Genomic DNA, 57,671 nt, shown 5'->3' on the forward strand with positions numbered 1-57,671 from the left:
CCCGTCGCCGTCACCGAGTCGGTCGCCCCACCTCGGTCACCATCGACATCGACGGTGACCTCTACCAGGTGTTTCTCACCTTGGCCGGTGATGGTGGCCGTCACCCGCTCCGGCCCGGTCTCCCCACTCTGCGGGTCGGTGGCCAACACCCGATCCCCGAGCTCGACCTCCTCGATCGCGACCCGCGACCCATCGGCCAACACCACCTCGGTACCCGGCACGAAACTGTTCGGCGTGCACCCACCACCAGCACCCGACGAACCGCCAGAGCCCGACGACCGCGCCGAACCACTACCGGGCAGATCCGGCGTCGACCCCGGACGGGACATGCCGCCACCACGCCGGAGACCACCCACAGCCCCCAACGCATCCGGCACGAACCCACCGGCATCCTCCGCAGAACCCGCCGACGCCGCATCCGCGGCCAACACGCCCAGCTCGATCGGCTCCTGGTTGTCCAGCCGATCCAACCTGTCGCGCACCTGGTCGGAGACCGTGTTCGACGGTTTCGGCTTGGGGTGATGCGTCATCGCATCCTCACGCACCCGATTCCGCCGCGCCGCCAACCGGGCCGCCTCACGCGCCGCCGCCCTGGCCTGAGCGATCGCCGCCCGCGACGAGACCTCCACACCCGCCGAACCACCAGCGGAAACGGCCACACGCCCACCGACGTGCCCCACGCCCTTACCGAACCGACCACCGGCCCTACCACGGCCCTTACCCCGACCGCGACTCTTACCCTTGCTCTTGGCCTTGGTCTTACCGCCCCCGCGGTTGAACTTCCTACCACTGGACGGCACGTCGTCGACGGTCTTACCGGCCTTCCGGCCCCGGCTCCAGGTCTTGTAGCCCTTGTAGGCGGTCTTGACCCCCTTGGCGATCTTGCCGAACGGCGTGAAGTTCGCCGCCGTCCAGGCACACCCCGCCCAGGAGCCCTGCAAACACCGCTTGGCGTCGTTGTAGCCCGACACCTCCTTGACGACATCGACCACCGAACCCCAGAAGTAGCCCCGCGGATCCACCCGCGTCAGCGGATTACCACCCGCGTAGGCGTACCGGTTGGCATCGGTCGTGCTGGTCGGATCCAGGTTCGCCGAGTCGCGCGAGGTGAACGTGCCCGTGCCGGGCCGGTACCAGCGCGAGCCCATGTTCACCTTGCCGCTGTCGGAATCGGTGAACTGCCCCTGGTAACCCAGCGAGGGCTGCGAGCCCTCCTGCTCGCTCACCTGGCCGAACGGCGAGTACGAGCGCCACCCCGACACCGAACCGTCACCCGGCGAGACCGTGCCCACCAGGTCGGTGTGCTGGTTGGTCACCGCGATCCCGGCCGAGTCGCCGTTGCCGACCCCGAGCGCGGCACCCTCCGGCGTGTAGGAGTACTCGCTCTGCCCGTCCGAGGTCACCTTCAGCGAGTCGCCCGCGTAGGACAGTGAACGCGACCCGGACGAGACCAGCCGGTTCAGCGCGTCGTAGCCGTAGGACTTGCCGCCGTCGGCGGTCATCTCGCCGTAGGCGTTGAACCGCACGTCGGTGGTGGTCCCACCCGCGCTCCGGGCGGTCACGGTGCCGCGCGCCGAGTACTCGAACTCGGTGCCGCCCCGCGAGAGCAGCCGGTTGCGTTCGTCGTAGGTGGCCGTCTCACCGCCGGAGCCGACGAGGTTGCCCGCCGCGTCCCAGGAGTACTGGGTGACCTGGTCACCGTTGTCCCAGGAGGTGAGCCTGCCCGCCTTGTCGTAGGTGTAGTTCGAGGTCGTGGTGGCCGAGGCCGTCGAGTTCTGCTTGCTGATCAGCCGGTCGGCGACGTCGTAGTCGTAGGACAGCTCCGTGCTGACCGAGTCGTCGGCCCGGTGCACCGTGTCGGAGGAGAGCCTGCTGAGCTCGTCGTAGCCGTACTCGCGGTAGGTCCCCTGACTGCCGTACTCCACGCGGGCGCGGCGCCCGGCGTCGTCGTAGCCGTACGTGGCGGTGATGCCGGTGAGCGGGTCCACCGCCGTGGCCAGCCGTCCGGCCGCGTCGTAACCGAACGACGCCTCGCCCGCCGCCGTGGTGGTGGTGCTGATCCTGCCCTCGTCGTCGTAGGCGAAGGTGGAGTCACCGGAGGGGCCGCTGGCCGAGACCAGGTTGCCTCGGTCGTCGTAGCCGAAGGTGTTGGTCTTGCCGGACACCGTGGCCGAGGTCATCCGCCCGGCCTTGTCGTAGCCGAAGCTCCGGTCCGGGGTGGACGCCTCCGCGCCGGAGCCGCTCTCGCCGACGAGGTTGCCCAGCGCGTCGTAGGACTTGCTGACGGTCACCCCGCCCGGTTGGATCTCCCGCTTCACCCGTCCCAGCGCGTCGTAGGCGGTGGTGTAGGTGCGGTCGGCGGCGTCCGGGTGCCGCTCGGTGGCGGGCTCGATCGTGGACTCGGTCGTGTTCCACGAGTTGACGGTGTAGACGGTGTTGTTGCCGTTGCCGTCGGTGGCCCTGGTGACGTTGCCCGCCGCGTCGTAGCCGTAGCTGGTGGTGATCTCCTCGCCGTCGGCGACCGGGCGGGTGATCGAGCGCAGCCGGTTCAGCGGGTCGAACGAGCGGGTGGTGGTCACCCCGTGCGCGTCGGTGCTGCTGACCTGGTTGCCCGCCCGGTCGTAGCCGAAGCCGCGGCTGCGCACCTCGTTACCGGCGGCGTCCAGATCGGCCGTGCGCAGCAGCCTGCCCGCGAGGTCGTACTCGTAGGTGGTGGTCACCCCGGACGGCTCGGTGATCGAGACCGGCTTGCCCTGCGCGTTGTGGACCGACGTGGTGGTGTTGCCCGCCGGGTCGGTCATGCTCACCGGGTTGCCGAGGTCGTCGTGCTCGTAGGTGGTGGTCAAGCCGGTGGGCGTGCTGACCGAGGCCGGGTTGCCCAGCGCGTCGTAGGTGTAGCGGGTGGTCAGGTTCCTGGTCGGTTCCGGCACGCGCTCCACCACGGTGGAGGTGATCGTCCTGCCGAGCTCGTCGTAGGTGTAGTGCCGCTCGGCGCCGGTCACGTCGGTGACCGAGAGCCGCTCGCCCAGCGGGTCGTAGGTGGCGCGCCACACGCCGCCGGACTGCTCGCCCTCGCGTGCGGGATTGGTGCGCCGCACCAGGTTGCCCAGTTCGTCGTAGCCGAACGTGGTGGTGTCGCCCAGCGCGTCGGTGCTCTCGACCACGCGACCGGCCGCGTCGTAGCTCTTGGTGCTGGTGGCGGTGATCGGCTGGCTCGCGCCCGGCGGGGTGTAGTCGGGCCTGGTGGTGCTCACCTGCCGCCCGGCCTTGTCGTAGGCGCTGGTGGTCACGTTGCCGTTCGGGCCGCGCCGCGCCACCGCTTCGCCGAAGGTGTTGTAGCCGTTGGTGACCACCGGCGAGACGGGCTCGGCCGGGTTGCCGCCGGATTCGGCCCGCACCTCCGGTCGCGTCACGGTGACGCGCCTGCCGAGCGCGTCGTAGCCGTACTCGGTGGTGAACTCTGCCGCGTCGGCGCCCTGCGCGGTGCCCCTCGGGTCCACCGTGGACGTCACGAGCCCGCGCTGGTCGCGGTGGCTCTTCGACACCAGGGTTTCCCCGCCGGTGTGGACGGTGTGCGAGAGGCGCCGCCCCATCGGGTCGTAGCCGCTCTCGGCGTGCCGGACGATCTCGCCCTTGGGGTTCCGGTCGATGACCTCGACCGGGTTGCCGACCGCGTCGTAGCTGGTCTCGGTGGAGCGCAGCACCCGCTCGCCCTCGCGGTCGGTGCTGCGCACCGGGCGTCCGGCGGGGTCGTACTCGGTGCTGGTGCTGTACTGCCCGTCGCCGCGGACCACCAGCGACTCGGAGCCGTTGCCCAGGTACTCGTAGCGCCGCAGCAGCAGGTCGCGGGTCTCGCCGCTTTCCGGGTCCTGATAGTCCAGCAGTCGCTCGGCCGCGAGCTGCCCGTCGTCGTAGTAGGTGCGGGTGGTGGTGCGGCCCATCGCGTCGGTGACGCTGGCCAGCCGGCCCGCCGGGTCGTAGGCGCGGGACTCCAGCACCACGTCGTGCGGTTCGGAACCGTCACCGCTGAACCCGGTCACCGTCATGGTGGCCAGCTGGTGCCGGGCGGCGGTGTAGGTGTAGGTGTACTCGGTCCCGGTGGGCGTCACCCGGCGCACTACCTCGCCGAACTCGTCGTACTCGGTGCGGGTGACCCCGCCCTCGGGGCCGGTGACCTCCAGGCGACGGCCCCGGTTGTCGTAGGTGTAGGAGGTGGTGCGGGCCGGGTCGTTGCCCAGCGCGTCGTCCACCGTGGTCTCGGCGATGCTGCCGTCGCCGTTGTAGGTGTTGCGCACCCGGCGCTGGTGGAGCTCGCCGGTGACGGCGTTCTCGGTCTCGGGCCCGACCTTCTCGACCAGCCTGGATGCCTGGTCGTAGTCGAAGGTGGTGGTCAGCCCGTCCGGTTCGCTGTCGGAGATCTGGGTCTCGGTGGTCTTGCGCCCGAGCCCGTCGTAGTCGTACTCGGTGACCAGCCCGGCCGGGTCGGTGACGCCGGCCAGGTCACCGGCGCTGGTGTAGGTGTAGCTGGTCGTGTTGCCCGCCGGGTCGGTCTCGGAGGCCAGCAGCCCCGGTGGCTGGGTTCCGCCGTCCGGTGCGGTTTCGTCGCCGGTGGTGTAGGCGTTGGTGGTGGTGCGCTGGGCACCGCCGGTCTCACCCGGCTCCGAGGTGCTGGTGAGCTTGCCCGCGGCGTTGTAGGAGTAGGTGGTCAGGTAGGTGTCGTCGGTCTCGGAGGCCGAGCGGGCGTCCCGGAACTCGGTGACCTTGCCGTTGCGCGGGTCCAGCGGGTCGTCGGGGTTGTGGTAGTAGGAGCGGTAGCTGGTGTAGCACTTCTCGGTGCCGTCGGTGCGGCACCGGGTGCGGGACAGCTGGTTGCCGCGTTCGTCGTTGGAGATCCTGGTGGTGTTGCCGTTGGCGTCGGTGATCCGGTTGACGAACCCGCCGGTGTCGTAGCCGTACACCTTGGTGGCGCCGTCCGAGTTGGTCACCGAGATGGTCCGGCCACCGGCGTTGGGATCGTAGGTGTAGGTGCGGACCCCGCCGTCCGGACCGGTGATGTCCACGGCCGTGGCCGCGTTCCTGGCCGAGTAGTGGTCGGCCACGCTGGCGCTGTCCAGCGGCCGGTGGTAGAGGGCCACCTCGCCGATGGAACCCTCGAAGTGGTTCCACACCTGGTCGGGCAGGGCGGGCCAGTCCTTCGAGTCGACCTGTCCGATGCCGAGGAAGTCGTAGCGGAAGAAGTTGTCTACCTCGCCCGATTGCGATCCCACCATGTCGCCGTCCAGGTAGAGCCGCTGCGAGTCGCCGGCGGCCGACAGCGCCACGTGGTGCCACTCACCGTCGTTGACGGCCGAGTCGGTGGTGATCCCCGAAACCTCGCCGTTGCGGAAGTGCCCGCGCAGCTTGCCGTCGGTGCCCACGTAGAGCACCGGCACGGCACCGGTGGACGGTTGGGAGACGTTCGGCCCGAAGTAGCCGGTGGCGTAAAGCACCCCGCCGGCCGAGCTGGAGGTCTTGAACCACATCTCCACGGACAGTCGGCTGCGGCCGCGCGCCTGGCTGTTGGGCAGGCGCACGTACGAGCTCTGCCCGTCGAAACCGACGGCTCCCGCACCGCGCATCGGCGGGGAAACGCCCTTGTCGACACCGTGGTAGGTGGCGTCGGTCAGCGCGTGCACCGATTCGGCGTGCGTGCTGCCCGCCGGATCACCCAGTGTCCAGAGGGTGTGGACGTTCTCCTCGCGCACGGCCGCCCGGTAGTCGGCCGCGTCGCCGCGCGCCGCGTAGTGCTCCTGGGCGTCGGAGGCCGAGACCCCGTAGGGGTACAGCGCGACCTGGCCGATCGAGCCCTCGAAGTAGCCCCAGGTGCCCTCGGGCTTGGCGGGCCAGTTCAGGCCGTTGAGCAGCCCGGTTCCGACGTAGCCGTAGGGGTCGATGTTCTGCAGCTCGCCCTGCAGCGTCTGGACGGCGTTACCGTCCAGGTACAGCGTCTGCTGCTCGGGCTTGCCGGACAGCATCACCTGGTGCCACTGGCCGTCGTTGACCTGGTTCGCCGAGACGGCGCCCTCGGTCTTGGCGTTCCAGAAGTGGCCGTGCAGCTTGCCGTCGGTGCCCACGTAGAGCACCGGCATGGCACCGCCGGTGGGGTTCTCGTCGTCCGGGCGGTTGTTGCCCGTGGAGAACAGCACACCGCCGTCGGTGCTGGAGGTCTTGAACCACAGTTCGACCGCCAGTCGTTTCCTGCCGGTGAGCGCGTCGTCCGGCAGCTGGACGTAGGAGCTCTGCCCGTCGAAGGAACGCGCCGCGGTGTCCGGGAACGGGCCGGAGGTGCGCGAGACCGAGTGGTACTCGGCGCGCCGCAGCGCGGGACCGCTGCGCGCGGTGGTTCCCTCGTTCTCCCGCAGTCGCCAGTGGGCGTTCGGGCGCGATCCGGTCACCGCTTCGCCGTAGCGGAACCCGTCACCCTCGGTGGTGGACTCGCCGACCTGCCAGGTGCCGCCGTCCGAGTCGGTGTAGCTGGTCACCCTGGCGGTGGACGAATCGTAGGAGATCTCGGCCGCGTAGGCACCACCCGCGCGCTTGATGGAGGTCAGCTGCTCGGTGGCGGCGCGGGCCTCGTAGTGCTCGGCGGCGACGGTCCGGCCCAGCGGCTGGTGGTACATCGCCACCTCGGCGATGTCGCCGTCGAAGTAGTCCCACGTCGCGTTGGGGGCGGCGGGCCAGTCGCGGGAGTTGAACCAGCCCGCGCCGACGTGGTTGAGCGGGTCGACGTTGGCGAGTTTTCCGCTCTGGCTGCCCACGGTCCGCCCGTCGAGGAACAGCGTCTGGGTGTCGCGGGCGCCGGAGAGCACGACGTGGTGCCACTCGCCGTCGTTGACGGTGGAACCGGTGGCGATCCCGGCCGTCTTGCCGTTCCAGAAGTGGCCGTGCAGCTTGCCGTCGGTGCCCACGTAGAGCACCGGCATGGCGGCGTCGCTCGGGTTCGAGGTGCCCGGCCGGTCGTAGCCGGTGGAGAACAGGATCTCACCGTTGGAACTGCTGGTCTTGAACCACATCTCCACGGCCAGGTACTGCGAGTTGCGCACCATGTCGTCGGGCAGCTGGACGTAGCTGGACGAGCCGTCGAAACCGGCCGCGGTGGTGGAGCTGCCCGCGATCGGGCCGGGCCTGCCGTGGGTGAGGTCGTGGGAGGTGGCTTCCTTGGACTCCCAGTAGCCGGGCACCTCGCTGGTCACGGCGGTGCCGGACTCTTCGGACAGTCGCCAGTAGGCGCGCGGGTTGGCGTCGAGCGTGACCGCGCGGTAGTGCGAGCTGTCGGTGTAGGTGTAGTTGTCACAGGCCCCGGTGGGGTCGCAGACCCTGGTGAGGCGGTCGCCGTCGTAGTGGTAGTGCCAGGTCAGCACCGGATCCGGCGCGGTGCTGACCTCGGTGACGTGCCCGCCGGAGAAGGTCAGGTTCAGCGAGCGCCCCGAGGTGGCGTCGGTGACCGTGGCGAGGTTGCCCGAGCCGTCGTAGGAGAGGTGCTGCTCGCGTCCCTGCGCGTCGACGATCCGGCTCAGCCGTCCGTTCGAGTCGAACTCGTAGCGTTGGCCGCCCTGGGTGCGCAGCGTCCAACCGTCCGATTCGGTGCGCACCAGCGTGGCGGTGCGTCCGGAGGGGGTGGCGTAGCTGCCGTCGGGATTCCGCCCGTAGCGGGCCTGCTGCCCGCTGGCGTAGGTGACCACGACGTTGCCGGAACCGTCGTCGTCGGGCACCACCCGCGCGTCCCACTTGGTCGACCAGCCGGAGCCGAAGGCCAGGTTCTGCCTGGGGTCGAGGCTGTTGTAGGAGCGCGCCACGGACAGTTCCGGCCCCACGGCGGCGATCTCGGCGTCGGTCTCGACCTCGGCGAAGTTGCCCACGCCGGGGTCGACGCGCCCACCGACCTCGTCACCGGACGAGAGGTGGCTGGTCACCGGTGGCTGCGGCACCTTGGTGGTCAGGTGGGAGCCCTGCGTCCAGGGGCTGGCGATCCGCATGTCGCCGATCTGGCCGTACCAGACGTAGTTCTCGCCCCAGGTGAGCTCGCCTTCCGGCACCGACCAGACCGGGGAGTCCACCCAGCCGGAGTTGAAGCAGTCCTCACCGGGCGCGGAGCAGACCTTGAAGCGGTAGTTGATGCCCTCGCCCGGGTAGACGTCCTGGTCGTGACCGGTCAGCGCGAGCGTGGGGGTCAGCACCGAGGCGTTGTAGTCGCTGGGCGGCGACATGGAGTCCACGGCGGGCGGCTGGTTGGGCACGGTGAACGCCACCGACGCCGACATCGGCGCACCGGTCCAGGAGAACCGGTTGGTGCCGTAGTGGTCCATGTCCCAGCGCAGCGAGTACTCGCCCGGCGGCAGTTTCTCGACGCGGGCGTCGAGGGTGACCGTCTGTCCGGGAGCGACGTCGTGCGGCATGTCCGTCCACGCCGTGGAGGTGCGCGGCAGCTCGTTGCCCTCGGCGTCCCAGAGCCGGTAGCCCAGCTTGTAGTCGTTGTCCGGGGTCCAGGTGTCGCGCCCGCGGTTGGTCACCGTGACGCTCATCCGGCCGTCGTCGCTGCTGGTGACGACCGGGCTCATGCCGCCGAGCTCGTAGTCGGCCCAGTACGGCGTGTAGGTGACCTCCAGGTAGGGCGGGTTGGCCGAGGCCGCGCTGGCGAACTTCTTCCAACCCTTGGAGTCGGTGTCCGAGGCGCGCAGCGCCAGGCCGTGGTTGGGCTCGCCGTGGGTCCAGCCGTGCACGAGATCGCGCCCGGCGTTGCCCAGCGGGATGTCCACCCACTGCGACCCGCAGCTGTCGTTGTAGCCGTGGGCGAAGCTCTTGCGGGCGATCTCCGCTCCGGTGGTCGGGCCGGGATAGCTCTTGTTGCCCTGCACCGACCAGGGCTGGGTGACCTCGTGCACCCGCACCGGCCTGGGATCGCAGGAGTAGGACCAGGTCTCGAACATCCGCAACCTGGCACCGAGGACGTAGTTGCCCGCCAGCTCGGAGCTGATCGAGTCGAACTTCAGGAAGGCGGCGGCCTTGTTGCCACCGCCGTTGTAGGTGCCCACGCTCATGTTGGGCTCGCCCGAGTAGTCGCTGTCGTAGGGCGACTGCACGTAGGTGGTGCCGTCGGTGTCCTTGCCGACCACGCTCGGGTCGACCTTGACCGGGAAGACCCGCTCCGGGTCCGCGAGCCACTCCTCGTCCACCGAGACCCGCAGCACGGGCTGCTCGGCGTCGCCGACGATCTCGTACTTCACACCGTCGGAGCGCACGCCCTCACCGGAGCGGGGGTGGACGTTGGAGTCCACCATGTAGCCCGGTGGGATGACGTGGCGGACCTCGCCCTCGGAGTCCTTGAGCAGCACCGAGCCCTCGTGCAGCTCCGGCGTGAGGTCGCCGACGTTCATCGGGAAGTCCCACACGGTCGGCGCGTCGGCCGACTTCAGCAGGATCGTCTCCTTGATACCGACGGCGGTGGCCTGCAGGTTGAGATCGGCCCGCGGCCGGATCCCCGGGTAGGTGACCGAGCTGCCGGAGACCTTCGCGGCGACGTCGGCGGCGTCGGCCACCCGGAATCCCAGGGATCTGCCGTCGGCGAGTTCGATCGAGGCGATCTCGGAGGTGTTCGCGGCGTCCGCGAAGTTCTTGGTCCGCGAGTCGGTGGTGGTCTTCCAGACGCCGCCGTCCTGTTCCAGGGTCAGATCGACCGGCTGGAGGCCGCCGTCGGCGGTCTCGGCGAACTTCTGGCTCTGGTAGACGCGCAGCGTCCTGGTGCCGTCGGCGTTGGCGAAGGTCTGGCTCTGGCTGGAGCGCTCACTCTTGAGCTCACGGCTGGTGCTGGGATCGAACCCTCGAGTGGCGGCGTCCGGTTCGGAGCCGATGCTGACCTTCGCCTTCTCCGGCAACTGCTGCGGCAGTTCCGGGGCGGGCGGGCGTTCGTCCGAGGGCAGTCCCTCGGCGGGCGGCGCGTTGTGCGACTTCCCGCCGGATCCGTTCTCGGCCGAGGTGTCCTCGCTGGAGGCGTCGTGGGAGCGCCCGGCCGCACTGCCCTGCCGCTGTTCCGGGATCTCGCCCTGCGTGGCGGCCCGCGCCTGCAGCTGCGGGGCGTTGATCAGGCCCATGACCACTGCCAACGCGAGCAGCAGCGATCCGAGCCTGGCGGGACGCAGCGTGTTGCCACGGCGCGCGTCGTAGCTCATCAGAAGTTCCTCACCAGCCGTGAGCCGCGACCCGCCCCACCGCGACAGCGGAGAGCCGACCACGACCCGAGTGGAACCGAGCGGAGCACCGGCCACGCCGGAGCGACGGAACGCGGTGTGCCCACACCGGACCCGTCTCCCTTCGGTCCCGAACTGCACGTACCGGCGTCACGCGGCGGACCCCGGCAATCCGGGCCCGGCCGTCGAAACGCCCGGCGGAACTTAGCCGTGAAACTGGCGTGAATTGAAGAGGGTATATCTCTTTGTGATCTTTTTGTGCCGATCAACCGGTTCGCGCGGTGTTCGTTTTCACAATTTTCGACATGGACAAGAAATCGTTTGACGATTAAACCGCGCGCGTGGAACCTTCGAGCGCTCTCCGTGAGAACACTCTTCGTGTCGGGGACGTGATTCCCGCGCGTTCGGTTGCGTCACCCGGAGTGAAAAAAGAATCCGCCGGGAGACGGATTCCCGGCGGACGCGGTGATCGCCGATCTCGGTGTCGCGGGGCGACGGGAACGGACGACGAGCGGAGCGTCCGACCGCGAGAGCGGGATCAGCCGAAGTGCTCGGGCAGCCCCGTCGAGTCCGCGGACGAGCACGCCCCGGACGCGGGTGAGGTAGCGGCCACGAACGGTTCGGGAAGTTCCGGAGCCGCACCGAGCAGCCACGCCAGTACGGCCTCGGCCCGCTCGGCGCCGCGACCGTCACCGAACGGATTGCCGCCGGCCAGCATCGACTCCCTGGCACGGGCGTCGTCGAGCAACCGCGAGGCGTGGTGCACGATCCGGGCCCGCTCGGAGCCCACCAGCAGAGCACACCCCGCGTCGACGGCTTCGGTGCGTTCGGTGACGTCGCGCAGCACCAGCACCGGAACGCCGAAGGCCGGCGCCTCCTCCTGGATCCCGCCCGAATCGGAGAGCACCAGTGTGCTGGCGGCGAGCACGTGCGCCAGCTCACCGTAGGGCAGTGGATCGGTGACCAGCACGCGGGGATCGGCCTCGAACATGCCCCGGACCATCCCGCCGACCCGCGGATTGGGATGAGCGGGCAGCACCACCCGGATGTCGGGATGCAGCGTGGTCAGCTCCCGGACCGCGGTGAGAATGCGCCGCATCGGCTCACCCCAGGATTCCCTGCGGTGCACGGTCACCAATACCAATCGATCGTCGCCGTTGGCGGCCCGTTCCACCGTCCCGGCCAGTTCCCCGTTCTCGAACACCCTTTCACCGCGGGTTGCCGATTCCACCGCGTCCACCACGGTATTGCCACTCACCAGGATTCTTTCGGGGGCGATCCCGGAATCGCGCAGATTCCGCGCCGCGAGCTCGGTAGGGGCGAGATGAAAATCGCCGGCCTGGGTGACCATTCTTCGGTTGAGTTCCTCCGGGAACGGCGCTCGCAGGTCGAACGAGCGAAGTCCCGCCTCCAGATGGACCACCGGAACACGGCGCCAGAAAGCGGTGAGCGCGCCCGCCAGCGTCGTGGTGGTGTCACCCTGCACCAGCACCGCTGCCGGCGGCCGGCTCTCGGCCAACTCGTCCAGAGCCGTGATCAGCTCGCTCAGCAGTTCCGGCTGCGTCCCGCTGCCGCGGCGCACCGTGATGTCCACGTCGGACTCCAGGCCGAAGGTGCGCAACGCCTGCGAAACCATTTCCGGATGCTGTCCGGACGCCACCATTACCGGACGTATCCGACCGTTGTCGAACGACGCGCGGGCAACCGGGGCGAGTTTGACCGCCTCGGGGCGTGTTCCCGCGACGAGCCACACTTCTGACTGCCCGTGAGGTGCGAAACTGTTAATCTCGCTGCCGTACATATTCCGCGACCTCCGACACGCCGAAAACGGCCGACTCTGCTCGACCCACAGGGGATCTATACCGAAAGAAGCGCGGTACCGCATGCACGTCCGCGCTCGTGTCCGAATAATGAAAGATCTTGTTCGAACGGAGTGGACATGTATTCTCTTCGGTTCTGCGGCGCTGCCGTGTCCAGCATGGGAATCGCGAGCACCAGCGGTAACCCCGGTGTTCTCTACGGTGTTCTGTCGATCCTTTCACTGCTGGCGTTGCTGCTGGCCGTGCGATCCGTGCGACTGCACCGGCGACCGGAGGCCACGCTCCTGATCGGGCACGAGAAATGATCGGATGGTTCCCGGTAGTACTGATGATCGTACTACTCGTCTGGTGGCCCACGCTGAATCTGCTACTCGCGGCGTTCTCGTGGCGGGTTCCGGCGTCCGTGACGGAGCACGACGAGAACGAGCCGTTCTCGTTCTTCATCGTGATCCCGACGCTGAACGAGGAACGCGTCATCGCAAGCACGGTCGATCACGCACTGGCACTGGGGAGCCCCGAAACGCCGGTTCGGGTGCTGGTGATCGACGACGACTCCGACGACGACACCCGCGCGATACTGGCGGGCATCACCGACCCCCGACTGCACGTGATCCACCGCGAACCACCCCGGGCACGCCTCGGCAAGGGCGACTCGCTCAACCAGGCGTGCGGCTACATCCTCAGCCACACGGAGCTGGATCCCGCGCGAACCGTGGTCGGCGTGCTCGACGGTGACGGCCGGGGCAGCCCCGACATGCTCGGCGAAGTCACGAAGATGCTGCGTGACGAGACGATCGGTGCGGTGCAGTGCGGAATACGCATCCAGAACCGCGAGAGTGTGCTGGCACTGCTGCAGGACCTGGAGTTCGGCGTGATGATGGACTCCGTGCAGCTGCTGCGGGATCTGCTCGGCAGTGTGGGACTGGGTGGCAACGGCCAGTTCATCCGGCTCTCCGTGCTCGCCTCGTACTCCTGGTCCGACAGCCTGGTGGAGGACTACGAATTCGCGCTGCGGTTGCACTTGGACGGTGTGCGCGTCAGATACACCAACAGTGCACGCGTCGGCCAGCAGGGGCTTCCGGACGTACCGAGGCTGCTGCGGCAACGAGCCCGCTGGGCACAGGGCAATCTGCAGTGCGCGCACCACGTTCCGAGCCTGGTGAGATCGCGTGCGGTGAGCAATCCGGCGCTGCTGGACTTTCTGCTGGCGTTGATCATGCCCTGGGCGACGGTCCCGATGTCGGTGATATTCAGCGGCCTGGTCGCGCTCAGCGTGGTCACCACCACCGCGGCGACCACCGGAAACGTGCTCACGGCTGCCCCGGCGATCGTGCTGGCCTCCGCCACCTGGCTGTTCCTGCTGTTCCTGCCCGGACTGGTGTGGGGTCTGGTGCACCGCCTGCGACTGGGTGACGAGCCGCTGCGGCGTTGCCTGCTGGCCGGAGTGTGCTATCCGGGTTTCCTGCTGTGCGGGGTGTTAGCCACGTGGCGCGCGATGTTCCGCAGGGTGACGCGGCGGAACTCCTGGGCCAAGACGGACCGGGTACCCGACCGGTCCGTCGTGGCGGAGTGAGGTTCTCCGGGCGGCGCGCCGGAGACTCCCCGACCATTCGAGGCGAGCGGTGGGCTCTCCCGCCGTACCGCCCCGAAGCCGAGTGCCGCGGCTCGCCACGGACGATGGACGCATGACCGACACCGCGCGCGACGGCGGGAACTTCCGACGACTGGCACCGGGCCAACGCACCGTGGTTCAGCTCGCCGCCCAGGACTCCCCGGAGCCACGGAAGCTGTTCGAGACGGCGGAGATCCTGCTCGAAGCCCCCAACTGGACCCCGGACGGCAGCGCGCTGCTGCTCAACGGGAACGGGGCGCTGTGGCGGCTCGACGCCGCTCGTCCCGACGACGTCGAACACGTCCCGCTGACCGGGGTGCCGGACATCAACAACGATCACGTGCCCGCACCGGACGGGCGGACCGTTTACGTCACGGCCAAGGACGGGCACATCTACGCCGCCCCGATCACCGGAGGCGCGGCCACCCGGCTGACCGAGGACGACGGGTGGCGGCACTACCTGCACGGCGTCAGTCCGGACGGAAGGAGTCTGGCGTGCGTGCTGCTGCCGAGCGGTGGGGACGGTACAGCCGGTGAGCTGGCGGTACTGCCCGCCACGGGCGGTCCCGTGCGGGTGCTGGAGACCGGGCCGGGACACCTCGACGGGCCGGAGTACACCCCGGACGGCGAGTGGATCGTGTTCAACGACGAGTCGTTCGGCGGGGAGCCCGGGCACGCGCAGCTGGCACGCGTCCCCGCCGAAGGGGGAACACCTCGTCGGCTGGTGAGCTCGGCGACCGTGGACTGGTTCCCGCACGTCTCACCGGACGGCAGGTACGCGAACTACCTGTCCTACCCGGCCGGGACTCTCGGGCACCCGCCCGACACCGAGGTGGCGATCCACGTGGTCTCCACCGCGGACTGGCAGACCCCGATCCGCACCTTCCCGCTGTTCGGTGGGCAGGGCACCAGCAACGTGGGCAACTGGGCTCCCGACAGCGGTCGGTTCGCCTTCGTCTCCTACGGGTAGGACTTCGGCGGCTCGGTCCGCGAAATTGGTTTCGTGGCGGAACCTCCGGCACGGCGGTGCCGGAGGCGAGGGCGCTCGGAGCTCGGCCTGCGTCGATGGCGCGGCGATTTCGCGAGAAATTGACGGCCACGGAGCCACACCACCCCACCGGACCGACGATTTCGTGAGAAATCGAGCCGTCGCTGCGATGTGAGTACCGGCGGAACACCACGTCCGAGCGGACCGGGACCGGCGCGAGCGACGGCAGGTGAGCGCGGGATGATGGCGGCGTCCCACTTACGGGACGAGGTGACTACGCCGGTCCGGACAGAGTGGCCCGGACAGATCAGTTTTCCGAGACAGGAGCCCGAGCAGCGTGTCCGACCACACCGCACCTACCTCCGGCAAGCAGGACCGAAGCGAGCTGCGAGCCGACTGCTCGAACTGCTTCGGGTTGTGCTGCGTCGCGCTGCCCTTCGCCGTCTCCGCCGATTTCCCCGTGGACAAGGAGGCCGGAACTCCCTGCGGGAACCTGCTGGCGGACTTCGGCTGCGGCATTCACCCCCGACTACGGGAGGAAGGCTTCGCGGGCTGCGTCACCTTCGACTGCTTCGGCGCCGGGCAGCGCGTCTCACAGCACACCTTCGAGGGAACCGACTGGCGGCGGGCGCCGCACACCGCACGAGCGATGTTCGACTCGTTCGGGATGATGCGCCAGCTCCACGAACTGCTCTGGTACCTCACCGAGGCACTGGAGCTGGCGCGGCCCCGCGAGTTGCGGGAGGAACTGCGGGCCGCATTCGACCGCGTCGAGGGCCTCACCGAACTCAGCGCCGAAGCGCTCGTGGCACTGGATCCGAACGCGCTCCGCGACGAGATCAATCCACAGCTGCTGCGCACCAGCGAGCTGGCGCGCGAGGGACTCCCGGCGTACGGGGTGAACCATCGCGGGGCCGACCTGTTGGGCGCCGACCTGAGTGGGGCCGAGCTGCGGGGCGCCAGCCTGCGCGGGGCCTGCCTGATCGGTGCGAGGCTCAGCGGCGCTGATCTGCGAACCGCCGACGTGATCGGTGCCGACCTACGAGGGGCCGATCTCGCCGGTGCCGACCTGCGCGGCAGCCTGTTCCTGACCCAGCCACAGGTCAACGCCGCTCTTGGGGACGCGCGAACCGGCTTGCCCGAAACGTTTTCCCGCCCCGCGCACTGGTGATCCGGAAAAGCCCGGCGTGCCACTCGCATCGGCCGGGTCGGACGCGGAGGGGGCGAAGTATTGCCTGTGGAGCTGACGGGACTCGAACCCGTGACCCCCTGACTGCCAGTCAGGTGCGCTACCAACTGCGCCACAGCCCCGTTTTCCCGATCGGGATGTTCAGCTCGTCGTGACCGCTCATCCCTTGCGCGGACACGATACACCGTCCGCACGCGAGCCGTTCGGGGCCTCCCCCGAGCAGTTGCCCACGCGGATGCCCGGGCCGCCGGTGACGGCCCGGACCCGGCGTGCTCACATCACACGGCCTCGCGCATGTCGTGCATGATCGCGAGCTGGGCCTTCTGAGTGGACATCATGTCCTGGGACATCTGGTTCAACTCCTGGTCGCTGCCGTTGAGGATCACGTCCCGCAACATCGCGACCGCACCGTCGTGGTGCGGGATCATCAGGTCCAGGAACATCCGGTCGAACTCGGCTCCGGAGAGCGTCGCGAGCCGGTCCATCTCCTCCCGGGTGGCCATACCCATCCGCTCGAGCATGTCGGGGTTGTCCAGCACCTCCTGGTAGGCGGTCTCCGGATCGGTCACCGGCAGACCGTTGCGGCCCTGCCAGCCCCGCATCATCTGAATTTCCAGACTCTGCTCGGTGCGAATGCGGTCGGCCAGCGACTTCAGCTCGGGATCCGCCGCGCGGTCCGGAGCCAGTTCGGACATGACGATCGCCTGGTAGTGGTGCGGGATCATCATGCGGGTGAACTCGGCGTCGGCCTCGTTGTACGCCCGGGTGGCCGCACTCGCGGTCCCGGCACCGAGCAGAGCCGCCAGCAGCACCACCACCAGCGGGGAAAGCTTCCGCAGGAACATCGCCTGCTCCCTTCCGAACGGCCCGCGCCGGGCCCGGTGGCGACCGGACCCGGCGGCAGGACGGATCACTCGGGGTACGAGTACTGCGTCTGCGGGTTCAGGACGTCCAGCTGGACCTGCTTGGCATGGCCCATGCCGGGACCGGTCACCTTCATGACGTCCAGGCCGCGCGTGATGTCGCTGGAGTAGACGTAACCGTTGTAGTAGTACGCCGACCAGGAACCGCCGAGGGTCAGGTATTCCTCGTTGACCGGACCGCGGTCGAAGTAGCCGATCTCCTTCGGCGCGGTGGTGTCGGTGAAGTCGAAGATCGACACACCGCCCTGGTACCAGGACTGCACGTAGACGTTGCGGCCCGGAACGGGGATCAGGTTCCCGTTGTGCGCCACGCAGTTCTCGGTGTCGGTCTGGTCGCGCGGGATCTTGTAGTAGCTCTGGAAGTCGAGCTCGCGGTCGTCCCCGCTGCCGGTGATGTCGTAGATCGCGTTCGCGCCCTTCTTGGGACCGACCTCGTCGTTGCACGTCGGCGCACCGCCGCCACCGAGCTCATCGGTGAACAGGACGCTCTTGCCGTCGTTGGTGAACGTCGCCGAGTGGTAGAACGCGAAGTTCGGGTCCTCCACCGTGGTGATCACCCGCGGCTCGACGCGGTCGGAGATGTCCAGCAGCGCGCCGTCGCCCATGCAGGCGCCACCGGCGAGGTCGTACTCCGGGTAGACCGTGATGTCGTGGCAGCCCGCGGTGCCTGCCGCCCCGCCGTCGGGGAACAGCACCGGCTCGGCGACCACCTTCGCGTCGCTCGGGCTACCCGCCGGGACGTTGACGACCGAGATCGAGTCGTGCGGCGGCTGGCAGTTCGGGAACGCCGGGTCCGGGTTGTACGACGAGACGTAGAGGAACAGGTCGTCGGTGTTCTTGCCCGGCACCATGGTGTGGGTGTGCGAACCGCAGTTGGTCTTGATGCCCTTGATGTAGCGCGGGTTCGCCTTGTCACTGATGTCGAAGACCCGCATTCCCTCCCAGGAGTTCGGATCCTCGTAGGACCCCTGCTCGCTCTGGCAGGTGGAATCGGTGCGCGCGTAGTCCACCGACAGGAACAGCAGGCTGCCGTCCGGACTCACCGACACGTCACCCTGTCCACCCGGGCAGTGCACCTGGGTGACCGTCCTCGGCTTGTGCGGTTTGGAGATGTCGTAGACGGTGAAACCGTCGTAGCTGCCCTGGAAGGCGTAGTTCTGGTAGAAAGCCAGATCGCTGTGGGTCGACTCCCGCAGCGGACCCTGCCGTGGCACGTTGGCCACCGGGTGGACATTGTTGCTGTGCCGCACGTCGTCATCCGGCGGCTGGGCGGCGACGGACGGCACGATCAGTGCCAGCCCGGCGACGGCAGCGGCCAAGCCGAGCGCGAGCGGCCTTCGGGATCGCCGTCGGCCACGAAACTCCAGCATTCGGTCAACCTCCCTGAAATCCCCAACTCAGGACTCGCCGGGCGAGCCGGAGGATCCCGAGTTTTCCGGCGAGGATCCTTACACGCCGGAACGGCTCCGGACAGGGTGCGATCGGGTATTTACGCATCGCACAGCAGGAAACATGGCCGCATGTCGCAATGATCGCTACGCCGAAAGGAGCACCGAATCGGACAAAAGGACCTACCGGAGCCCTCAACGTATTTCACAGCGGAGCGGGTGCCGATCGGCGAAACCGCACTTCCAGGAGACCGGGGGTGGTTCGCTGCCCGCCCACCCGCGAGTTCTCTCGCGCGGACGGCCCGGTGTGGCCACTGCTCGACACCGGGCCGCCTCGGGCGAGAGCCCCGAAACGTTCCACCGAGCGACACGGGAGAACCGAGCCACCGACTCCCGTCAGCAGGACGAGTTGGTCTGGGTCAGCAGCCCGAGCTCGTACGGGAGCTGGGAGTACTCACCGCCGGCGTTCGGATCCTTGCCCTGGTAGAGGAACTGGAGCCTGCAGGGGTCGATCGTCATGGTCTGGTCGACACCGGAGCGGATCAGCTCGCCGTGGCTGATGTCGGCCGTCCATCGTCCACCGGGGAACGTGACGTTGTTGGACCTGGCGAACGGGTTCCGCTCGGTGTCGGCCAACCGGTTCCAGAAGCCGTCGATGCTGTCGGCGGTCCAGGAGCGGAACCAGCGATGACCGTCGCTGCCGATGGCCTCCACCAGCAGCAGGTACTTGCCGGTTCCCGCCACCTTGTAGACGTTGCTCGCCTCGAACAGGTCCTCGGGGGTGTCCCACACGGCGATCTCGGTATCGCCGAAGCCGTAGGGGAACTGCCCGATCGTGGTCTCCGCACGGTAGAGGTGACCGTTGTCGTCGGAGGAGAACAGGTAGCACATGGCCGAGTCGCAGGTGACCCAGAAGTCCACCCAGTGCCCGTCACCGATGTTGTCGGAAACGATGTCCGGCATGCTGTCCATGAGGTTCCTCGGCTCGGACCAGGAGCTCGGATCGCTCGGATCGTCCGTGGTGGAGTACGAGGGAACCCCGGTCTGGTAGACCAGGTACCACTTGTCCTGGGGCTCGAAGTAGAACACCTGCGGTGCGGCGCGGTATCCGGAGCCGATGGCGGACTGGTCGAGGTAGTAGTGCGGGGCCGAGGAGGCCTGCGACCAGTCGCTGAAGTGGGTGTAGACCAGGTTCCAACCTCCCGATTCGCTCGCTGTCGTCCCGTACACCAACCACTCGCCGTCGTAGCGCACCACCGAGGGGTCCTTGAAGGAGACCGCGTCGTGGTTCGCGTCGGGTTTGGGGCTGATCAACGGGCCGGTGGAGGTCCACTGGAAGCTCGACGGCAGCTCGGCCGTGGTGTCCGCGCTCGCTGCCGTGTCCGTGTAACCGGCGGACATGCCGCCGGCAGCGATCATCGCGGCGGCCAGCACCGCGAACCAGCGTGAGTATCGCACTGGGGTCTCCTCCTTGCGGAAGCGGTTTCCCGGGACCGAGTGGGCGGATCTCCCGGAAGGGTTCGAACCGGACACATCGCTGTGGCAGCGCCATCCGGCAGCACCGGCTCGCCTCTCGTTTTGTGGGAGCGCTCCAATGATTGCCCTGCGCCGAGCAGAACAGCCAACGGAGCACTGCGGATGAGAGTGGACACCGATCCCGGAATCGGCCGGCACACCACGGTGTGAACAGCCGATCCTCTTCCGGTTCTCCGGTCGCGAAGCACCGGAGAGCACGCATCACCGGAAGGCCTGAATCCCGATCACACGGAACCCTCCTCGTGACTCTCGCCCACGGAGTTGTCGCGACAACCCCGAAAGGATTGTCCGTCATACCGAACAAGGTTCGAAGCTGTCGGGAACCGAAGTTCCTCGAAGTTCCGATCGCTGTCAACACTCGCACGAGAACGACTTCCCGGATTGGCTCGGCAGCACCAGCCGTCAACCGCTCGACGGGCGAACTCGGGCGAAATCCGTTTCGGGACTCGTCCTCACGCCGAGAAGTCCGTTCAGCGCCCCGTCGTGCCGAGCCGATCGGGACTCCGTCACGGAACCGACCGGCTCGGCAGGGACACGAGAGCCGCGATACTCAGCCGAAAGCACCCCGGCGCGACTGGTTACACGGTGGCCGCTCAGACGACTCCCTGGGCCATCATCGCCTCCGCCGCGCGGAGGAAGCCCGCGATGTTGGCACCGAAGACGTAGTCGTGGGAGGCACCGCCGTAGGACTCCGCAGTGGCACGGCACCGCTCGTGGACGTCGCGCATGACGGTGGCGAGCCTGTCCTCGGTCCGCTCGAAGGTCCAGGTCTCGCGGGATGCGTTCTGCTGCATCTCCAGCGCCGAGGTGGCCACTCCTCCCGCGTTGGCGGCCTTGCCGGGGCCGAAGAGCACTCCCGCCTCCCGGAACGCCTCGATCGCCTCGGCCGTGCACGGCATGTTCGCGCCCTCGGCGACCGCGAACACATCGTTCTTGACCAGCGTCAGGGCGTGTTCCCGGGTCAGTTCGTTCTGGGTGGCGCAGGGCAGCGCGACGTCGCACGGCACGTCGAACACCGAGCCGCTCTCGACGAACCGGGCGTTCGGCCTGGCCTCGGCGTAGGCGGGCAGGCGCTGCCCGCGCACCTCCCGGATCTCCTGCAACAGCTCCGGATCGAGTCCGTCCTCGTCGACGAGATAACCGACCGAATCGGAGCAGGCCAGCACCGTCGCCCCCAGGGCACTCGCCTTCTCGACGGCGTAGACGGCCACGTTGCCCGAACCGGAGACCACCACGCGCCGGCCTTCCAGGGAACGACCTCGGGTGGCGAGCATCTCCTGGAGGAAGTACACCACGCCGTAGCCGGTCGCCTCGGTGCGAACGTGCGAGCCGCCCCACGCGACCGGTTTGCCGGTCAGCACCCCCGCCTCGTGGCGGTTCGTGATCCGCTTGTACTGGCCGAAGAGGTAACCGATCTCGCGGCCCCCCACACCGATGTCACCGGCCGGGACATCGGTGTGCTCGCCCAGGCTCCGGTGGAGCTCGGTCATGAACGACTGGCAGAACCGCATGATCTCGCCGTCGGACTTTCCCTTGGGGTCGAAGTCGGCCCCGCCCTTGCCCCCGCCGAGGGCCATACCGGTCAACGCGTTCTTGAAGATCTGCTCGAAGCCGAGGAACTTGACGGTGCCGAGATCGACGCTCGGGTGGAACCGCAGCCCGCCCTTGTACGGCCCCAGGGCGCTGCTGAACTCCACGCGGAACCCGCGGTTGACCCGGACGTCACCACGATCGTCGGTCCACGGAACGCGGAAGACGAGCTGCCGTTCCGGTTCACAGAGGCGCTCGACGATCCGCGCGTCCACGTACTCCGGATGCTTCCGCAGTGCCGGTTCTAGGTCGTGCAGCACCTCGGCGGCCGCCTGGTGGAACTCGCTCTCCCCGGGATCGCGTCGGCGGAGCTCCGCGTAGACGCTTTCGACGTGTTCGGTGACGTCCATCGCACCGCCCTTTCCCTCCGCGTTCGGACTCGCGGGGCCAGCCACCGGGCACGTGCCCCGCACCGGTCCTATAGGTAAAGCGGCGGAGTGTCCAGAGCCGGTGAGCTTCCTCATCCGGCCGCACCGCATCGTTGGGCGGAACACGCTCGGCCGGTTGCCCGAAACGCGACCCCCGCCGCTGCTTCGGTCCCGGAACTACCGGATCAAGGGCGCCCCGGGGGAGGAAGAGACCGCTGACGCGAAAAACCCCGCACCGCGCGAGCGCGAAGTGCGGGGTCATCGAAGTACTTACTGTGGAGCTGACGGGACTCGAACCCGTGACCCCCTGACTGCCAGTCAGGTGCGCTACCAACTGCGCCACAGCCCCTTGTTCGGTTCTCCCGGTAGGCCGGCTCGGTTTTTCGTTTCCGACCCCGCCTTCCGTTGTGCCACTACTTTACAACAGGGCGAACCCCTTCCGAGCAGGGGGTCCCACTTTTTCGATCACAAGAACCAGAGGCGTCGTGCCCAGCGGTTTCGCAACCGCTTACGTCGACCGATCCGACAGCGGGCAACGCGGTGGGGCGAACGAGCCCGTCGGCACCCCCGAAAGCACCCGAAGTGAGCCACACCACGCGCACTCCGAGGTCTCGGTCGCCCGCACCGCCGCCACGCGGCGTTCAACCCGCTCGGGCGCCCTCCCGGGTGCGCCTCGGGTCGACCTCCCGTTCGGGATGCCTGCGGAGGTACTCCTGCTCCAGCTCGAACGTCCTGCGGGTGTGTTCCTCCAGGGCGTCCGAGGAACCGTGCAGAAACGTCTCGTTCCGCGTCTCGTGCAGGTGCCGCAGCTCCCGCCGCAGGTCGACCTCGGACAACTCGGTTGCTTCCACTCCGGTTTCCATGGACACGCGCTCCCCTCCCCACCGGGTTTTTCGCGGGGGTACCCGGTTGGCGGCGGTGCGACACCCGTCGCCGGGAATTCGTTCCGCCATGCCCGTTCCGCCGCGCCCGTTCCGGTCGACTACGCGGGATCTGCCGACTCGACGTTCCGATCGGAATCGGTCGGCTCGGAACGGGACTTGCGGCCGAGCGTCTCCGGCGCGAACAGCCAGGTCACCATCGCGACCAGCGCCACACAACCGGTGAGCAGGAACGCGGCACGGTAGGACAACGCGCCCGCCAGCGCACCCGCCAGCGGCGGCCCGATGATCGTGCCGACGTCGGCCGACATCTGGAAGGCGGCCAGCACCGGGCCGCCCTTGGCCTTCGGCCCGACGATGTCGGCCACGGCCGCGCTCTGCGCCGGGGTGCACAGCCCCATGCCGATTCCGCCCACCAGCGAGGCCCCCAGCAGCCAGGGCACCGACTCGCTGAATCCGATCGCGGCGCTGCCCACAGCGGCGATGGCCAACCCGCTCAGCAGCATCGGTTTGCGCCCGCGCGAGTCGGCCAGCCTGCCCGCCGGTAACAGCACGGCCGCGTTGCCCGCCGCGAACACCGACAGGGCGATACCGGTCATCGCGTCGGGCAGCCGCATCGCCTCGACGATGAACAGCGGGATCAGCGCGATCCGCACGCCCTGCGCGGTCCAGCCCTTGCTGAAGTTCGCCAGCAGCGAGGCGCGGTAACTGGCGTCCCGCAACGCGGTGGTGACCCTGAGGTCGGGGGCGTCGGCGTACTGCTGCGGATCGGCCAGCGTGGAGTCGCGCAGCAGGAACCAGCCGACGAAGGCGGCCAGGTACAGCGCGATGCCGTAGATCAGGAAGGGCAGTCGCAGCGAGAACCCGATCAGCAGCCCGCCGAGCACCGGACCCGAGATGCTGCCCAGCAGGAAGCTGGTCGCCCACAGCCCGGAGGCCCTGGCACGCAGGTGTGCCGGGGCGAGCCGCACCAGCAGGGCCAGCGCCGAGACGGTGAACATGGTGGAGCCGATGCCGCCGAGCCCCCGGAACACCAGCAGCTGCCAGTAGGACTGCGCGAAGGCGCAGGCGGTGGAGCTGATGCCGACGATGACGATGCCGAGCACGTAGTTCGGCCGCTCGCCGAACGCCGAGACCAGCCGTCCGCTGGCGGGGGCGAAGACGAGCCGCATCAGCGCGAAGGCACTGACGATGAAAGCCGCGGCCGTCACGCCGACGTTGAAGCTGGTCGCGAAGGTGGGCAGCGCGGGCGAGACGATGCCCATCCCGATGGCGACGATGAAACCGCCGCTGATCAGGACCCATATCTCGCGGGGCAGCTCGGACAGCGTGCTCGACTTGCGTGGCGATTCGTTCGGCTGGTTCTCGGTCGCGGTCGGCGAGGTCTCCGGCACTGTGCCTCCTTGTCGTCCAGCAGGGCACAAGTTCACTCGATCGTGAAATATTCCCGATCTCGCCACCCCGGGCGGGATTTCGCCACACGTGACGCGGTGCTCACCGGCCGCGACGACTACCGGAGATTACAGCGCCCACCGGAGATACAGTGCCCACCGGACGTCCTGTCCGGCACTCCGTTCTCGGAGAGAAGATGCGAGCCGGCGGGAGAGATCGCCACTCGACAGGCACGGCGGACCGTGGCGTAGCTATTCGAGGAGTTCGTCCACGCGGCGGGTGTAGGCGGTGACGGCGTAGGCGGTCTCGAAGCCGCAGGACTCCGCGAAGCGCTGCGCGGATCCGCCGTCCTCGGCGTGCGTGGCCACCAGCAGCGCCCCGCGTTCCACGGCCGCGTCCACCCCGACGCGCAGCAGCTCACCGCCCCTGCCTCGATTGCGCCTGCCGGGGCGTACCGCGATGTGCTCGACCAGTCCCATGCCGCTCTCGGCGAAACCGAGCACGAACCCGGCCACCCGTTCGAGCTCGCCGTCGTCCAGCACGTGCAGGAAGCACCGTGGATCGTCCAGCCGCTGGCCGAGGTTGCGCGGCAGGCGGCGTTCGGCCCCGGACGAGAGGTCCAGTTCGTCCGCCAGCAGCTCGGCCACCGAGGGCAGGTCGTCCTGCACCGCTTCGCGCACCGGGTGGGTGCCGATGGCCTCGGTCTCGCGTGCGGCCGGGTCGGGGCGGTACAGCAGCGCGACGTTCTCGGCGACCGCGTGCCAGCCCGAGTCGTCGGCGATCCCCTCGATGTCGGCCACCGTGGTCGGGGAGGCGTGCACCACGGCCTCGGGCCTGCCCGACTCGGCGAACACGCTCTCCAGCCGGAACAGCGTGGTGGCGACCTCGGCGGAGGTGCCCCACAATCCGCAGGCGCGGTTGCCGAGGGCCAGCGGGTTACCCGCGTTGAGCACGACGTCGGCGACGCCGACCTTGCCGACTCGCCCCTCGCGCACCGCCCCGGAGGCCAGCTGCGCGCGCTCCACCAGCGCGGCGAGGTCACGGGCCTGCTCCGGTGCGAGCAGTTCTTCGTCGTCCGGATCGTGTAGCGGGTCCACGACAACATTCTGCCGTTAAGACCAACGGCCGTCGGTTACCATCACGTGGAATACGCGGAAACGGCGCCCCGAAACGACCCGGGCTACCTCAGATCGCCTCGGGACGCCGTGTCGGTGGTGTCCGCGCGGGTTCAGCCGAACCGGTCGGTCTTGACCGCCGTCACGAACGCCCGCCACTGCGAACCACTGGCCGTGACGAACCCGGCCGAACGATCCTTGCTGTCCCGCACCGCCGCGCCGTCGGCGATCCGACCGACCTCGACGCACGCCGTTTGATGCTGCGAACGGCTGGACTTACGCCATCCTTCGGGGTGGTGTGCCGTCACTGCGAGTTCTCCGTTTCGTTGGCGATACGAGCGATGAGCTCCGTGGAATCCTCAGGGCTCATCACCAACTGCCGGAGCGTACCCGCCGCTTCCTGATATGCCCGACCATCCTCGGGCTCGTGCAGGAAGGTGGAGGAACTGTACTGCTCTATGTGGACGATCGGTTTCGACTTCGGGAATTCGAACAGGATGAAGGCTCCCGCGTGCGCGGGGTGCCACCTCTCGATTCCGGCTGGGATGACCTGCACAGTCACTCTTTCCCAACTCGCCACGTCGACGATGTGCCGAAGTTGCTCGGCGAGAACGGCACGACCACCGATCGGATTGCGCAACGCGGTTTCCATGATGAGAGCGGTGAAGTGCGGACCCTGCTTGTTCGTCAGGATCTCTCGCCTTCCGAGCCGAAGCGTGACACGTGCTTCGACATCGCTGCTCGAAGCTCCCGTCATTACCGCTCGTGCGTAGTCGGCGATCTGCAGCAATCCCGGCAGCACCATCGTCGATACTTCGGTCACCTGAGTGGCGTCCCGCTCGAACTCGATCAGGGTGGTCAACTCATGTTGCACACCAGGCACACCAGGTGAGACCCAGTTGGGTTCCCCTGCGCCACGTGCCATCTCGACGAGTCTTTCGCGCTCGTTCTCGGAAACCCCCAGTGCCGTGAGGATGCTCGCCACGTACTCCGGCGCCGGAGGAGTCGAATGTCCGCTCTCGTGACGCGAAATCTTCGAGTGATCGGTATCGAGACGGCGCGCCAGTTCGCGAACACCTATACCGCACTCTTCGCGTGCTCTTCGCAGTTCAGCGCCGAGAGCACGCGCTCTTGGCGTACCTCCGTTGGTGCGAGCCATACACCGATCCTAGTTGGACACGCGAACGGACAAAGTCAACCGATCGTGGGATTGCGAGCTGTGGGGCATCACTAGCAATCTGGTGCACACCAGATCGCACCAGCGACACCACTGGTGAGAAGAGTTCCAGTAGGAGTGATCATGTCACACCCCTTCACCTGGGTGCCCGGAGATCGGGCCAGGCACGCCAGTCAGGACCAGGTTCCGTCCTTCTCGGGCAACGAGTTCCCGCCCGACATCACGGTGACGACGCTTTGCGGGCAGCGGGTCACCAGCGCCACCGGTGATCTCGCCTGGCTTTGGAAGACCTGCCGCGCCTGCGACGAGCGAACCCGCGAGATCGCGGGTCTGGAACCACTGGCCGAGATCGAACGACGGATCGGAGCGAACTCATGAGCAACCCCCACACCCACCTGGCCGGACTGCTGACCCAGGGCCACTGGCTGCTGGAGCGAGCCGCCTACGAGATCGGCGGAAACCGCTACAGCCCCACCCAGTGCGACGACACCGCTGACGCGCTGGAGCAGCTGGCCGCGGCGCTTCACGAGCACGCCGCGACCCTGCCGCGCGGCGAGCTCACCGCCGGAACCGAGCACCCCGCCGAAGCGGACGGTCCCGACCCGAGCAGCGGGAACGACGGGAACGACAAAAGCGACGGGGAACGCGGAAACGACAGGGACCACGGGAACGAGGATGACTGAACCACTGCTCGCGTTGACCGGTGCTTTCCTGCTGCCCGCCGTGGCGATCACCCTGGCGATCCGCACGCATCCGAGCCGGTACCGACCCCGCCACGCACTGGCCGGGGTGGACGCACTGACCGTGGGAAAACTGCTCCACCGGACGACGGGGGCGCTCCCGACGTACCGCCCCGGACTCGCGGGCCGTGAAACACGGCGGATGAGCTGGTCGGGCACGCTTTGGCCCCTCGACGATCCCCCGGGAAAGGGACGCCCCGGTAGCCGTTACCTACCGGGGAGCCCGACTGCCGAATCTACCGTGCCGGACCGGGACCACGACTCACCGGACCAGCACCCGGAGCTGCTGCTCATGCGCCGCGTGCTCGACGGACTCCGCACCCTGTAGCCCGACACTCCCCCGACCACGGCCCGACCGCCGCGAAACCCCCGACGACCGGGGCGGCCGGGCCGTCCCCGCCCGGCCGGGTCCCCTCCCCGCTCCCGACCCGGCCGGGCCCCCCACCCCGCCGCGGTACACCCCGACGCCCGGCGATTTCGCGAGAAATCGACACCGCGCTGCGCCGCATCCCGCCGTCAATTTCTCGCGAAATCGCGGAGACAGCGGCGGAGGGGTGAGGGAGACGGCAGCGGGGGTGCGGGAGACGCAGCGGGGCGACTCGGCTCACGGGGCAGCGGCACGAGGCTCAAGTCACGACGCCGAGACCGAACCACGATGTGGTCGTTGTTGCACAACTGTGGTCACAGCACCACGACGGCACCTAGCCTGAGCGGGAGATCAGCGCCCCTAGGGAGCATGCCGTGCACACCACTCCGCTCGCCCTGCACATGACGGACGGGTTGTTGAACGCGCCGACCGCCCTGCTGTTCGGCGCGATCGCGCTGGCCGGAATCGGGTTCTCGCTGGTCAAGGCCCGAGCCACGCTGGACGATCGCACCGCGCCGATGGCGGGCCTGGTGGCGGCCTTCGTCTTCGCCGCCCAGATGATCAATTTCCCGGTGCTGCCCGGCGTCAGCGGACACCTGCTCGGAGGCGCGCTGGTCGCGATCCTGGTCGGCCCGTGGGTGGGCACGCTGTGCGTGTCCATCGTGCTGGTGGTGCAGTCGCTGCTGTTCGCCGACGGCGGCCTGACGATGCTCGGCGCCAACATCACCAACATGGCGCTGCTCGGCACCGCCGCCAGCTACCTGGTGGCGGTGGCACTGCGCCCTCTCGCGAGACGCAACAGATCCGGACTGCTGGTCACAGCCTTCCTCGCCGGAACGATCAACACCGTCATGGCCTCGGTGGGCTTCCTGCTGGAGTACTGGATCGGCGGGGCGGCCGGTTTCTCCGTGGCACAGGCCGTGCTGCCCATGCTCGGCATCCACCTGCTGATCGGCATCGGCGAGGGAATCATCACCGCGCTGACCGTCGGCGCGGTCGCGGCGGGCCGTCCCGACCTGATCCGGCTGCTGCGTGCGACCCCGAGCAGTGGACGACCGACCGCGCGAGGCGACACCGAATCCGCGTCGGGAACCGTGGAAGGCAGGTCATGAACAACACAGCACAGCGCCGCCGCGGTGGCAGGACGTTCTTCGTCCGGTTCGGCGTGGTCGCACTGTTCGTCGCCGCGGTGGTGTCCTATCTGGCCGATTCCTCCCCCGACGGGCTCGAAACCGTCACCCGGCAGGGCTGCGAGACGGTGCGGACCTCGAACGGCGAACAGCTCACCGGTGACTGCATCGCGCGCGGCGGTACGGAGCACGCTTTCGCCGAGAGCCCGCTGGCGGACTACACCGTACTGGGCAACAGCTCGTTGACCGGGCTCGCGGGAATCCTCGGTGTGCTCGTCACCCTGCTGCTGGCGGGCGGACTGTTCGCACTGCTGCGCAAGCCGAGCGGCCCGACCTCGGGCAGTTCGACCACCGCACCGAACGGTGACCCGCCCGACACCGGACGATGAGCGCGGGCGACGGCGGTGTGCTGCACCTGCCGGGTGACAGCGCGCTGCACCGGCTGGCACCGCAGATCAAGTTGCTCGCCGCGTTCGGCGTGGTGCTCTGCGTGGTCGCCACCCCGCGCGCCGCGTTCTGGGCCTTCGGTGGCTTCGCACTGCTGCTCGGCGCGCTGGCCGCCGTGGCACGGATCCCTCCGGGCTGGCTGGCCCGCCGCCTGCTGATCGAGCTGCCGTTCGTGGTGCTCGCGCTGGTGCTGCCGTTCGCACTCGGCGGGGAACGCACCGAGGTGGCCGGGCTGGCGCTGTCGGTCCCCGGGCTGCTCGCGGCATGGAACATCCTCGCCAAAGGCACGCTGGGCCTGTTCTGCTCGCTGACGCTGGCAGCCACCACCTCCCCCAGGGAGCTGCTGCTGGGGCTGCAGCGACTGCGCACCCCCACGACACTGATCATGATCTCATCGTTGATGCTGCGCTACGTCGGCGTCGTGATCGGCGAGGCGGGCCGGATGCGGCTGGCGCGGATCTCGCGCGGGGACAGTCCGCGCTTTCTGTGGCAGGCGAACGCGACCGCCCGCGGTGTCGGCACGCTGTTCCTGCGGTGCTACGAACGCGGGGAGCGGGTGCACCTGGCCATGGTCGCGCGCGGCTGGTCCGGTGAACTGCCGGAGCCGAACGAACCACGTCAGGTGACGCGGGGTCAGGAGGTGCGGAACTGGCTGCTGGGCCTGAGCCCGGCGGCGACGAGCGCTGTGATCGCGGGAGTGGCAGTGTGGACGAGCTGAACGAGAAAGCGGGCGGCACGGAGACCGCGCCGCTGATTTCGCGGGGGAACGACGCGGCGAACCCCGTGCTGGAACTGTCCGGACTCACCTACTCGTATCCGGACGGCACCGAAGCGCTGCACCGGATCGGACTGCGCGTCGAGCAGGGGGAACGGGTCGCGCTGCTGGGACCGAACGGCGCGGGCAAGACCACGCTCACCCTGCACCTCAACGGCATCATCCCGGCGCGGCAGGGCCACCTGGCGATCGACGGGCTGGAGGTCGCCGAACCGAACCTGCGCGAGATCCGCCGCATGGTTGGGCTGGTGTTCCAGGACCCCGAGGACCAGTTGTTCATGCCCACGGTGCGCGAGGACGTTGCCTTCGGGCCGATCAACTTCGGGGTGCGGGGCACCGATCTGGAAGAACGGGTGCGGCGAGCGTTGGAAGCGGTGGGCATGACCGAGCACGCCGACCGGGCACCGCTGCGGCTGTCCGGTGGGCAGCGCAAGCGGGTGGCGCTTGCCACGGTGCTGGCCTGCGACCCCAGGCTGCTGGTGCTCGACGAACCCTCGGCCGGGCTGGAGCCGGTGGCACGCCGCGAGCTGGCGGAACTGCTGCTGGAGCTGAACCCGACGATGCTGATGGTCACCCACGACCTGCCCTACGCCCTGCAGCTGTGTCCGCGCAGCGTGCTGCTCGACGGTGGCCAGGTGGTCGCCGACCGCCCGACCGCCGAACTGCTGGCCGACACCGAGCTACTCGCCGCGCACCGGCTGGAGCTGCCCTACGGTTTCCGCCCCGAGTGATCCCGGTCCGGACGGACACGGCGGAATAGCGCAGGAGCGTGAAAGCTTTTCGGAAACCGCGAAGCCCCACGCCCCGAGGAACGCGAGAGCGGGATGTCGGGAACACCGCGCCACGAGGTGATCGTCATCGGCGGTGGCCAGGCTGGGCTCGCGGCGGGATACTTCCTGCGCAGAGCGGGCGTGGACTTCGTGATCCTCGGCGAGCGGCAGCAGGTCGGCTGGGCGTGGCAGCACATGTGGCCATCGCTGCGGCTGTTCTCCCCCGCTCCGCACAACTCGCTGCCCGGCTGGCCGATGCCACCACAGCCCGGCGCGGAATTTCCCACGGTCGACCACGCGGTCGAATACCCGCTGGAACACGAACGCCGCTACGAACTGCCCGTGCGACGACCGGTGCGGGTCGACGGGGTGCGGCGAGCCCGCGAACGAGGAGTGCTGCACGCGCTTCCGATGTTCGACGGGCTCACCCGACGTGGCGCGGCATGGGCGGACGGAACCGAGCGGGAGTTCGACGACGTCGTGTGGTGCACCGGGTTCCGGCCCGCCCTTCGGCAACCGCGTCCACTGGGGCCGCGCGGACGGCACGGCCGCATTCCCACCGAGGGAACCCGCAGTCTCGAACAGCCGAGGTTGCATCTGCTGGGCTACGGCGAGTGGACCGGTGCCGCCTCGGCCACTCTGATCGGTGTGGGCCGCACCGCCCGGAGCGCTGTCGCGGAACTGACCGCCGAACTCGACGGCTCCCCGGAACAGCGCTCCACCGTCACGGGGCGGAGCGGCTGACCTCGCGCCTCCCCGCCCCGTGGGGCCACACCGGTATCCACCACCGACCGGCGGACGACGGGACGTACCGGATCGCCCGGGCGGCGGTCTCACCCGGTGTGGTGGTCACCGACTCGCGAGCTACCCGGCACCGTTCGGCTGTGCCCTGCGGTGGGCACGGTTACGGATACCGAGCACCACAGAGGCCAGCAGCGCGGCCAGCACCGAACCCAGCAACACGGCGACCTTGACGTTCTCACCACGTTCACCGGCGCCGAAGGCGAGTTCACCGATCAGTAGCGAGACGGTGAAACCGATTCCCGCGAGCAGCGAGAGACCGATCAGGTCCCACCAGGACAGGTTGGCGTCGAGCTGGGCCCCGGTGAACTTGGCCATCAGGAACGTCGCACCGAAGATGCCGACCAGCTTGCCGAGCACCAGCCCCGCCATCACCGCGGGAACCACCGGATCCGCGAAGGCGGTCGCGATGCCGCTCCCGCCGAGCGAAACCCCGGCCGCGAACAGCGCGAACAGCGGTACCGCCACCCCTGCCGAGATCGGGCGCCAGCGGTGTTCCAGGTGCTCGGCGGGTCCGGGTTCGCTGCCACCCCGGCCCAGCACCGGAACCGTGAAGCCCAGCAGCACACCGGCGATGGTGGCGTGCACTCCGGACTCGTGCACCAGTCCCCAGGCCAGCACACCGAGCACCAGCAGCACCGGCCACCACGGACCGCGCAGCCGCACCAGCAACGCGAAAGCCACTATCGGCAGCACGGCCCCCAGCAGCGGCAGCGGATGGAAGTCGTCGGTGTAGAACACGGCGATGACCGTGATCGCCAGCAGGTCGTCGACCACCGCGAGCGTCAGCAGGAAGGCGCGCAACGCGCTGGGCAGGTACTTGCCGACGATCGCGAGCACGGCCAGCGCGAAAGCGATGTCGGTGGCCGTGGGGATCGCCCAGCCACGCAACGCGTCCCCGCCCGCTGTGGAGGCGATGACGAAGAAGAACAGGGCGGGGACGATCATTCCCGCCACGGCCGCCACCACGGGCAGCACGGCTCTTCGCGGATTGCGCAGTTCACCCACCACGAACTCGCGCTTGAGCTCCAGGCCGACCACGAAGAAGAAGATCGCCAGCAGCCCGTCCGAGGTCCAGTGCTTGAGGTTCAGGTCCAGCCCGAGGAACTCCCCGCCCGGCCAGGGGACGAACTCGGCGGCCGTCTTGTAGGTCTCGCCCCACGGCGAGTTGACCCAGAGCAGCGCGAGCACCGCGGCCACGAGCACCAGCACACCGCCGACGGCCTCCGTGCGCAGGATGTCGGCGAGGGTGCGCTTCTCGGCATCGGGGGTGGGGGCGAACAAGCGCCGCACCGGATTGCGCTGCGTCTCCTCGGAACGCGAGTCCTGGGGTCGGGAATGCTCGTGCGGGGAACTCCCGTCCTGGGAATCCGCACGTGCTTCGTCACGCTGGGGATCGGTCGCCATCAACACGTCCTGTTCGGGTCGTCCATCAACTTCCCGCCGACCAGTCTTCCCGGCACACCATTTGCCTGATTTTACGTGCTGACGCTGCGTTCACGCTTGACAGCGATACGCGAAGATTCGCGTGGATCAACCCGCGGTCAGCTCCGTGACCAGGGAATAGCACCGGAACGGAACGCACGGGGACGGCAGGGTCACTCGCGTGAAAGCGGAGAGACCACGTCAACGGTGATCGTTGTCACCCGGTAACGACTCAGCCGAGTTCGGCCGGATGAGCGTGCACCGTGGCACCGGAAAGTCGGGGCAGCTCCCGGTGCAGGTCACGCTCGGCCTCGTGCGCGATCTCGTGCGCCCGGTACAGCGTGAGTTCCGCGGCGACACCGAGTTGCACCTCGGCGTGCAGGGCGTGCCCGATCCAGCGCAGCCGCACCGCCTCCACCGAACGCACGTCCGGATGGGTGCCCAGCGCCCGGTAGGCGGTGTCGGTCAGCTCCGGCGCCACCGAGTCCATCAACCGCGCCAGAATCCGCTTGGCCGCCGACCAGGTGACCATCGCGATGGCCAGACCGATCAGCAGACCTACCAGTGGATCCAGCAACGGCCACCCCAGTGCCGCCCCACCAGCGGCGAGCACCACGCCGAGCGAGGTGAACGAGTCCGTCCTGGCGTGCAGCCCGTCCGCCACGAGTGCGGCCGAACCGATCCGGTGGCCGGTGCGGATGCGTATCCGAGCGGCGAGCTCGTTGCCGCAGAACCCCACACCACCGGCCAGCGCCACCAGCAGCGGATCACCGATGCCGGCGGGGTCGAACAACCGGTGTGCGGACTCGACCAGTGCGGCCACCGCCGAACCCGCGATCACCAGCACCACGAGCACCCCGGCGACGTCCTCGGCTCGGCCGTAACCGTAGGGGAAGCGACGGTTGGCGGGTCTGCGCGCCAGCAGGAACGCCGCCGCGAGCGGGACGGCGGTGAGCGCGTCGGCGATGTTGTGCAGCGTGTCGGACAACAGCGCCACCGAGCCGGAGAACCACAGCACGCCCGCTTGCAGCGCGGCGGTGGCGGTGAGCACCAGCAGCGAGAGCCACAGGGCGCGCATTCCCGCGCGACTGCCCTCCAGCTCGGTGTCCACCCGTTCGGCGGGGTCGTGCTCGTGGGGCAGGAAGAAATGCCCGAGCCGGTGGAGCAGTCCCCCCACGAGGGCCGAACGCGTGGCGCGCGGTCCGCGCGGGGAATCGCTCCGCCCGACCTGGCCGTGGCCGTGGGAATGGTTTCCACTCATCGCCTGCCTCCGATACTCGCCGTCGCGGTGAGCACGGCGGTATCGTAGCCGCACGACCCCGCACGCGACGACGGCGCAGCAGCGGAAATGTGGCAACAACGGAGCGGCTTGGCGTCAATTTCTCGCGAAATCGCCGCGCCCGATGAGGGAGAGACACCGGGCGCGGCGCGGTGCTCCGACAACGAAAAACCCCGCGACAACGAAAAACCCCGCCCGGCGGGACTCGCCGGGCGGGGTATCACTTCGAGATTCGCGCGGTCACCGGGACCGCAGTGGAGGTGCCGGGATTCGAACCCGGGTCCTCTGTCGCCTCACCAAGGCTTCTCCGTGCGCAGTCCGCTCTGTCTCTACTCGGCTTCACCGGTCACGCGAACAAGCCGGTGTGACAAGCCCAGTCGCTGTGCGATGTCCCGTTCAGTCCCGCGACCGAACTAAACGGTGAGTCCCCTAACCGATGCCGGGGTCCGGGTCGGAGACTTACCCGGTCCGACAGAGTCGCTACTCGCTCAGGCGGCGAGTGCGAACTCGCGCTGACTCTTGTTGTCGGCGCTTGTTAATTTACGGCGACGCTTTACGGTGGTCTTCCGCCTGCACCGGCACGCTTCCCTTGGCTCAACGGCCAGAGTCGAAACCGTTCACCCCCGTGTTTTGTTACTAAGCAACCTGTTGTGCGACAGTCCGCCCCCACCGGGCGAACTCGCCCGGACGGAGCCGTATCCAACATCATAACGTACGACTCCCGCCCGATCACTCCCGGTCCGGCGGATCGGTTCGCGAAAAGTCCCGCGGGGCGAACCACCGGTTCACGGACCGGCAACCACGACCCGGTCAATCGTATCCGAGCAACCGTGCGGGCGTGTCGTACAACACCGCACGCAGGAACGATATTCCCAGTCGCTCCTCGGCTGCGGCCCAGCCGGCCACGGCTGCCAGCTGCTCGGCGTAGGGATAGGGGATGTTCGGGAAGTCGGAGCCGAACACCACCCGCTCCGCCACGGGCACCAGCCGGTCGGCCCAGTCCGGGGGCAACGGCGCGAACCGCTCGCTGAAGGCGACACCGACCATCGTGGTGTCCAGGTAAACCCCGGGGTGGTCCCGCGCCAGCTCCAGCGCGCGGCCGTACTCGGGCATACCGGCGTGCGCCAGCACCGCCACCAGCCCCGGATGGCGTTCGAGCACCTCGGCGAACACGTCCAGCCCGGTGAACTCCCCGCGCAGCGGGCCGTGACCGCAGTGCACCACCACCGGCACCCCGGACTCGGCCAACAGCTGCCACGGTCGCCGCAGCAGCGGGTCACGCGGGTCGAACCCGCCCACCTGGACGTGCACCTTGAAGCAACGCGCCCCACCTTCCAGGGCGGCGGCCACGTACTCGGCGGCTCCCGGTTCCGGATACATCGTGGCGGTGGGCACGGCACCGGGCGTGGTACGGCCGAATTCGAGCGCCCAGCGGTTGAGCCACTCGGCCATCCCCGGTTTGTGCGGATACACCAGCGGAGCGAACAAGCGCACCCCGAGGCCGGACAGCACGTCGAGCCGGGTCGGCTCGTCGAAGCGGTACCGGATCGGCCAGTCGATCCCGTAGTGAGTACCGGCCAGGTCGAAGTAGTCCCAGACCTTGTGCAGCACGCGCTCGGGCAGGAAGTGCGTGTGCAGATCCACCAGCCCCGGCAGGCCGAGGGAGGCGAGCCAGTCCGGAACCTCCTCGTCGGACGACGGCCCCTCGAGCCCGCTCACCGCGGGCGGCCGAACGCCGCGTGCGCCACCCGGTCCGAACGCGGCCGATCACACGGGATTCGTCCGCCCAACGGCATCTCAGCGCATGCCCTTCCGGTGCTGGCCGATCGCCCGCGCCATCTCACGCTCGGCGTCGCGCTTGGCCATGTCCCTGCGCTTGTCGTGGATCCGCTTGCCTCGGGCGAGTGCCAGCTCGACCTTGGCCTTGCCGTCGGAGAAGTACAACGAGAGCGGCACCAGGCTCAGCCCGCTCTCCTTGGTCTTGCCCAGCAGTCGTTCGATCTCGTCGCGGTGCAGCAGCAGCTTGCGCGAACGACGCGGGGCGTGGTTGGTCCACGTCCCCTCGGTGTACTCGGGGATGTGCACGTTGCGCAGCCACACCTCGCCCCGGTCGATCGTCGCGAAGGAGTCGACCAGCGAGGCTCGTCCCTGACGGAGACTCTTCACCTCGGTTCCGGTCAGCACCATGCCGCCCTCGTAGGTGTCCAGCACCGTCCAGTCGTGCCGCGCCTTGCGGTTGCGCGCGATCAGGTTGTGGCCACGTTCCTTTGCCATACCGGCGAGCATAGCGCTGCGCCCGACGAGTGGACCACGTGGTTTTCGCACGCGGTGCGGCCCGGCCCCCGGTGCCGAGCGCCGAGGTGTCGGGCCGCGAAACGAGCGCTCCTCAGATCCGGACGTACAGCCGCAGGGTGAGATACCCGGTCAGGCCGGAGATCGCCGAGGCCACCAGCACCAGGATCGGTGCCACGAAGGCCACGTCGGCGTAACTGACCGGGGTCAGCAGGTTGGCGTTGGTCAGCGGCTTCATCAGCCCGTCCAGGAACGCCTCCTTGAGCACCATGAGCAGCCCGGTCGCCGCGACGGAACCGATGATGCCGGAGACCATGGCCTCCAGCAGGAAGGGCAGCTGGGTGTACCAGCGGGAAGCACCCACCAACCGCATGATGCCCGTCTCGGTGCGGCGGTTGAACGCCGAGAGCTGGATGGTGTTCGAAATCAGCAGCAGCGCGGCGAACGCCTGCAACGCGGCGATCAGGAACGTCCCGTCACGCACGTCGTTGAGCTTGTTGACCATGTTCCGCACGAACTGGGACTGGTCGTTGATCGAACCGATGCCGGTACGTCCCTCGAACTGCTCCTTGATGGCCCGCGGCGTGACGTTGTCGCCCAACTCGACCCACAGGGCCGCGGGCAGTGCCTTGGGGCGAACCAGTTCCTGCAGCTGCGGCTGGTTCGAGAACTCCTCGGTCGCCCGCTCGAAGATGGCCTGGCGGTTCAGATACTGCACCGACCGCACACCGGAGGCCTGCTCCAGCTCGGAACGGATCCCCGAACAGGGATCGTTGGCGCACTCGGGATCGTTGGCACTGACGTCCTCGCTCATGTAGACGACGACGTCTGCCGCGTCGCGCAGCGATTCCTGGGCCTGATCCACCTTGCGGACGACGATCAGGCCACCACCGAGCAGGGTGAGGGAAACCGCGGTGGTCAGGATCATCGCGATCGTCATCGACACGTTGCGACGAAGGCCGTTGACGACCTCGCTGGATACGAAGCTCGCGCGCATCTTGAGTCAGCTTTCGGTGCGTTCTGCGACTTGGGGTTCGGGGCTGCCCTTGCGTGCGGCGGGCTCAGCGGCCCACGCCGTACACACCACGGGCGTCGTCACGGATGACCTGACCGTGACTGAGCTCGACGACCCTCCTACGCATGGAGTCGACGATCGAGTGGTCGTGCGTGGCCATGACCAGCGTGGTTCCGGTGCGGTTGATGCGCTCCAGCAACAGCATGATGTCCTGGCTGGTGTCCGGATCGAGGTTTCCGGTGGGCTCATCGCACATCAGCACCAGCGGCCGGTTGACGAACGCCCTGGCTATGGCGACCCGCTGCTGTTCACCGCCGGACAGCTCGACCGGCATCCGGTCCGCCTTGCCGTCCAGACCGACGAGCTGCAGCACCTCGGGAACCACCTTGCGGATGGTGTGCCGGGGTTTTCCGATCACTTCGAGGGCGAAGGCGACGTTGCCGAAGACGGTCTTGTTGTTGAGCAGGCGAAAGTCCTGGAACACACAACCGACCCGCTGCCGCAGCTTGGGAACGCGCCGTCTCGGCAGCTTGGCGACGTTCCAGTCGGCGACGATCACCCGACCTCGGGTCGGTACCTCCTCCCGCAGCAGCAGCTGCAGGAACGTGGACTTGCCCGACCCGGAGGGGCCGATGAGGAATACGAACTCGCCCTTGTCCACGGACACCGAGACGTCGTCGAGTGCGGGGCGCGCCAACGTCTTGTACGTCTTTGACACGTGTTCGAGCCGGATCACGGGCAGTGAGCTTACCTGCGACCACTCGGAGGACCTTCACTCACCCGTACCATTGGTTGCACTCGGCCAATTACCATGCGCGCTTTTCGAACGCGGGTAGAGACGCGAGCGGCTTCGGACCGCGCGGGCGGCGGAGAGCACGCCGGGAGGCACCCACCGGAACCGCCCACGCGGGAGGGAGCTCCACGACATCCGAGCCGCCGGGAGAGCACGGGGCCTGCGCGGGCGGGTTACGGCACGGCGGCTCGCCGAGGTGGTACGGCGAGCTCGGATCAGCTCTGCTGTTCCTGGTCGTGCTGCTGCTTGCGCCACCGGATACCGGACTCCAGCAGCCCGTCGATCTGCCCCTCGAGCACCGACTCGGGGTTTCCCACCTCGTAGCCGCTACGGAGGTCCTTGACCATCTGGTACGGATGCAGCACGTAGGAACGGATCTGGTTGCCCCAGCCGGAACCGCTGCTGTCGCGCAGCGCGTCGAGCTGGGCCCGCTCCTCCTCCCGCTTGCGCGCCAGCAGCTTGGACTGCAACACCCGCATGGCCGCTGCCTTGTTCTGCAGCTGGGACTTCTCGTTCTGGCAGGAAACCACGATCCCCGTGGGGTGGTGGGTCAGCCGAACCGCCGAATCGGTGGTGTTCACGCTCTGCCCGCCGGGGCCGGATGAGCGGAACACGTCCACCCGGATGTCCTTCTCGGGGATCTCCACGTGGTCGGTCTCCTCGACCACCGGCAGCACCTCCACACCCGCGAACGAGGTCTGCCTGCGCCCCTGGTTGTCGAACGGTGAGATACGCACCAAGCGGTGGGTGCCCTGTTCCACCGAAAGGGTGCCGTAGGCGAAGGGGGTGTCCACCCGGAAGGTCGCGGACTTCACGCCCGCCTCCTCCGCGTAGGAGGTGTCGTAGACCTCGGTCCCGTACTCGTGGCGTTCCGCCCACCGCAGGTACATCCGCAGCAGCATCTCGGCGAAGTCGGCGGCGTCCACGCCGCCCGCCTCCGCCCGGATGGTGACCATGGCGGAACGCTCGTCGTACTCGCCCGAGAGCAGGGTGCGGATCTCCAGATCGGCGAGATCCTTCTTGAGCTGGCCGCGTTCCTGCTCGGCCTCGGCGACGCTGGCGCTGTCGTCCTCGTTCTCACCGAGTTCGTAGAGCACTCCGAGGTCTTCGAGACGCTGTCGAAGCCCGGTGATCTTGCGCAGATCGCTCTGCTTGTACACGAGCTGGCTGTTGATCCGCTGGGCGTATTCGACGTCGTCCCACAGGTCCGGGCGAGCCGCTTCCTCCTCCAGCTCCGCGATCCGGGCCCGCAACGCATCGAGATCCATGACTCGCTCGATGCCCTCGAGGGTTTCGGACATGTCCTTGAGCTCGGCGGCGACGTCGGGGTTCACGGTTCCCCAGCCTACTTCACAGCTTCACGGCCACGGACGTGGACCGGCGGTCCTTTTCCGAGCTCGGACCTCACGCGAAGGTCATTCGGGTATCGCGTCGAGCATCTTGATGACCGCACGGTTGTGCGCCACCGAGAAGTCCGCCGCGGCCTTCTCGTAGGGGTCCTCGGCCACCTTGGCGGCGTTCTTGGCCTCGTTGAGCTTCTCGACGTACTGCTCACGGGCCGAGGTGACCAGGTGGTCACGTTGTTTCGCGGTGAGCATGCCGGCATAGCGCAACCGCAACAGCAGCGGGCTGCGCACGTTGTCCGGCCCCGGTTCGGTGTTCAGCCACGACTTGAAGGCACGCTTGCCCGCCGCCGTGATGATGTACTGCTGGCTGGAGCGGGGCCCCTGTTTGCCGAGGCGCAACATGCCGTCCTCGGCCAGCGCGGGCAGTTCCCGGTAAACCTGGCTGCGGGTGACGCTGAAGAACCCGCTGAACCGGTCGGTGGCCGCGGCCACCAACTGTCCCCCGGTCATCGGCCCCTCGTGGAGAAGTCCCAGCAAGGCTGCGGATGTCGCATTCAGGTCGGTCACGGCTCCTACGGTGCCACGGCACTGACAGGCTGTCCACAATGGCCGTATGCCGTGTCCGAAACAGCAGCGCAACCACTGGGTTCGGTGAACACGCAACGCATCCAATCAAGCGCTTGGAACCACTGTCGCGACCCGGATTCACTTTCATCGCGGTTTCATCCCCCGGGAGCGACCGATTCGTGCACTCACTGTCCGCTGGACAGGGTCAATTTTTAACTCGAAATGGGTAAATCTGGTTGAGATGCTGCGTAAGACCCGCTGTTAAGGGCACCCTTCACACTGGCCGGCAGCGTAACGGGGCCGGGCACTGCGACGGGAACGTACGGGACGGACCCGCCGAGCTAGGGAGGTAACACCGTGCATCGGAGTCTGCTGCGGACCAAGCTCGCCCAGAGCAGGACCAAGGTGGCGAGCAAGGTTTCGGAACGGGCGAAGTCGATGATGCCGATCCAGGTGGAGAATCCGCACAACTGCATAGTGTGCGGCCGCAAGATGCGTGCCTTCCGCAGCGGGAGCAGCGAGGGGCGGGTCTGCTCGCCCAACTGTGCCCGCAAGTGGGCCGACGGCTGAGGTCGACGGGCACGAGATCCGGGCTCGGCGATGCACGGGCCCGGAAACCGTGGAAACCACGTGCCCGTTTGCTGTGTCTCCGGCTCACGTCGCCTACCGGCGCCCGGTATCGACCCCGACAGCGACCTACCGCCCCCACTCGGGCTCGCCCCGGGGAAGGATCCCCACGAGAGGGCTCGTGAAGCGACCCTACGAAACGCCTCGCGAAGGACCGGGACCCGCGAACACGATTCGACCCCCGAAGCCGTGCTCCGGGGGTCGATCTCAGTAGCGGGGACAGGATTCGAACCTGTGACCTCTGGGTTATGAGCCCAGCGAGCTACCGAACTGCTCCACCCCGCGCCGTGTTTCGTTGTAGTTGCAACTCTACACCGCCGCCCGCGACCGCCACACAGGGGGGTGCTCAACCGATGATCCTCTCCGCTCATCAGCGGTTTCCCCTCCACCGAACCGGGGAACAACACCTCGTACCGGATGACGGACCGGCAAGCGTGCGCGGCTCACGTGTCCGCCCAGGAGGGGTGCCGCGATCCGGACGTGGTCCGGCTCGTGCCGCTTCCGCAGCGGTGCCGAAGGAATCCCCGACGGGGCGAACCCCAGCCGGACGAAAAATCGCCCCCTTCCGGGGTCCCGGAAGGGGGCTTTCTGGTAGCGGGGACAGGATTTGAACCTGTGACCTCTGGGTTATGAGCCCAGCGAGCTACCGAACTGCTCCACCCCGCGCCGTGTTTCGTTGTAGTTGCAACTCTACACCGTGGCCACCCACCCCCGCGCAGGGGGTGGGGGTTACCGCGTTTTCGCTTGTCACGGAGCGGTTGGACCACCGGAACCGGGTGGCCGCTCGACCACCCGGTTCCCCACTACGGATCAGCCACCGTCGCCGGTGACCTCCTCGTAACGGTTCATGGCTTCCTCCAGTCGCTGGAACGCCTGACCCAGCTGGCCGAGGTCACCGGAGCTCTGCGCGGAACGGACCTCTTCCATCGCGGCCTGCACCTCCTGCACGGCCTGGTTCACCTCGGAGCTGTTCTGCTGCCCCTGACCACTGCCCTGCTGCTGGTCCTGGTCGCTCTGCTGATCCTGGTCGCCCTGCTGCTGCCCCTGATCGCCCTGCTGTTGTCCTTGGTCGCCCTGCTGCTGGCCCTGACCGTCCTGCTGCTGGTTCTCGTCCTCGGCGGTCTCGGTGTTCTGCCCCGCCCCGGGACCGAACACCTGCTCCAGCGAGCCCTGCAACGTATCGGCATAGCCGACGCTGTCGCCGTAGGAGGTCAGCACCCTGGCCAACTGCGGGTAGGAGTCCTCGCTGTTCGGCCGGATGTAGATCGGCTCCACGTAGAGCATCCCGCCCTCGACCGGCAGGGTCAGCAGGTTACCGAACATCGCCCGAACCCCGGGGTTGTCGAACAGCGTCCGGTCCTCGGTGACCTTCGGCGTCGACTCCATCTGCCGCTGCACCTGCACCGGCCCCGGCGTCTGGTTGTCCGTGGGCAGCTCCAGCATGGTGATCTGACCGTAGGTCTCGGGATCCGAGGAGGCCGAGATCCACGCGGACAGGTTCGGACGTTCCAGCGCCGTCATCGCACTGGTCAGCTGGAAGGTCGGCCGGTTCTGCGTGGGTGCCTGCGCGATCACGTAGAACGGCGGCTGCTTCTCACCGGAACCGCTGCGCTGGTCCTGGTTCGGATCGTTGGGAACCTCCCAGAAACCGCGGGTGGCGTAGAAGTCGCCCGGGTCGTCCACGTGGTAGCGGGCGAGCAGCTCGCGCTGCACCTTGAACATGTCGGCGGGATAGCGGAAGTGCTGCCGCAGCTCGTCACTGATCTCGCTCTTCGGCTTGATCACGCCCGGGAAGACGCCCTTCCAGGCCTCCAGCACCGGATCCTTCTCACCGAACTCGTAGAGCGTCACCTCGCCGGTGTAGGCGTCCACGGTGGCCTTCACCGAGTTCCGGATGTAGTTGATCTGCTGGTCGGGCTGAGCGACGTTGCTGGTGGAGTCGCTGGCCGCCTGCCCGAACGAGGTCAGCTTGGAGTAGGGGTAGTTGTTCAGCGTGGTGTAGCCGTCGACGATCCACTTGATCTTCCCGTCGATCACGGCCGGGTAGGGATCGCCGTCCAACTTGAGCCACGGGGCGACCTTCTGCACCCGCTCCCGCGGATTGCGGTTGAACATGATCTGCGACTGCGAGCCGATCTCCTGGTTGAACAGGATGTTGCGCTCGCCGTAGTTGGCCGCGAACACGGCACGGTTGAACCAGTTCCCGATGCCGACGCCACCCTCACCCTTGTAGGTGTAGCGCGAGTTCTGCGTGTCGTACTCCTGCGGCTCCTCACCCTGCTCGGCACCGACGATGGCGTAGTCCTGGTTGAGCTCGCCGTAGTAGACCCTGGGCTGCTCGACCGGGATCTCGCCCTGGCCATCGTTGGCGACATCGCTCATCGAGAACACCGGGTAGGCACCGGTGTCGCCTCCTTCGCCGGGCACCGAGCTGACGCGGTCGGCGGGTGCGCTCACGAAACCGTTGCCGTGGGTGTAGACCATGTGCCGGTTGATCCAGGACTGCTGGTTCTCGGCCAGGCCATCGGTGTTGATCCCGCGCACGGCGACCAGGTAGTCCTGCAGTTCGCCGTTCTCGTCCCGGTAGCGGTCGATGTCGAGCTCTTCCGGGAACCCGTAGAAGTTGAACTGCTGCTGCAGCTGGGTGAACGTCTCGGAGAGCAGGCTCGGGTCGAGCAGCCGTACGTTGGAGACGGTGCCGGTGTCCTGGGCGACCTCCTCCGGAGTGACATCGGAACCATCCGAGCCGGAACCGGAACCACCGGAGTCCGAGTCACCGCCCTGCGTGTAGTTCTCGCGAACTGTCACGTCCTCCTTGCTGATGCCGAAGGCCTGCCTGGTGGCGGCTATGTTGCGCTCGATGGAGGTCGCCTCGCGCTGGTTGGCGTTGGGTTCGACCGAGAACTGCTGCAGCAGTGCGGGCCACAGCGCGCCGATGACCAGACTGGACAGCACCAGCAACACCGTCGCCAGCGCCGGAATCTGCAGGTTGCGCAGGAACACGGCGGCGAAGAAGGCCAGCGCGCAGATGATGGAGATGCAGAGCAGGATCACCTTCGCGGGCATCACCGCGTTGAGGTCGGTGTAGCTGGCACCGGTGAACAGCTCACTGCGCTGCGAAAGCAGCAGATCCCAGCGGTCGAAGAAGAAGTCGACGGCCTTGAGCAGCACGAAGATCCCGGCCAGCAGGGCGAGTTGGATCCGGGCGGGCTGCGAGATCTGCCCGGACCTGCCCGCGAGCTTGATGCCACCGAAGATGTAGTGCACGGCCAGTGCGCCGAAGAACGACAGCGTGACGGCGATGAACGCCCAGGCCAGCAGCCAGCGGAAGAACGGCAGCTGGAAGATGTAGAGGCTGATGTCGTTGCCGAAGACCGGGTCCTCGGTCCCGAACGGGGTGCGGTTCAGGAACAGCTGCACCATGCGCCAGTCTCCGGTGGCGGCCAGACCACCGATGGCGCCGACGATCGCCGGGATTCCGATGCCGAACCACTTGGACCGCTGCGTGATGACGGTGCGGTATCGCATCAGCGGGTCGTCCTGCCCACTTCCGAGCGGCACGAACACGGGTCTGTTGCGATAGGCCAGCCAGAGGTTCAACGCCAGGATTCCGGCGAGGAAAACGGCCGCACAGACGAACAACACGATCCGGGTGAGCACGATCGTCGTGAAGATCCCCCGGTAGTCGATACTGCCGAACCACAGCCAATTGACGTATGTCCCGATCAGGCGTGATCCGACTATCAGTCCTACCAGCACGACCGCGCCCAGGATCAGAAGGATCCGGCTTCGCCGGGACAAATTGGGTACTCCTACCGGCCTCGTGGCCACAGCGCACTCCCTGGTGACGATCCGCGGGCAACGGGGCCGGGTCACCGGTGCGACCCGGGCTCCCGTGCGGTCAACTCTACGACCTCGTCACGAGATGGTGGGACGCGCCCGCGAATTCGCATCAAACGGACATCCCGCCCAACGCGGGATCACCGGGTGGAAAGGTGTGCCGATCACCTGCGACGAGCGCTGCCACGGGGATCGAACCGGGAGGTCTCGGCGGTGCGACGATGGGTGAATGTCGTCCGCTATCACCGAGGAAATGACCGCGGGGTTGCCCGCGGTGGCACGCGAGATCGAGCAGTTCGTGGCTTCGGAAGGCTGGGAACGTCCGGCCAGAATGTTCGCGCTGGTCGACACCGCGGAGCTGCTGGAGGCCGAGCCCGGCCTGGCCGAACAGCTCAACACGAGTTCGACACTGACGCCGGTGGAGCAGGAAGAGCTGCCCGGCAACGACATCGGCGAGGCCCTGGCTGGTATCGGCTGGCCGGAACGGGTACTGGGCTGCGCGCTGGTCCAGGAGATCGTGGTGCTGCCCCCGGAGGCCGAGCAGGAGCTTCCGAGCGAGGACGACGCCGCGCGGAGCGCCGCCGCGCAACACCCGGAACGCCGGGAAGCACGGCTGGTCGCCGCCGTACTGCGCGGCGGTACGCAGACCTGCCTGCTGCGATTGCGCAACAAGGACCCCGAAGTCGACGACGGCTTCGACGGTGATCCGGAGCGGGAGGAGGGCGAGCTCGTCGAGGACAGTGCCCTGGCACCGAACCTGCTCAACGCGATGCACGCCACCTTCGAGGAGTGACGTTCCGTCGGGGGTCCGAGGCCGGTGAACGCCACTTCGGTCCCTGAGCGGCCCGGCTGTCGGCACCCGGACCCACCGGGTGCCGCGCCGAATCAGCAGCGCGGGGGTGTCTCCCCAGCCCGGACCGATTCGAGCGCGTCGACCGCCTCGTCGAGGGTTCCCACCTCGATCAGCCGCATGCCCTCGGGGGCCTGGGACCTGGCCGCGGCGCAGTTGCCCTCCGGCACCAGGAAGATCTCGGCGCCCGCCTCGTGGGCGTTGGTCATCTTGAAACCGATACCGCCGATGCGACCCACGTTGCCCTGCGAGTCGATCTCACCGGTGCCCGCGATGAACTTGCCGTCCGTGAGTTGGCCCGGGGTGAGTTTGTCCACCACGGCCAGCGAGAACATCAGTCCGGCGGAGGGGCCACCGATGTCGGGCAGCCTGATGTCGACCTCGAAATCGACCCGCGGACGCAGCGCGGGTTGCACACCCAGAAACCCCTGGGAGCGGTCGTCCGGCGGTTGCGCGAGCCGGATGGTGGTCCGCTGCGGCTGCTGCTGCTCGTGCCTGAACCGGATGGTGACCCGCTGGCCCGGCTCGATGCCCGACAGGGCGTCCACCAACGAGCGCGGGTCACTCAGCTCGGTGCCGTTCGCCGCGATCAGCTCGTCTCCCGGCTGGATCACCCCTTCGGCGGGGCTGTCGGCGACTATCTCCTCGGCGACGAGTTCGGTGGGGTAACCGAGATGACGCAGCGCCGCGGTCTCGGCGGCGGTCTGCGAGTTGCGGAAAGCACGCGTGTTGGTCCGCTGGACCTGCTGCTCGGTCTTGTCCGGTGGGAAGTAGAGCTCGCGCGGCGCCAGGGCGTATTCGCCGCTTACCCAGAAGGTCAGCGCGCTGAAGATCGACAGTTCGTCGGTGACCGAGACGGTGGTCATGTTGAGATGGCCACTCGTCGGGAAGGTCTTCGTACCATCGATCCGGACTACCTGCCTGCCCTGGGAAGAGCCGAGCGTGTCATGGGTGGGACCGGGTCCCAGTGCCACGTAGGGCACCGGAACGAACACTCCCAGCAGCCCGAAGACCACGACCAGAACGACACTCGTAAGCAGGGTCCAGGTACGGCGACTCACAGCACGACACCCTACGTGCCGCACACCGACGGCCGGCGGGCGACTTGCGCGGCGCCCGAGATGTGGAGTTCGGCGGCGACGATCCCGAGCCGGGCCGGGACGATCCCGAGTCAGGTTGGGACGATCCCGAGTCGGGTAACGACGATCTCGACACCACGTTCGCCCTCGGCGAGCGGCCGACCGCTCACCTACTGCCCGTCCGCCTGTTCCGCGTACGGTGGAACCATGAGTGATGTGCCCTTCGGGTTCGGCCCCCAAGATCCCGACAACGAGGAACCCGATGATCGCAACAGGGGCGACTCATCGGACGGTGGCTCCGGGGGCGGCGCCGGCTTTTCCGGAGGAGCGGGTTCCTTCCCCGGCTTCGGCGGGATGCCGGGTCCCGGGGGCATGCCCGGTTCCGGCGGTATGCCGAATTTCGACATCAGCGCGCTCGGCCAGATGCTGACCCAGCTCGGGCAGGCCCTCAGCCACTCCTCGAGTGGTGACTCGGGGCCGGTCAACTACGACCTGGCCAAGCAGCTGGCCCACCAGCAGCTGCAGACCAACAAGCACACCGAGCGGCCGACCCAGCAGCAGACCAAGGCCATCGAGGACGGCATCCAGCTCGCCGAGCTCTGGCTGGACCCCACGACCGCATTCCCGACCGGTACGCACGTGGTGCGGTCCTGGTCGGCAGGCGACTGGGTGGACAACACGCTGCCCACCTGGAAGCGGCTGTGCGATCCGGTGGCCGAGCGCGTCTCCGAGGCGTGGCTGGAAGCGCTGCCGGACGAGGCCAAGCAGGCCGCTGGGCCGATCGTGTCCATGCTCGGCCAGATGGGCGGGCTGACCTTCGGGTCCCAGCTGGGCAACGGGCTGGCACAGCTCGGCGGTGAAGTGCTCACCTCCACCGACGTGGGGCTCCCGCTCGGCCCGGACGGGACGGCCGCACTGCTGCCCGCCAACATCGAGCGTTTCGGGAAGGGCCTGGATCGTCCCGCCAGCGAGGTGACCGTCTTCCTGGCGGCACGGGAGGCCGCGCACCACCGGCTGTTCAGTCACGTGCCCTGGCTGCGGCAGCGGTTGCTGGCGACAGTCGAGGAGTACGCACGCGGTATCCACGTCGACACCTCCTCGCTGGAGGACCTGGCGAGCAAGGTCGATCCGAGCGACCCGAACTCGATGCAGGAGTTGATGAACTCCGGCATGCTGGAACCGCGAACCACCGACGAGCAACAGGCCGCGCTGACCCGGCTGGAGACGCTGCTGGCCCTGGTCGAGGGCTGGGTCGACGTAGTGGTCGCCGACGCGGTCGGGGAACGACTGCCCGGCGCCGACGCGCTCAGCGAGACGGTGCGACGCAGGCGCGCCACCGGCGGACCCGCCGAGCAGACCTTCGCGACCCTCGTGGGACTGCAGCTGCGTCCGCGCCGGCTGCGGGCGGCGGCATCGCTGTGGCGGCTGCTCACGGAACGGCACGGTGTCACGAGCCGTGACCGGGTCTGGGATCACCCGGATCTGTTGCCGGACGGTTCCGATCTGGACGAGCCGCTGGACTTCGCCGATCGCTGGGGCCAGAGCAACGAGGATCTGGACGATCCGATCGCGGCCATTCGACGGGCCGAGGCCGCCGAGCAGGCGGGCGAATCCGGTTCGGAGGATTCCACCGGCGAGGAGCGCGGCGAGGACGACGACCGCTGATCGGCATCCCGGCTCTGTCGCCGGGGCCGGCCGATCCACGACCGGGTACTCGCTCCCTCGGAACCGAACGCGGGCGATCCGGCGTGCGGGACGGCTCGACTTCGATCGAGCGGTCGGACGACGTCGGGCCCCGTTTCCGCGAACAGGGTCCCGCGAAGACGGCACGGCCGGGCGAGGCGGGGCGCTGTTCGTCGCCGGTCGCACTCGCCGCCGCCCGACCACCGGCCTCACCGGGGGCGGATTCCGGTCAGTCGACTTCGTCGCCGGATTCCGGTTCCTCGGCTCCCGTCCCGAGATCGGCGGCCGCGGTCAGCCCTTCGAGATAGCCGATGGCCCGTTCCGTCCTGGGATAGCGGTTCACCCACTCCCAGAAGTCCGCGCCGTGGCCCGGAACCAGCAAGTGCGCGAGTTCGTGCACCAGCACGTAGTCGAGCACCCAGCTCGGGACCTCCCGAAGCCTGCGACTGACGCGGATGGTGCCCTCGGCGGGTGTGCAGGAAGCCCATCTGGTGCGCATCGGGGCGACCCATCGGACTCCGGCCGCCACGGCGAGCCCGTCCAGATAACGCTGGGACAGTTCGGCGCACCGGTTCAGCAGCGCTTCGTCGGAAGCCCTGGCCGGCGACTTGCGGCGAGTCTCGCTGCGACGCAGTCTGCTGAGCATCTCGTCGACCCAGTGCCGCTCCTCGGCACGGCTCATCCGCGCGGGTAGCAGTACGACCACCTTGCCACCGTCCCGGTACGCACTGACCGTCTGCTTTCTCCGCTTGCTGCGGCGCACCTCCACTTGCGGTTCGGTCACGACCGGAGAGCCTAGCGAGGTCGATCGTGCTCGCGGGTTCCGCTGTGATCCGAACCGCAGATCAACTGCCCATTCCGCATCGAGGAATCGGGGGAGCGCTGCGAATATGACTGATCGACACGAATCGAACACGCGCTGCTACCCCCGAACGGGTTAAGACATTCATCCGAAATCGCGATATGCCGAGCTCCTGCGCGCTGCTCCGGGCGCGGGTACCTTTTGCCCAGCACAGTTCCGAGGCCCGCCATGACGAGCTTGAACGCTTCGGAAGAACAGTTACCCAGTGGAGGCAGCCGTGGCCGAGACGTACAACGGTTACTGCGTAAAGTGCCGGGAGAAGCGGGACTTCACCGGTGAGATATCGGAGACGAACGGTAGACGGATGGCCAAGGGGACCTGCCCGGTCTGCGGCACCAAGATGACCCGCATTCTCGGCAAGGCGCACAACACCCAGGGCTAGCACGCCCCAGGGCCAGCACGCCCCAGGGCCAGCACGCATCGCCGCCGAGGAGCGAGCCCCGGCGGTGAACAATGCCGCTCACAACCGCGTCGACGGCTCCTGGGACGGCGATTCGTCCGTTTTCGACCCCCTTTCACCGGTTCGGCGGAACGATCCGTCGAGGACGATCTTGCACACGGCTACGCGAAAACCTCTAGCATGTCGGTGAACCCGTAGGCGTGTGCTCCGGGACGGCTCGTTGTCCCGGCGCCCTGCCGACTGGAAGGGAGTTCCCCGTGAGCGACGTCCCCCGCCGAGCAGCACAGCGCACCGCCAAGCTCGCCAGCCTGCCGCTCGGCGCCGCGGGCAGAGTGGCCGCGGGATGGGGGAAGCGGCTCACCGGGCAGGACGCGGACACCGTCAGCGCCGATTTCTCCGCGCGTACGGCCGAACAGCTGTTCGCCGTGCTCGGGCAGCTCAAGGGTGGGGCGATGAAGTTCGGGCAGGCGCTGAGCGTGTTCGAGGCCGCCGTACCCGATGAACTCGCCGAGCCATACCGGGACGCACTGTCCAAGCTGCAGACGACCTCGCAGCCGATGTCGGAGTCCAGCGTACGGCGCACCCTGGACGAGCAGTTGGGAAGCGGCTGGCACGCGCGCTTCGCCGAGTTCGACGAGTCGCCCACCGCCGCCGCGAGCATCGGCCAGGTGCATCGGGCGGTCTGGCACGACGGCAGGGAGGTCGCCGTCAAGATCCAGTACCCGGGCGCGGACGAGGCACTGCGTTCCGACCTGCGCCAGTTGATGCGCTTCTCCCGGCTCTTCCAGTCGATGCTGCCCGGCGCGGAGATCAAACCGCTGCTGCGCGAGTTGCAGGACAGGATGGTCGAGGAGCTGGACTACCGCACCGAGGCCGACAACCAGCGCTCGTTCGCGACGGTGTTCGAGGGCGACGAGCTGGTGCACGTCCCCCGGGTGGTGGCGAGCTCACCCAAGGTCATGGTCACCGAGTGGGTGTCGGGCACGCCGTTCGCCGAGATCATCAGCAATGGGAGCCGGGAACAGCGCGACCGGGCGGGCGAGCTGCTCGGCGAGTTCCACTTCTCGTCCCCGGCCCGGGTCGGCCTGCTGCATGCCGATCCCCATCCCGGCAACTTCCAGCTACTTCCCGACGGCAGGCTGACAGTGATCGACTTCGGCGCGGTCGCCAGACTCCCGGAAGGACTGCCGAGGACGCTGGGACGCATGCTGCGGCTGGCGCTCGAGGACCGGGCCGAGGAGCTCATGGAACTGCTGCGGAACGATCGGTTCGTGCAGACGGACTCCGAACTCCGTGCCGAGGACGTGCAGGCGTACCTCGGGCCGTTCGTGGATCCGGCGCGAACCGAGACCTTCCACTTCACCCGCTCGTGGCTACAGCGGCAGGCCGACCGGGTGGGGGATCTGCGCAGTCCCGAGTTCCGCACCGGCCGGTCGCTGAACCTGCCCCCGGACTACCTGCTGATACACCGGGTGACGCTGGGAGCGACCGGAATCCTGTGCCAGCTGGACGCGGAGGTACCCGCCAGGGAGATCATCTCGCACTGGCAGCCCGGATTCGCGGACTGAGGGCGGCGATTTCGCGAGAAATCGAGGGACGCGGGGCCACACCGCACCACCGGCCCGGCGATTTCGCGAGAAATCGACGCACCCTCGGCGCTCTCGGCACCGAACACCCACCACCCTCGCAATCGGCGCCGCCGCGGGTTCTCCGGTGCGGCTCTCGCGAGGAAGGCCCGACGTTGTGTAGGTCGCTACCCGACGTCGGGCCTCCCGGAGCGAGAGCCGTGCGCGAGGTTCCGCCACACGCACCCCTACGAAAACCGGGGTGACGAACCCTGTCACGTGGGTTTGCGGCCGACGAACACGCTGTGCGCGGCGAGGTAGTAGAGATCGTCCCGCCGCCCTGCGTAGTGCGGCCCCCGCTCGTCGAGCAGCTGGTCTAGCGCGGCCAGGTCGTCGGCGGAGCACTCCTCCACGGCGGCCTCGCGCAGCCACTCCAACCTGCGCAGCACGATGTCGCGCACCGAACCGGTGACCGGAGCGGGCCAGTCCACCAGGTAGCTCCACGACTCGACGTCTCCCAGCCCCGCCTGCCGCAGTGCCGTCGACCAACCGACGGGCAGCCGCACCGTACCCGGCATCTCGGCTCGCATCCGGCGGAACCAGGAGTGCCGCGCCGCCAGCAGGCGCTCCTCCAGTCCGGGTTCACCGACACCGACGTCCCAGGGCAGCACGTGCGCCCACAGCCCGGACTCCACGACAACCAGTCTGCCTCCCGGACGGACCAGTTCCGCCAGCCGACGCAAGCCGGCCAGCTGGTCGGGCAGGTGGTGCACGACCAGCGAGGAGAAAACCAGATCGGCACTGCCCACCGCGGCACCGAGTTCCTCGTCGGCGGCATCGGCCCGCACGCCGCGCACCTCGACCCCCGAGGCGGCGTGTTCGGTGGCGTGGCGCTCGGCCTCGGCGAGCAGCTCAGGCGCGGAATCGACGAGGGTAACCGTGCCACCCGGCAGAGTGGCGGCGAACGCCGCGGCCGCGCCGCCCGCCCCTGATCCGACGTCGATCACCGAGTGGCAGGCGTCCCCCGCGACCAGTGTCTCCGCGATTCGCCGTGTCTGGGTCGCGGTGAGGCCGTCCTCGTCCCGCAGCTGCCGCAACCGGGTGTCCCAGTCGATGTTGTCGTGCGAATGATGGTGCATGATCAACAAGCTTAGCCGGTCGGACAACCGAATTCCGCTCCGCACAACGGCATCCGGCCCGGTTCCGACGGTGTGCCCGTCCGGGCGGGGCCTCGGCACGCCCGGTTCGGGCGAACACCGGTGGCCGGCTCGTACGCGAACACCGCGCACTCGCCGGGCCACGACAGCTCATCGAGCTCGTCCGAACTCACGCGTCGGACGGAACTTCTCCGGTCGTGTCGTCGACCGGAGGAGGTTGTGTTCCGCGGTCGAGGGGCCCCGGGAGGTCGCGAACCGCGCCCCTCGGGCACCCCGCTCGGAACTCGGATCAGATACGCCGTTCGTAACGTTCGGCCCGTCGGGACGCGAAGCACGCCAACCGGCGCCAGAACCGCACGGCGGCGATCCGGTGCGGCAGCCTGGCGCGCTCGGCTTCACCGCGGAACTGTCGACAGCGTAATCGCGTGGTTTCCTCGGGATACATTCCGCTGGTCTCACTTCCGTGAACATGGCTGTTCGGTTGTTGGTCGGAGCGGTCTCGCGGTGATCACGCGGCACGTCCGCGGACCGCCGAACCACCCGCACCGGCCGGGTCGGCCGACCGGTGCTTGCGGGGCCGCCCCCTCGGCCGTTTGCGAGCGATCACGGAGCCGTGTTCGACGATCTCGCCGCCCCAGACCCCCCAGGGCTCCGCCCGCGCCAGAGCTCCCGCCAGGCACTCGGACCTGATCGGGCACTCGGCGCACAGCTGCTTGGCGCGTTCGAGTTCGGACGGGTTCTCGGCGAACCACAGGTCCGGATCCCGACGACACGGGACTCGCTCGTCCGTGTCGGGCGCGGTGTGCAGCAGAGCGGAAACGGCTCCGCCGTGATTGCCGGTCTCGCCCCAGGTTGCCGCAGGGGCACTGCCGGTCGACATGCGTTCTCCTCCTGATGAGATGAATTCTTCGACGCTGTTCGGCGCTATAAGTTGATCCAATTTGGACGGAAGATTCGAGAACGGGGACACATTAAAAAAGCCGCGAACCCCATACCGGGTCCGCGGCCGAAAGAGCGATTGTCACTCGACTGAGTAACTCAGGTACTTCGCTCCGGCACGACCCGACCCGGGTAGGTTTTGCTCGGCTCAACATCACGATGCGTGCACAGACGCGCGGGGCCGATATTCGCGGCTCGCTTCGCGAACGTCGACATACCGGTGCTCATCGGCGCGATCGCGTGCTGGTCCACCGCCGACAACCAGTCGTTTCTACGCATCGCGCACACCGCCTTCTCGTGACCCCGGCCGGACGAGCATGTCCTCTCCGGCCTGCCGACAGGCAGATTATTCGGGGGGCCACACACGGCGCAAGTGATTTTTCACAGCGTTGTGCCCAGCGGTGGAAACTCCCGCGCCGAGTGGATTTCGCCGGCCGGTCGGCGTCCTGACCGGACAACCGGGAACCACCGGAGCGGAGCACACCGACCCGCGCTCTCCCGCGCGGGGACGGATGTGGCATGAGTTACCCACCCGGTGCCGGAAACACCGTGGCGGGGTCGGCAGCGGCCGTGGGCGAACATCCCGTGAAGCGAGGTGACAGGTCCTACCCGCCGCTTCTCCTAGCCGCCGCTGTGATCGCTCCCGTTGACGAGTCCGAGCACATCGGCCCCGAACCGCTCCAGTTTGGTCGCTCCCACTCCCGAAATCCTGCTCAGCGCCTCGGAATCGTCCGGTCGCTGTTCCGCTATGGCCAGCAGCGTGGCATCGCTGAACACCACGTAGGCGGGTACCCGCAGCTGTTGCGCCCGCTCGGTGCGCCAGCCGCGCAGCTTCGTGAGCAGTTCCTCGTCCACGTCCGAGGGACAACCGGAGCAGCGCCCCAGCTTCACATCGGCGGTCGCGGTCAGCGGTGTCGAGCAGATCCGGCAGTGAACCTCGCGAGCCCGCCGGGAACCGGCCGACTTCTCCCGCCGTTTCGGCTTCGAGTCCGGGGCGGAGTTCTCGGCGGGGTCGAGCTCACGCAGGAACCGACTGCGTCGGCGTTTGCGGCCACCGCCCTGCCCCCGGTAGGTCGACCAGGACAGCCGAACCCGCTGCCGGGCACGTGTCACTCCCACGTAGAACAACCGCCGCTCCTCCTCGACGGCGTCCTCGTCCCCGTCGGCGTACTGGATCGGCAGCGTTTTCTCCACGAGCCCGACGAGGAACACCGTGTCCCATTCCAACCCTTTGGCGGCGTGCAGCGAGGCGAGCGTGACCCCTTCGACCGTGGGGGGATGCTGCGCGGACGCACGGGTGTCGAGCTCGGCCACGTAGTGCGTCAGGTCGGCCTGCTCCACCTGCCCCGCCAGCTCGTCGGCGAGTTCGGCCAGCGCGTGCAACGACTGCCACCGCTCCAGCGCGGCACCGCCGGAGGGAGCCCGTTCGGTCAGGCCGACCTCGGAAAGGACCTCACGCACCACCTTGGGAAGCTCACCGGGCCCGGTGTTCCCCCGGTTCGCCGCGCCGCGCAGCGCGGTGATCGCCTGCCGCACCTCGGTGCGCGCGAAGAACCGCTCGCCGCCCCGAACCTGGTAGGGGATACCGGCCTCCGACAGGGTCTGCTCGTACAGTTCGGACTGCGCGTTCACGCGGTACAGCACGACCATCTCCGAGAACGGCACCCCGTTGCCCGCCAGCCGGGCGATCCGGCGGGACACCGCACGCGCCTCCTCGGCCTCGTCGTCGTGCGCGGCGAACTCCGGTTCGGGGCCGTCGGGCAGCTGCCCCACCAGGGTGAGTTCGGTTCCCGACGACCCGGTGTCCTCCCCCTCCGCTCCCCGATCCGGACTCGCGGCGCCGATGACCCGGTTGGCCAGCGTGACCACCTGCGGTGTGGAACGGTAGTCGCGTTCCAGCTTGACCACCTCGGCGTTCTGGTAGCGCCGCGGAAAGTCGACCAGCCAACGGGGCGAAGCACCGGCGAACGAGTAGATGGTCTGATTGGCATCACCCACCACGGTGAGGTCGTCACGCTGCCCGAGCCAGGCATCGAGCACTCGCTGCTGCAACGGGGTGACGTCCTGGTACTCGTCCACCACGAAGCTGCGGTACTGCGCGCGGAACTGCTCGGCCACCTCGGTGTTCTCCTCCAGGATGGCCGCGATGTGCAGCAGCAGATCGTCGAAGTCCAGCACCTTCGCCGAGTTCTTGAGCTTCTCGTAGCCCTCGAAGACCTTCGTGAAGTGTTCCGGCGGAACCGGGCACTCGCGTCCCCGCTCAGCGGCGGCCGCCGGATAGCGCTCGGGGGTGAGCAGCGTCGCCTTGGCCCACTCGATCTCGGTGGCCAGATCGCGCACCGAGTCCTGGTCGGTGGCCAGCCGCAGCCTGCCCGCCGCCTGGGTGACCAACCGGAACTTCTGCTCGGTCAGCGGCCACAGCTCGTCGCCGATCACTCTCGGCCAGAAGTACCGCAGTTGCCGGAAAGCGGCCGCGTGGAAGGTCTGCGCCTGAACTCCGTCGGCACCGAGACCGCGCAACCTGCTACGCATCTCGCCCGCCGCGCGCGCGGTGAAGGTCACGGCCAGCACCTGCTGCGGCACGACCAGGCCGCGCTGCACCAGCCAGGCGATACGGTGGGTGATCGTACGGGTCTTGCCCGTCCCCGCACCCGCCAGCACGCAGACCGGACCGCGCGGAGCCGTCACCGCGGCACGCTGTTGCGGATCGAGACCTTCCAGCAGGCGCGGTTGATCGGTCATGCCGGGAATCCTCGCAGAAACGCGACGAGTGGCGACCGACACACCCGCCGCGAACGAAGTACACACCTCGTCACCGGCCGGGTGCCGCTCCGGAAGAGCGGCACGGATTCATTCCGCGACATTGGCCCAACCGCGCAGCATCCGGTGCGCGATCGATACGCCCGGCGGGAGCCACAGACCGTCGACCGGTTCGTCGTGCCCCAGCGCCGCGCGTACGTGCTCCCGCGAGACCCAGTGCGCCTCGGCGATCTCGCCGGGTGCCGGCCGTAGCGGCTCGCGTGGGTCCGCGACGGCCGAGAAGCCCATCATCAGCGATCGCGGGAAGGGCCAGGGCTGACTGCCCAGGTACCTGATGTCGGAGACCGGCACCCCGACCTCCTCGTGGACCTCGCGGCTCACGCACCCTTCCAGGGACTCGCCCATCTCCACGAATCCGGCCAGCACCGAGAACCGCTCGGCGGGCCAGACGACCTGGCGCGCGAGGAGCACGTGATCGGCGCCGTCGTGCACCAGACAGATCATGGAGGGGTCGGTGCGCGGGTACTCCTCGTGTCCGCACCCGGTGCAGCGTCTGGCCCAACCGCTGCGGATGCGTTCGGTTCCGGCACCGCACAGCGCGCAGTAGCGGGCACGATCGTGCCAGGCGAGCAGCCCCACCGCGGTGGTGAGCAGGGCCGCCTCCACGTCGCCCAACCACTCGCCCACCGCGCGCAGTCCCTGCCAGTCGGCTCCGGAATCGCGGGGGCGGACCCGGACACCCCAGTGGGCCACTCCGTCGTGCGTGCCCAGCAGTACGGCGTGGCCACCGTGGTCGGAGAACTCGTCCGGCCGGTGCCAGGCGAGTCGCCCGCTCGATTCCAGTGGAGCGCGGCCGCGCTGGTCGACGGGCAGCACCCGCCCACCGGACCACAGGGTCGCCGCGTGTTCCGGATCGTCCCGCTGCTGGTCGGACAGCGCCACGGATGAACGGGACAGCAGCGGTGTGCTGTCGAGCTGGAACGCCTCGGCCGCGGCACGTTCCGATGCCGAACCGAACTCCGAACAGGTCGTCACGGCAGCGTCACACCACCGAGGCCACGCAGCTGTTCCCCGAGTTGTTCGGCGTCTCCCACCACGACCCCGGTGAACGCCGTCGGGACGTACCAGCGCGCGGCATCGGCCACCTGCTGGTGAGTGACCGCACGCAGCCGGTCGGGGTGTTCGGACAACCAGTCCTGCCCCAGTCCGAGAGCCGCGACGTTCATCAGCATCGAGGCAAGGCCCGACTGCGAGGAGGTCGAGGTCAGCAACCCGCCGATGGCGTACTGCCGCGCGGACTCGACCTCGGCCTCACTCGGCCGGACCAGGGCGAGTTTGCCGAGCTCGTAACGGATCTCCAGCAGCGCCGCCGCGGTGACCTCGCTGGCGGTGTCGGCGTCCACCAGGATCGTGCCGTTGTCCGGAGTGAACTCGAACGTGGAGTGCGCGCCGTAGGTGTAGCCCTTGTCCTCGCGGATGTTCTCCACCAGACGCGAGGAGAAGTAGCCGCCGAAGACCAGGTTGGCGATCTGCAGCGCCGGGTAGCGTTCGTCGGTTCGGGGGACCGCCTGGGCGGAGAACCGCAGCTGCGACTGCACCGCGCCCTCCCGGTGCACCAGGCGGACGTCGCCGCCGACCACCTCGGGCAGCGCCGGAAGCTCACGAGCCGCCCCGGCCGCGTGCCAGCCGGACGTCATGCGGCGCACCGTCTCCACGGTCGCCTCGGGATCGATGTCGCCGACCAGCACCAGCGTGGAGCCGCGCGGCAGGACCGCGTCCCGGTGCAACTGCCTCACCTGTTCGGGGGTCACCTCGGCCACGTCAGCGGCCTGCGGCACCTCCCTGGCGAACGGGTGGTCCCCGTAGCGGTGGTACTGCAACTCCTCGCGGGCGATGGTGCGGGGCTGGGAACGGGCGACCGTGATCCGCTCGACCAGCCGGTCCCGCTCGCCCGAGACCT

General features: G+C 68.4%; 45 protein-coding genes, 4 tRNA genes, 1 other RNA gene and 1 pseudogene (1 of these 51 running past the window's edge). 18 read left to right on the forward strand and 33 right to left on the reverse strand.

Features of this window, described 5'->3' with window-relative positions; translation table 11 throughout:
• The coding region (locus BM150_RS24830) for a LamG-like jellyroll fold domain-containing protein (RefSeq protein WP_217641270.1) at positions 1-10,205 on the reverse strand (10,205 nt) is incomplete at its 3' end.
• Between the two features lie 556 nt (positions 10,206-10,761).
• A complete protein-coding gene (wecB, locus tag BM150_RS00010; protein ID WP_092921937.1) occupies positions 10,762-12,024 on the reverse strand; it encodes a non-hydrolyzing UDP-N-acetylglucosamine 2-epimerase in 1,263 nt (420 codons plus the stop codon).
• Between the two features lie 138 nt (positions 12,025-12,162).
• Here wecB and BM150_RS23590 point away from each other — a divergent pair, with 138 nt between their 5' ends.
• From BM150_RS23590 to BM150_RS00025, 4 genes are all read left to right on the forward strand, one after another.
• Positions 12,163-12,348: a hypothetical protein gene (locus tag BM150_RS23590; RefSeq protein WP_139219402.1), complete on the forward strand. Its 186-nt coding sequence runs from the start codon at positions 12,163-12,165 to the stop codon at positions 12,346-12,348.
• A gap of 23 nt (positions 12,349-12,371) precedes the next feature.
• Positions 12,372-13,616, forward strand: coding sequence for a glycosyltransferase family 2 protein (locus tag BM150_RS00015; RefSeq protein ID WP_217641272.1), 1,245 nt, complete (start codon positions 12,372-12,374; stop codon positions 13,614-13,616).
• Between the two features lie 112 nt (positions 13,617-13,728).
• Positions 13,729-14,625: a TolB family protein gene (locus BM150_RS00020; RefSeq protein WP_092923098.1), complete on the forward strand. Its 897-nt coding sequence runs from the start codon at positions 13,729-13,731 to the stop codon at positions 14,623-14,625.
• Between the two features lie 355 nt (positions 14,626-14,980).
• The gene (locus BM150_RS00025; RefSeq protein WP_092921943.1) at positions 14,981-15,814 is read left to right on the forward strand and encodes a pentapeptide repeat-containing protein; all 834 of its coding nucleotides are present in this window, start codon (positions 14,981-14,983) and stop codon (positions 15,812-15,814) included.
• Positions 15,815-15,881: 67 nt separating this feature from the next.
• Here BM150_RS00025 and BM150_RS00030 read toward each other — a convergent pair.
• The 12 genes and pseudogenes from BM150_RS00030 to BM150_RS24990 all read right to left on the reverse strand — a co-directional run.
• Positions 15,882-15,954 (reverse strand) — tRNA-Ala (locus BM150_RS00030).
• Positions 15,955-16,110: 156 nt separating this feature from the next.
• Complete coding sequence (locus tag BM150_RS00035) at positions 16,111-16,677, reverse strand: DUF305 domain-containing protein (protein ID WP_092921946.1); 567 nt, start codon at positions 16,675-16,677, stop codon at positions 16,111-16,113.
• A 65-nt stretch (positions 16,678-16,742) separates the two neighbouring features.
• Positions 16,743-18,125, reverse strand: coding sequence for an LVIVD repeat-containing protein (locus BM150_RS00040; protein ID WP_092921949.1), 1,383 nt, complete (start codon positions 18,123-18,125; stop codon positions 16,743-16,745).
• A 414-nt stretch (positions 18,126-18,539) separates the two neighbouring features.
• Positions 18,540-19,601, reverse strand: a complete 1,062-nt coding sequence (locus BM150_RS00045; protein WP_217641273.1) for a glycoside hydrolase family 62 protein — start codon at positions 19,599-19,601, stop codon at positions 18,540-18,542.
• Positions 19,602-20,272: 671 nt separating this feature from the next.
• Positions 20,273-21,619: an NADP-specific glutamate dehydrogenase gene (gene gdhA, locus BM150_RS00050; RefSeq protein ID WP_092921952.1), complete on the reverse strand. Its 1,347-nt coding sequence runs from the start codon at positions 21,617-21,619 to the stop codon at positions 20,273-20,275.
• Between the two features lie 294 nt (positions 21,620-21,913).
• Positions 21,914-21,986 (reverse strand) — tRNA-Ala (locus tag BM150_RS00055).
• A gap of 292 nt (positions 21,987-22,278) precedes the next feature.
• Positions 22,279-22,506, reverse strand: coding sequence for a DUF6158 family protein (locus BM150_RS00060; protein ID WP_092603058.1), 228 nt, complete (start codon positions 22,504-22,506; stop codon positions 22,279-22,281).
• Positions 22,507-22,619: 113 nt separating this feature from the next.
• Positions 22,620-23,912 (reverse strand): MFS transporter, encoded by a 1,293-nt coding sequence (locus tag BM150_RS00065; protein WP_092921955.1) that lies wholly within the window; start codon positions 23,910-23,912, stop codon positions 22,620-22,622.
• A 249-nt stretch (positions 23,913-24,161) separates the two neighbouring features.
• On the reverse strand, positions 24,162-25,007 hold the full coding sequence (locus BM150_RS00070; protein WP_092921958.1) for a GNAT family N-acetyltransferase: 846 nt from the start codon (positions 25,005-25,007) through the stop codon (positions 24,162-24,164).
• Between the two features lie 131 nt (positions 25,008-25,138).
• Positions 25,139-25,333: a DUF397 domain-containing protein gene (locus tag BM150_RS00075; RefSeq protein ID WP_092921961.1), complete on the reverse strand. Its 195-nt coding sequence runs from the start codon at positions 25,331-25,333 to the stop codon at positions 25,139-25,141.
• Positions 25,330-25,899: a DUF5753 domain-containing protein gene (locus BM150_RS00080; protein WP_245755209.1), complete on the reverse strand. Its 570-nt coding sequence runs from the start codon at positions 25,897-25,899 to the stop codon at positions 25,330-25,332. The genes BM150_RS00075 and BM150_RS00080 overlap by 4 nt, the downstream gene beginning before the upstream one ends.
• 69 nt (positions 25,900-25,968) lie before the next feature.
• A pseudogene (locus tag BM150_RS24990) lies at positions 25,969-26,184 on the reverse strand (helix-turn-helix domain-containing protein); the annotation flags it as partial.
• 141 nt (positions 26,185-26,325) lie between these two features.
• Here BM150_RS24990 and BM150_RS00085 point away from each other — a divergent pair.
• The 8 genes from BM150_RS00085 (at position 26,326) to BM150_RS00120 (ending at position 31,175) form a co-directional block, all read left to right on the forward strand.
• Positions 26,326-26,580, forward strand: coding sequence for an HC3 family zinc finger protein (locus BM150_RS00085; protein ID WP_092921967.1), 255 nt, complete (start codon positions 26,326-26,328; stop codon positions 26,578-26,580).
• Positions 26,577-26,885 (forward strand): hypothetical protein, encoded by a 309-nt coding sequence (locus BM150_RS00090; RefSeq protein ID WP_092921970.1) that lies wholly within the window; start codon positions 26,577-26,579, stop codon positions 26,883-26,885. Before BM150_RS00085 ends, BM150_RS00090 begins: the two co-directional genes overlap by 4 nt.
• Complete coding sequence (locus BM150_RS00095; protein ID WP_092921973.1) at positions 26,878-27,270, forward strand: hypothetical protein; 393 nt, start codon at positions 26,878-26,880, stop codon at positions 27,268-27,270. The genes BM150_RS00090 and BM150_RS00095 overlap by 8 nt, the downstream gene beginning before the upstream one ends.
• A gap of 440 nt (positions 27,271-27,710) precedes the next feature.
• Positions 27,711-28,421, forward strand: coding sequence for an energy-coupling factor ABC transporter permease (locus BM150_RS00100; protein WP_425427402.1), 711 nt, complete (start codon positions 27,711-27,713; stop codon positions 28,419-28,421).
• Entirely contained in the window at positions 28,418-28,828 is a 411-nt protein-coding gene (locus BM150_RS00105; protein WP_092921976.1) for a PDGLE domain-containing protein, read from the forward strand. The genes BM150_RS00100 and BM150_RS00105 overlap by 4 nt, the downstream gene beginning before the upstream one ends.
• Positions 28,825-29,604: a cobalt ECF transporter T component CbiQ gene (gene cbiQ / locus BM150_RS00110; protein WP_092921979.1), complete on the forward strand. Its 780-nt coding sequence runs from the start codon at positions 28,825-28,827 to the stop codon at positions 29,602-29,604. Before BM150_RS00105 ends, cbiQ begins: the two co-directional genes overlap by 4 nt.
• A gap of 32 nt (positions 29,605-29,636) precedes the next feature.
• Positions 29,637-30,392, forward strand: a complete 756-nt coding sequence (locus BM150_RS00115; protein ID WP_092923104.1) for an ATP-binding cassette domain-containing protein — start codon at positions 29,637-29,639, stop codon at positions 30,390-30,392.
• A gap of 93 nt (positions 30,393-30,485) precedes the next feature.
• Positions 30,486-31,175, forward strand: coding sequence for an NAD(P)-binding domain-containing protein (locus BM150_RS00120; protein WP_092921982.1), 690 nt, complete (start codon positions 30,486-30,488; stop codon positions 31,173-31,175).
• A 120-nt stretch (positions 31,176-31,295) separates the two neighbouring features.
• Here BM150_RS00120 and nhaA read toward each other — a convergent pair whose 3' ends face one another.
• The 9 genes from nhaA to BM150_RS00165 all read right to left on the reverse strand — a co-directional run bounded on the left by nhaA (position 31,296) and on the right by BM150_RS00165 (position 39,892).
• Entirely contained in the window at positions 31,296-32,639 is a 1,344-nt protein-coding gene (gene nhaA / locus BM150_RS00125) for a Na+/H+ antiporter NhaA (protein WP_092921985.1), read from the reverse strand.
• A gap of 250 nt (positions 32,640-32,889) precedes the next feature.
• Positions 32,890-33,918 carry a cation diffusion facilitator family transporter gene (locus BM150_RS00130; protein WP_092921988.1) on the reverse strand — a complete coding sequence of 343 codons (1,029 nt, stop codon included), beginning with the start codon at positions 33,916-33,918 and terminating at the stop codon, positions 32,890-32,892.
• A 270-nt stretch (positions 33,919-34,188) separates the two neighbouring features.
• Positions 34,189-34,561, reverse strand: a transfer-messenger RNA (tmRNA) gene (gene ssrA / locus BM150_RS00135).
• Positions 34,562-34,746: 185 nt separating this feature from the next.
• The gene (locus BM150_RS00140; RefSeq protein ID WP_092921991.1) at positions 34,747-35,655 is read right to left on the reverse strand and encodes an amidohydrolase family protein; all 909 of its coding nucleotides are present in this window, start codon (positions 35,653-35,655) and stop codon (positions 34,747-34,749) included.
• Positions 35,656-35,733: 78 nt separating this feature from the next.
• Complete coding sequence (smpB, locus tag BM150_RS00145; protein WP_092626091.1) at positions 35,734-36,210, reverse strand: SsrA-binding protein SmpB; 477 nt, start codon at positions 36,208-36,210, stop codon at positions 35,734-35,736.
• A gap of 112 nt (positions 36,211-36,322) precedes the next feature.
• The gene (gene ftsX / locus BM150_RS00150) at positions 36,323-37,225 is read right to left on the reverse strand and encodes a permease-like cell division protein FtsX (RefSeq protein ID WP_092921994.1); all 903 of its coding nucleotides are present in this window, start codon (positions 37,223-37,225) and stop codon (positions 36,323-36,325) included.
• A 64-nt stretch (positions 37,226-37,289) separates the two neighbouring features.
• The gene (ftsE, locus tag BM150_RS00155; protein WP_043578170.1) at positions 37,290-37,979 is read right to left on the reverse strand and encodes a cell division ATP-binding protein FtsE; all 690 of its coding nucleotides are present in this window, start codon (positions 37,977-37,979) and stop codon (positions 37,290-37,292) included.
• Positions 37,980-38,251: 272 nt separating this feature from the next.
• On the reverse strand, positions 38,252-39,370 hold the full coding sequence (gene prfB, locus BM150_RS00160; RefSeq protein ID WP_092921996.1) for a peptide chain release factor 2: 1,119 nt from the start codon (positions 39,368-39,370) through the stop codon (positions 38,252-38,254).
• A gap of 81 nt (positions 39,371-39,451) precedes the next feature.
• The gene (locus BM150_RS00165) at positions 39,452-39,892 is read right to left on the reverse strand and encodes a PadR family transcriptional regulator (protein WP_207227672.1); all 441 of its coding nucleotides are present in this window, start codon (positions 39,890-39,892) and stop codon (positions 39,452-39,454) included.
• A gap of 414 nt (positions 39,893-40,306) precedes the next feature.
• Here BM150_RS00165 and BM150_RS00170 point away from each other — a divergent pair, with 414 nt between their 5' ends.
• The gene (locus tag BM150_RS00170) at positions 40,307-40,519 is read left to right on the forward strand and encodes a hypothetical protein (RefSeq protein ID WP_092921999.1); all 213 of its coding nucleotides are present in this window, start codon (positions 40,307-40,309) and stop codon (positions 40,517-40,519) included.
• A 268-nt stretch (positions 40,520-40,787) separates the two neighbouring features.
• Here the strand turns inward: BM150_RS00170 and BM150_RS00175 are convergent.
• The 3 genes from BM150_RS00175 to BM150_RS00185 all read right to left on the reverse strand — a co-directional run bounded on the left by BM150_RS00175 (position 40,788) and on the right by BM150_RS00185 (position 44,407).
• Positions 40,788-40,861: transfer RNA gene (locus BM150_RS00175), tRNA-Met, on the reverse strand.
• A 304-nt stretch (positions 40,862-41,165) separates the two neighbouring features.
• Positions 41,166-41,242: transfer RNA gene (locus tag BM150_RS00180), tRNA-Met, on the reverse strand.
• Between the two features lie 144 nt (positions 41,243-41,386).
• A complete protein-coding gene (locus BM150_RS00185; protein ID WP_092922002.1) occupies positions 41,387-44,407 on the reverse strand; it encodes a UPF0182 family protein in 3,021 nt (1,006 codons plus the stop codon).
• A gap of 238 nt (positions 44,408-44,645) precedes the next feature.
• On the opposite strand from BM150_RS00185, the gene BM150_RS00190 reads away from it, so the two are divergent.
• Positions 44,646-45,209 (forward strand): PPA1309 family protein, encoded by a 564-nt coding sequence (locus tag BM150_RS00190; protein ID WP_092922005.1) that lies wholly within the window; start codon positions 44,646-44,648, stop codon positions 45,207-45,209.
• 92 nt (positions 45,210-45,301) lie between these two features.
• Here the strand turns inward: BM150_RS00190 and BM150_RS00195 are convergent, their stop codons facing one another.
• Positions 45,302-46,327, reverse strand: a complete 1,026-nt coding sequence (locus BM150_RS00195; RefSeq protein WP_092922008.1) for a YlbL family protein — start codon at positions 46,325-46,327, stop codon at positions 45,302-45,304.
• Positions 46,328-46,552: 225 nt separating this feature from the next.
• On the opposite strand from BM150_RS00195, the gene BM150_RS00200 reads away from it, so the two are divergent.
• A complete protein-coding gene (locus tag BM150_RS00200) occupies positions 46,553-48,010 on the forward strand; it encodes a zinc-dependent metalloprotease (protein WP_092922011.1) in 1,458 nt (485 codons plus the stop codon).
• Between the two features lie 247 nt (positions 48,011-48,257).
• Here BM150_RS00200 and BM150_RS00205 read toward each other — a convergent pair whose 3' ends face one another.
• On the reverse strand, positions 48,258-48,812 hold the full coding sequence (locus BM150_RS00205) for a M48 metallopeptidase family protein (RefSeq protein WP_092922014.1): 555 nt from the start codon (positions 48,810-48,812) through the stop codon (positions 48,258-48,260).
• A gap of 295 nt (positions 48,813-49,107) precedes the next feature.
• Between BM150_RS00205 and BM150_RS23955 the strand changes: the two genes are divergently transcribed.
• Together BM150_RS23955 and BM150_RS00210 are read left to right on the forward strand one after the other, a co-directional pair.
• Complete coding sequence (locus BM150_RS23955) at positions 49,108-49,272, forward strand: DUF5679 domain-containing protein (protein ID WP_175496605.1); 165 nt, start codon at positions 49,108-49,110, stop codon at positions 49,270-49,272.
• Positions 49,273-49,547: 275 nt separating this feature from the next.
• A complete protein-coding gene (locus tag BM150_RS00210; protein ID WP_092922017.1) occupies positions 49,548-50,858 on the forward strand; it encodes an ABC1 kinase family protein in 1,311 nt (436 codons plus the stop codon).
• 272 nt (positions 50,859-51,130) lie between these two features.
• On the opposite strand, the gene BM150_RS00215 is transcribed toward BM150_RS00210, so the two are convergent.
• Both BM150_RS00215 and BM150_RS00225 read right to left on the reverse strand, forming a co-directional pair.
• Complete coding sequence (locus BM150_RS00215) at positions 51,131-51,994, reverse strand: methyltransferase (protein WP_092923107.1); 864 nt, start codon at positions 51,992-51,994, stop codon at positions 51,131-51,133.
• 526 nt (positions 51,995-52,520) lie between these two features.
• Complete coding sequence (locus BM150_RS00225) at positions 52,521-52,892, reverse strand: WhiB family transcriptional regulator (RefSeq protein ID WP_092922023.1); 372 nt, start codon at positions 52,890-52,892, stop codon at positions 52,521-52,523.
• Positions 52,893-53,114: 222 nt separating this feature from the next.
• Between BM150_RS00225 and BM150_RS23960 the strand changes: the two genes are divergently transcribed.
• Positions 53,115-53,252: a hypothetical protein gene (locus BM150_RS23960; RefSeq protein ID WP_175496606.1), complete on the forward strand. Its 138-nt coding sequence runs from the start codon at positions 53,115-53,117 to the stop codon at positions 53,250-53,252.
• Positions 53,253-53,572: 320 nt separating this feature from the next.
• On the opposite strand, the gene BM150_RS00230 is transcribed toward BM150_RS23960, so the two are convergent.
• From BM150_RS00230 to BM150_RS00240, 3 genes are all read right to left on the reverse strand, one after another.
• Positions 53,573-55,693 carry an ATP-dependent DNA helicase UvrD2 gene (locus BM150_RS00230; RefSeq protein WP_092922025.1) on the reverse strand — a complete coding sequence of 707 codons (2,121 nt, stop codon included), beginning with the start codon at positions 55,691-55,693 and terminating at the stop codon, positions 53,573-53,575.
• Positions 55,694-55,801: 108 nt separating this feature from the next.
• Positions 55,802-56,746, reverse strand: coding sequence for an NAD(+) diphosphatase (gene nudC / locus BM150_RS00235; protein WP_175496607.1), 945 nt, complete (start codon positions 56,744-56,746; stop codon positions 55,802-55,804).
• Positions 56,743-57,671, reverse strand: the 3' portion of a protein-coding gene (locus tag BM150_RS00240) for a M16 family metallopeptidase (protein WP_092922029.1). 439 nt of this gene lie beyond the right edge of the window; the window shows 929 of its 1,368 coding nt (coding positions 440-1,368); the start codon falls outside the window, past its right edge — the gene reads right to left on this strand; its stop codon occupies positions 56,743-56,745. Before BM150_RS00240 ends, nudC begins: the two co-directional genes overlap by 4 nt.

The organism is Actinopolyspora alba, assembly GCF_900112765.1.
Classification (GTDB): Bacteria; Actinomycetota; Actinomycetes; order Mycobacteriales; family Pseudonocardiaceae; genus Actinopolyspora; species Actinopolyspora alba.

What these genes read in the sequence shown, in the direction of transcription:
- ftsX (WP_092921994.1), bottom strand. Translation starts at nt 37,225, where the DNA reads ATGCGCGCGAGCTTCGTATCCAGCGAGGTCGTCAACGGCCTTCGTCGC.
- BM150_RS00015 (WP_217641272.1), top strand. Translation starts at nt 12,372, where the DNA reads ATGATCGTACTACTCGTCTGGTGGCCCACGCTGAATCTGCTACTCGCG.
- BM150_RS00085 (WP_092921967.1), top strand. Translation starts at nt 26,326, where the DNA reads ATGTCACACCCCTTCACCTGGGTGCCCGGAGATCGGGCCAGGCACGCC.
- BM150_RS23590 (WP_139219402.1), top strand. Translation starts at nt 12,163, where the DNA reads ATGTATTCTCTTCGGTTCTGCGGCGCTGCCGTGTCCAGCATGGGAATC.
- BM150_RS00130 (WP_092921988.1), bottom strand. Translation starts at nt 33,918, where the DNA reads ATGAGTGGAAACCATTCCCACGGCCACGGCCAGGTCGGGCGGAGCGAT.
- BM150_RS00090 (WP_092921970.1), top strand. Translation starts at nt 26,577, where the DNA reads ATGAGCAACCCCCACACCCACCTGGCCGGACTGCTGACCCAGGGCCAC.
- BM150_RS00105 (WP_092921976.1), top strand. Translation starts at nt 28,418, where the DNA reads ATGAACAACACAGCACAGCGCCGCCGCGGTGGCAGGACGTTCTTCGTC.
- smpB (WP_092626091.1), bottom strand. Translation starts at nt 36,210, where the DNA reads ATGGCAAAGGAACGTGGCCACAACCTGATCGCGCGCAACCGCAAGGCG.
- BM150_RS00225 (WP_092922023.1), bottom strand. Translation starts at nt 52,892, where the DNA reads ATGTCGACCGGCAGTGCCCCTGCGGCAACCTGGGGCGAGACCGGCAAT.
- BM150_RS00200 (WP_092922011.1), top strand. Translation starts at nt 46,553, where the DNA reads ATGAGTGATGTGCCCTTCGGGTTCGGCCCCCAAGATCCCGACAACGAG.
- BM150_RS00230 (WP_092922025.1), bottom strand. Translation starts at nt 55,693, where the DNA reads ATGACCGATCAACCGCGCCTGCTGGAAGGTCTCGATCCGCAACAGCGT.
- BM150_RS00165 (WP_207227672.1), bottom strand. Translation starts at nt 39,892, where the DNA reads ATGACCGGGGGACAGTTGGTGGCCGCGGCCACCGACCGGTTCAGCGGG.
- cbiQ (WP_092921979.1), top strand. Translation starts at nt 28,825, where the DNA reads ATGAGCGCGGGCGACGGCGGTGTGCTGCACCTGCCGGGTGACAGCGCG.
- BM150_RS00095 (WP_092921973.1), top strand. Translation starts at nt 26,878, where the DNA reads ATGACTGAACCACTGCTCGCGTTGACCGGTGCTTTCCTGCTGCCCGCC.
- BM150_RS00040 (WP_092921949.1), bottom strand. Translation starts at nt 18,125, where the DNA reads ATGCTGGAGTTTCGTGGCCGACGGCGATCCCGAAGGCCGCTCGCGCTC.
- BM150_RS00190 (WP_092922005.1), top strand. Translation starts at nt 44,646, where the DNA reads ATGTCGTCCGCTATCACCGAGGAAATGACCGCGGGGTTGCCCGCGGTG.
- BM150_RS00020 (WP_092923098.1), top strand. Translation starts at nt 13,729, where the DNA reads ATGACCGACACCGCGCGCGACGGCGGGAACTTCCGACGACTGGCACCG.
- BM150_RS00120 (WP_092921982.1), top strand. Translation starts at nt 30,486, where the DNA reads ATGTCGGGAACACCGCGCCACGAGGTGATCGTCATCGGCGGTGGCCAG.
- wecB (WP_092921937.1), bottom strand. Translation starts at nt 12,024, where the DNA reads ATGTACGGCAGCGAGATTAACAGTTTCGCACCTCACGGGCAGTCAGAA.
- BM150_RS00035 (WP_092921946.1), bottom strand. Translation starts at nt 16,677, where the DNA reads ATGTTCCTGCGGAAGCTTTCCCCGCTGGTGGTGGTGCTGCTGGCGGCT.
- BM150_RS00215 (WP_092923107.1), bottom strand. Translation starts at nt 51,994, where the DNA reads ATGCACCATCATTCGCACGACAACATCGACTGGGACACCCGGTTGCGG.
- gdhA (WP_092921952.1), bottom strand. Translation starts at nt 21,619, where the DNA reads ATGGACGTCACCGAACACGTCGAAAGCGTCTACGCGGAGCTCCGCCGA.
- BM150_RS00100 (WP_425427402.1), top strand. Translation starts at nt 27,711, where the DNA reads ATGACGGACGGGTTGTTGAACGCGCCGACCGCCCTGCTGTTCGGCGCG.
- nhaA (WP_092921985.1), bottom strand. Translation starts at nt 32,639, where the DNA reads ATGGCGACCGATCCCCAGCGTGACGAAGCACGTGCGGATTCCCAGGAC.